The organism is Saccharicrinis aurantiacus, from assembly GCF_947489045.1.
Lineage (GTDB): Bacteria > Bacteroidota > Bacteroidia > Bacteroidales > Marinilabiliaceae > Saccharicrinis > Saccharicrinis aurantiacus.
Window position 1 is genome coordinate 1 of record NZ_CANLCN010000027.1, and the last position, 55,561, is coordinate 55,561.

A 55,561-nucleotide genomic window follows, 5' to 3' on the forward strand; every position below is an offset into this window, starting at 1 on the left:
CTATTAACAAGTGGCTTGATCCCTGTCATCAACTCATTATGGCTAATTTTTATTGGTTGGCGGCTCGGAATGACGAGAGGCGTACGGCATTGCGTCATCGCGATGAAAGAAGCGATCTCAAGGAGAGCTGCAAAGGACACCAGCTTACAAGAACTACCCAGCACTAAACCAGCTCTATCGTTTAGATACACGCAGTGCGTGCAACATAATATTTTAGTATATATGCTAGCTTTTTTATAATGCAGTATTATCTTAGATGCCTAGTAAAGAGTACAACAGATAAAAACCTCTTTCCTTAATTTACTATGAAAACAATTAAACCTTTATCTCTATTTATCATGCAATTAACAAAAATCCTACTTTCATTACTTCTATTATTATTAATTACTAACTGTAATAAAGATAACACACCTGCAACAGAAGAGGCTGATATTGAAAACAACACAGATGAGTCAAACGAAGAAAACAGTACTGATGATCCCGATTCTGAAAATGAAGATGACGATGACGGTAATGAAACAGATACGGAAGACATTATACCGCAGCACTATTTAAATTTAATAACAGGACTATTATTAATTGGTGAAGATGGTAACCCACAATCATTTGTAGGTAATTATTCAAACAAAGATGCGATTCAAAAGCCAACCGAAAGTAATGATATGACTAGCAATACCATATCCATTTATCCAAATCCTTATCTAGACTATTGCTATATACAAACTCCTGCTGACCTAAAAAATATTTGGTTTGTTAAAGGGGAGCGAACAAACGAGTTTAATAATGTAGATTTTAGCAATATAGCTATTGACACTACAAATCTATCGGTATCAACAGAACTTCTTCTTACTGATATCCCTAAAGGGAACATCATATCTTTAAACACCTCTAATCTTGAAGAAGGTTTTTATAAGGTTATTATGGAAACTGAAGACAATGAACTTGTATGGTTTAGTACGTATAAAAAAGACGTCTCTTCTGAGAATCCAATACCTGAATGGTATGAATATTGGAATTAAAATTTAACATTTCAATTCAACCAACAAAACTCCGGTCACCCCCTGCGTTAGCGATTGCAGCGGCATCCTTTGCGAGCCCATTATGGCGAGTAAAGATATAGCGTAAAGCGCGGCCCTTTAGGGAACGCCCTTATAATACCAAAAACATCATCGAATGATTGGTATAAATAGGAAAAGGACTACTCAGAAAACTGAATAGTCCTTTTGCATTGTCGATTTACACTATTATTATATTAATTTAAACCATAAGGGCAGTTTAGAAACTAAAACCCACTTTTACGGATGGCATTACATCTTGAAAGAATTCGGTAAAATAAATTTGTGGTTCTATGTAGATGTGCTTGCTTAACGATTTACGAACGCCAAACTTAAGGGTATTATCCTCATACATGTTGCCTTGTTTATTGGTTAAATATCCCAACTTAAAAGTGTAGGCATTTGTTTTGTCGGGGTCTTTTGAGAAGTCGCGTCGATAGCCAATGCTCGCAAACTGATTAATATTTCGCTTATCAGGATTTGAAAAATCGTATTGCCATTCGTAATAAATATTATACGTGTTCTTTCTAATACCTTTCTTGTTAAACGATAGCCCCATGGCTAATTCAAAACTAGCTACCCAAGCATTCTTTACACTTTCTAATCCGGTATTACCACTCAGAATAATTTGATCTCCGGGGTACTTATTGGCCTCGTATTGTCTTTTATAACTGTTATCGTCACTCACCGAGTAATGCAGTTTGGCAATATGCTTGCCACCATAATCTTGATCTTTATTGTTTTTAATATCTGCCATTAATTGGTTTAATACGCCTAACAATTCGTCATCAATAATTTGATGCAACTGCTCAATGGTATCGAATTTCAGAATATAAGTGTAAGTTTTACTACTAAACTGAAGCTGGTGCTTCTGTAGGTAATAAATATTGGTATCAAAATTCTCTGAAGAAATGATTTGTTCTTCAACCTCTTTGTTATTAATCAGTAATTGGTGCGAGCTTTCTCTAACAGAGCTATTGGTACTTGTGCTGCTTAATATTTGTCCATCCATTTCTTTTATGGTAAATGAAGTGGACGATTGCTTCATAATTTCCGATAGGTTTGATGTTTGGTAATAACGGAAAAAGCGGTTAATATTTTGGGCTATACAAGCGGTATCAACATTGTGCTTGTAAATGTCTTCGCCCTTTATTTCGACGGCTGCTTTATTGGGCAAGGTAATTTTTACTACATCGTTTTTTGTTGAGGCAGCGCTCATTTGCACCAAGCCTATCAACAGGCTCAGGGCAATAACTATTCGTGGTTTATTTTGCATTTTGTTTTTCTTTATAAACGAATTCTTCCACTCGCAGGCGCCTTGCTTATAGTTGATTTCGATTTGTTAAATATTACGAGTTTTACTTTATTTTTTTCTTGCGATGATGAAATGGCATTCTCTTTTTCAGGATTTAAAGACGCTACCAAAGCCGCTTCGTTAATTTCTAAGCTTACATCTTGCTTAACTTCGGCTTGCTGATATACCAGTAAACTACTGTTTAATGCGGCTAAGCTATCTTCGTACTGCTTTAAGGCTTGTTTACTATTGCTTAACTCCTCTTGCATATGAGCAAGTGCATTTACCGATTGTTGGTATTCATTTTTAAGTGTACTAAGTTCTTCGCTAGCCTCATTAACATACACCTGCTTTACAATTATTTTTACAATGGTATCTGTTACTATTTGTGCCATGGCTTGTTGCTTTACGGGTAAAGCTTCTGCTGATTTTGCACTATTTTGCAAAACTTGTATTTGGTGTGCCATGTCAGTGGTGCTCTGTGCCAATTGGGCATTACGGTATTCCGAATGGCCCCATCCGCCAAGCAAAAGGAAGATGATTACAGCAACTGCTATTTGTCGCCAAGTAATGCGCGGCTTAGCACTATGGCCTCCATTATTTATGTTTTGCCAAACTAAGGCTTTATCAAATCCTATATCTGAAGACTTTTCGTCCCATGCCTCAACTTGCTGTCTAATTTCTTGTTCTGCGGACTTCTTCATATCTCATTTCTGTTTTATTAATCATTTGCTGCAGTTGTAATCGTGCCTTTCGTAATTGCGACTTAGAGGTATTTACTGAGATGTCGAGCTTCTGGGCAATCTCATCGTGTTTAAATCCCTCAATTACATACAGGCTAAAAACGGTTCTATATCCATCGGGCAATTCAAAAAGCATTTGCATTAAATCGGCTTCTAACAGGGCCTGATCGGCACTGATGGTATCTTCAGCAATTTCTTCAATTAGTTCTAACTCGGCGTAAAACACCTTTCTTTTTCGCAACTCCATTAACGATTGGTTAATGGCCACCTTCTTCATCCACGATTTTAGTACTACTTCTGTTTCGATATCGGTATCTGCCAGTTTCTCAAAAATATTTACAAAAGCTTTCGACAAAACCTCGTGCGCATCATCGCGGTTGGCCATATAACGATAGCAAACGCGATAGAGAAAATCTCCATACATTTTAAATAGCTCGTGCTGAGCTTTGTGTTTTTTCTTTTTTAAATCTCGTAAGAGCTTCTTCACTATTAAGGTTTTTTTGCTTTGCTTACTTTAAGAATGCAGACTGAAAACAAAAGGTTGCCTGAAAGATATAAAGTTTACATAAAAGATGCTTTTGTAATGCACATATGACACACCAAAAATCCGATTACACAAAAACCTGACAGTAACAATGTAATTCTGACAGTGTTTTGATAGTATTATGGCACAAAAAGCACTTGGCACAGTTTATGAAAAAACCATACTCGTAAATTTTAAATATTTAAAACTTAAAAATATGTCAACATTAAAAGGAAAGATTTTAGCTGGAAAGATCTTAGTGAAGCCACAAGCGGCAGAAACAAAAACTGCTAGTGGAATTATTATTCCTGACTCGGCAAAAGAGAAACCGCAACAAGGAGAAGTTGTATTGGTAGGTGCCGAAAAAAATGATGAGAAAATGGAAATCGCTGTTGGCGATGTAGTTCTTTATGGCAAATATGGCGGTACTGAATTAAACATCGACGGTGTTGATTACCTGCTTATGGCTCAATCAGACGTATTATTTATTAACTAATCAAGCATCTTTAAAATATAAAGAAAATGGCTAAAGAAATTAAATTCGATATTGAAGCTCGCGACCTACTTAAACAAGGTATTGATGAGTTGGCTAACGCAGTAAAAGTAACATTAGGTCCTAAAGGTCGTAATGTAATCATCGACAAAAAATTCGGACCCCCAGCTATCACTAAAGATGGTGTATCGGTTGCTAAAGAGATTGAGTTAAAAGACCCGTATGCAAACATGGGTGCGCAAATGGTTAAAGAAGTAGCTTCTCGTACAGGTGATAACGCTGGTGACGGAACAACTACTGCTACTGTATTAGCACAATCAATTGTTAGCGTTGGTTTAAAAAACGTTACTGCTGGTGCTAACCCAATGGAGCTTAAAACAGGTATCGATAAAGCTGTTAAAGTTGTAAAAGAGAGTATTGCTGCTCAATCGGAAGTGATTGGCGAGCACAACGAAAAAATAGAGCAGGTTGCTAAAATTTCGGCTAACAACGATGCTGAAATTGGTAAACTAATTGCTGAGGCTTTTAAAGCGGTTACTAAAGAGGGTGTTATTACTGTTGAAGAGGCTAAAGGTATTGAAACTACTGTTGAAGTGGTTGAAGGTATGCAGTTCGACAGAGGTTATATTTCTCCTTACTTTGTGACTAACACAGAGAAAATGGAAGCTGAATTAGAGAATCCTTATATCTTAATTCACGATAAGAAAATCTCTACAATGAAGGATCTTATGCCAGTACTTGAGCCAGCTGCTCAGTCGGGTCGTCCTTTATTAATTATTGCCGAAGATATTGATGGCGAAGCATTGGCTACTTTAGTAGTAAATCGCTTACGCGGATCGTTAAAAATTGCTGCTGTTAAAGCTCCAGGTTTTGGCGACAGAAGAAAAGAAATGTTACAAGATATTGCCATCTTAACTGGCGGTACTGTAATTTCTGACGAGGTAGGTTTAACGCTTGAGCAAGCTACATTAGAAATGTGTGGTTCGGCTGCTAACGTTACTTTAGATAAAGAAAACACAACTATCGTAAACGGTATTGGTGCTAAAGAAGCTATCGAAGACAGAGTAAATCAAATTAAATCTCAAATCGAGAATACAACTTCTGATTACGACAAAGAAAAGCTACAAGAGCGTTTAGCTAAATTAGCTGGTGGTGTTGCTGTACTTTATGTAGGTGCTGCTTCTGAGGTTGAAATGAAAGAGAAAAAAGACCGTGTTGATGATGCTTTAAGTGCTACTCGTGCTGCTGTTGAAGAAGGAATTGTTCCTGGAGGTGGTGTTGCACTTATCCGTGCTATCGACCAATTAGAAGGTTTAGCTGGCGATACTGAAGACGAAACTACGGGTATCGAAATTGTAAAACGTGCTATTGAAGAGCCATTACGTCAGATTGTTGCCAATGCTGGTAAAGAAGGTGCTGTTGTGGTACAAAAAGTTCGCGAAGGCGAAGGCGATTTTGGTTACAATGCGCGTATCGATGAGTACCAAAACTTCCTTGCAAGCGGTGTAATCGATCCTGCTAAAGTAACACGTATTGCGCTTGAGAACGCTGCTTCTATCGCAGGTATGTTCTTAACTACAGAGTGTGTTTTAGTTGATATCCAAGAAGACGAGCCAGCTGCTCCACCAATGGGTGGCGGAATGGGCGGAGGTATGCCTGGAATGATGTAAGCATAAACATCACATAATATATATAAGCCCCTGCAAACTCGTTTTGCAGGGGCTTATTATTTCAAGCACACTTCACGGCATTGCGTCATTCCAAGGCACCTTAAAAATGATAAATGTTAAATGATAAGATGTAAATTATTGCACTATCGTAAGCAAGCTGTAAATCCCATTTATAATTTATACCTGTCTGCCGACAGGCAGGATTAACCATTAATAATTAATCAGGCGCCTTTTCCAGCTATCCGCTATAGCCTCTCACCCTAAGGCTAAGTATTGCTAGGCGGTACGTGTGCTCCTAAAGTCGCATCCGCCCACCAAACACTACTAAGCCTTATTGTAAAAGGGCTGCCACTCCTATCTGGGGCGAAGACTACCCAAAGGTAAGCTGAAAAGCGTGGCGCCTTGAGATGGCTTCGTGCCTCGCCAAGACGAAGATGTAATGGCTGCATTTATAAGTCTGTTTATCGCATATATCTTCCTCTCTGGTGCGCAATTTCTTTCTAGTTCAATTTATTAATTGAGATCCCAAACAATAAAACTCGTATTGTAGCAATGGGATAGTTCAAGGTAATATGTACTACAAATCATTCATTAAGCGCCTCGGAGAAAGGCCTCTTTACAAAACACTTTTGTTTAATATATAGCTTTAGTAAGACTGGCTAGCTGCGAGCTTTGCTCGTAGATCCGACAGCCGTACTTAAGCTATATATAAATAAAAAAGTGATTTGGAAAGCAGCCTTGACTTTCTTTTACTTCTGTTTTCTTGTGTCAAGACATCGGGACGATTAAGAATTAAGTATTCTTAATTGTTTCAGGATGAAGTCGGGCTTGGGCAGACAGCCCAATACGTAATATTATTTAAGCCAACTTCGATACTAAACCAACAATAAAACTGAACATAAATTACCAATTATCGCTATAGTATATTATTTTTGAGAAATGCTTTTGAACCCTTTTTACAAACTACTGTTTAAAGCATAGACAAATAATTAAAACAGACAGAATATGAAATTTGAATTACCTGCATTACCATATGCACACGACGCTCTTGAGCCAATCATCTCAAAACAAACTATCGAATTCCATTACGGAAAACACCACCAAGCATACGTTAATAACCTGAACAACCTTGTTGAAGGAACTGAGTTTGCTGATGCCGATTTAGAGACGATTATTAAAAAATCGTCGGGCGGAATTTTTAACAATGCCGCACAGGTTTGGAACCACACTTTCTACTTTGAAGCTTTTGCTCCAAACGCAGGTGGCGAGCCTAAAGGTGCTTTAGCCGAGGCAATCGTAAAAGCATTCGGAAGCTTTGATGCTTTTAAAGAAGCATTCAACAAAGCGGCAGCTACTCAATTCGGTTCGGGTTGGGCTTGGTTAGTAAAAGATGCCAATGGCGATTTAAAAATAGTACAAACTGCAAATGCTGCTAATCCACTAACAGACGGATTAACACCAGTATTAACTTGCGACGTTTGGGAACACGCTTACTATTTAGATTACCAAAATAAGCGACCAGATTACATTGGTAAATTCTGGGATCTTATCAATTGGGAAGTGGTTGAAAAAAGATTTTAGTAAATAAATCAGTTGCAGCTCGGTAAAGTATCGGGCTGTAACATCTACATAAAACCTTTATAATTATGCTTAAAGATCTCATTCTACAAAACCGAAGCTACCGCCGCTTTGAACAAGACAAGGCTGTTAGCAAAGAAACACTCAGCGAATTAGTTGACTTAGCACGCTTATCACCTTCTGCCCGAAACGCACAACCCCTGAAGTACATTTTATCTTACAAACCCGAAACCAACAATATTATTTTCCCTCATTTAGGCTGGGCTGGTTACTTAAAAGATTGGAAAGGTCCTGAAGAAGGAGAACAACCTGCAGCTTACATCATAATGCTAAATGACACCTCAATAAGTTCTAATTTTTTTAGCGATAACGGAATTGCTGCTCAAAGCATTATGCTAGGAGCTGTTGAAAAAGGATTAGGTGGTTGCATTATCGGTAACGTAGAAAGAGAAAAATTACAACGCAAATTAGATATTCCATCTGAATATAAAATTCTTCAAATACTCGCCATTGGAGTACCTAAAGAAGAAGTGGTTATCGAAGACCTTGACAAGTCTTATCAATACTGGAGAGATATAAAAGGCAAACACCACGTGCCTAAAAGAAGTTTGGATGATTTAATTATAGACTTATAAATTTATAATGAGCCTCAACAAAAACTGTTGAGGCTTTGTTTTATCTTACAATAACACAGTAAACACATTAAGGCATATATTTCACAACAGCATTGAAAGTAGTATATTTGCCAACAATAGACACCATAAACATATTACTATGAGATTCTCAATTCTAATTTTACTAGGCTTACTTTTTATATCAAATAGCATATTTGCACAGGATACTAATAAAAACTCTCAATTATTTAGGGGTGTTATAATGGATAGCGACAGCACTGAAAGCATAGCTAATGCCAGATACATTATAAACGATAAAGAAACACACATAACAAATAGAAGTGGGGAATTTATCTTTTTAGCTGAAAAAGGAGATATTATTAAATTTACCCACGTAGGCTACAAACCACTTTATTTGCAAGTTACAGACTCTATGAAAAACAACAAGTTTTTAACGGGTGTGTTTTTAAGTAAGGACACTATTCAACTATCTGAAGTTGTAATTATACCTCAAAACCTTAACCCAAATGCTGTAGCAAGAAACCTACCTCTTATGACCACTAACGATATGATTACAGCTCAAAATAACTTAAACAGATCTGCTTATCAGGCAAAGACAAGACCCGTAGAAGTATGGGATGCAGAAATGAATCAAAAAGGTTTTATAAAATCACAATCGGATAATATTGTTTACAAGCACCAATACCAACCCGACCAACTGGTTGCAGTAAGCAATACCGAAATAAATGCAGAACTAGAAAGACGCAGACTAAACAAAAAGAAATCTTCTAAAGCAATACATATTACTCAGGAGGAGTGGGAATTTTTAATTTCTACTTATAGAGAACGACAAAAACAACAATATAAGCACCTAGAAGAATAACACTTTTAGCATATATTCATAATATCATTTCATAGTATTTAAAATGGATTTTACACTTAACGGCAAAGGCGGATATACAAAAACAGAAAGTTACGATGATGAAACTACTAACAAATTAGTAGAGCATTATGCAGAAACGATCAAACTATTAGGAGAAGATGTAAACAGGGAAGGGTTAGAAAAAACACCGCTGAGAGTAGCCAAAGCAATGCAGTTTTTAACGCAAGGCTATCAGATGGATCCTGAAGAGATTATAAAATCTGCTATGTTTAAAGAAGATTACCAACAGATGGTGGTAGTTAAAGATATTGAGATATACTCAATGTGCGAGCATCACATGCTACCTTTCTTCGGGAAAGCTCACATTGCCTATATTCCCAAGCAACATATTACTGGTTTAAGCAAGCTAGCACGTGTGGCGGAGGCTTTTTCTCGCAGATTACAAGTGCAGGAGCGTCTTACTACTCAAATTAAAGAAGCTATTCAAAATACTCTTAATCCGCTTGGTGTTGCTGTTGTGATAGAAGCACAGCATATGTGCATGCAAATGAGAGGTGTTCAAAAACAACACTCGGTAACAACCACTTCTGACTTTACCGGAGCTTTCTTAAATAGTCATTCTACTCGCGAGGAGTTCTTCAATATTATCTCAGGAAAACTGCATTAATCAAAATAAATGATTAAAATATACAAACTCAGTTCCTAAATGGTTCTGAGTTTTTTTGGATAAAAAAAGCCGGTTTGCAATAACAAACCGGCTCGTATAATATTATAATAATTACTTCTTTCTAACTGTAGGCCCTTTAATAACACCTCGCTCTGAACTCTTAATAAAGCTTAGGATTACCTCACGCTCTTCGCACTCCGGAATCTCAGCCTCAATCTGCTCTATTGCACTTGTGTTATTCAGGTTACTATTATAGAATATTCTATAAATCTGGTGAATACGATCTACTATATCTTTTGAAAATCCTCTACGCTGTAATCCTACAGTATTGATTCCAAAATAAGTTACTGGCTCTCTACCTGCAATAACATATGGAGGAATATCTTTAGATATTTTTGATCCGCCCTGAACCATAACATGACTACCAATTGATGAAAACTGGTGTACTAAAACAGATCCACTTAAAATAGCAAAATCATCTATAACCACTTCTCCTGCAATTTGAGAAGCATTACCAATGATCACATTATTTTTTATCTCACAATCATGACCAATATGCGAATAGGCCATTAATAAGCAATTACTACCTACAACAGTTTTACCCTTTGAAGCAGTTCCTCTATTAACAGTTACACACTCTCTAATAGTAGTATTATCTCCAATAATAGCAACAGTTTCCTCCCCAGCAAATTTTAAATCTTGAGGGATGGCACCAATTACAGCACCTGGAAATATATTACAATTTTTACCAATTCTAGATCCTTCAAAAATGGTTACGTTAGCACCAATCTTAGTTCCTTCCTCAATAACAACATCTTTATATATGGTAACAAATGGTTCTATTACCACATTCGGAGCTATTTTTGCTTCCGGGTGAATGTATGCTAATGGTTGTTTCATGTGTGTTTATTTTATTTCATCTACTAAATACAGATAACTACTAATGTAATGCTACCATACTATATTTAGCGAAAGCCTAATACTCAAATAAGTAATTTACAGGCTACATATCTATTAAATTCTTTATGCGTAAAATCTTCCTTCCGAAAAATCAGCTGCGAAAATAGTCTAAGTATCCCAATAAAAAAAATAAATACCCTTATTTACAGCTACTACAATCTCTTATATAACGAACATTGCAAAATACAGCTATTTATACTAAGCTTTATTTTTTGATACATTGGCCATAAATTCACCTTCAGCTACTACAGCGTCACCAACAAAGGCTACACCCTTCATATTAGCTACACCTCTACGCATAGGTGCTATTAATTCTAATTTAAAAATTACCGTATCTCCTGGAATCACTTTCTTTCTGAACTTGATATTGTCCAATTTCATAAAGTAAGTAGAATAGTTTTCAGGGTCCTCAACCTGATCTAAAACGAAAATACCTCCACATTGTGCCATTGCCTCTACTAAAAGTACACCTGGCATAACTGGCTCTGTTGGGAAATGTCCCTGAAAGAAAGGTTCGTTTAGAGTTATGTTTTTAATACCAACCACAGACTTACTAGATAAGTCGATAATTTTATCAACCAATAAGAATGGATATCTGTGAGGTAAAGTATTACGTATCTTATTTATATCGTAAAGAGGTTCTTTACACGGATCATATACTGGAGCAACTGGTTTATTCTGAATCTTTTTTATCTCTGCTCGTAACACCTTCGCAAACTCAACGTTCGACTGATGTCCTGGTCGCGTAGCAATAATCTTACCCTTAATTGGCATACCCGCTAAACACAAATCACCAATAACATCTAATAACTTATGACGTGCTGGTTCATTTTGATGCACTAACTCAAGATTATTTAAAACACCAATTGACTTAACTTCAATATGAGGTTGGTTAAATAAGTCTGCTAATCGATCTAATTCTTCCTGGCTAACTTCCTTATCTAAAATAATAATCGCGTTATCAAGATCACCACCCTTAATAAGATTATGCTTCATTAGCATTTCAACTTCATGAAGAAATACGAATGTTCTACAAGCACTTACCTCTTTCTCAAAATCTTCTAATGAATCTAAACTAGCGTACTGACTCGCTAACAGTATCGAATTTGGATAAGATATTAAAGTATCAATACTGAAGCTATCATCAGGCAAGGCAACTAATTTTATGCCCCTCTCCTTATCTTCATATTCTATTCTTTCTTTAATAACAAAGTATCTTCTTTCTGCTTCTTGCTCAACTATTCCTGCATTTTTAATGGCTTCTACATAGAACTTAGAACTCCCGTCAAGAATAGGCACTTCTGGGCCATCAACTTCAATTAAACAATTGTCGACACCCAGACCTCTTAATGCAGCCATACAATGCTCAATTGTGCTTATACTGGCTTCCTTCTTTTTTAATACAGTTCCTCGCTCAGTAAATGCAACATTTTCAACAAGGGCTTCTATAATAGTTTGATCTTCTAAATCAACTCTTTTAAACTTATATCCATGATTTTCAGGAGCTGGGTTAAGTACTAATGTAACTTCAACTCCAGTATGTAGTCCTTTCCCTTTTAGGGTTGCTTGTTTTGCTAAAGTTCTTTGATTCTCTATCATTATAAAGTCTTATTCTATTGTTAAGAATTAGTCTATCTGTATTTATTCTCCTTTTAATTTCTTAATCTCTTCTTTCAGAGATTTTAGCTCTTCAGCCATTTCAGGCAATCTTTTAAAATTAACGTAAGATCTATTAAATGATCTCAAGTCAAAGGCTGCAGAACCTTTTATTACAGTTCCTTCCTTTTTAACATTACCTGAAACGCCAGATATTCCGGCTACATTAGTTCTATTTGCAACCGTTAAATGCCCAGCAACAGCAGTATGTCCTCCAAACATACAGTTCTCACCAATTTTTGAAGATCCTGCAACACCAGAAAGAGCGGCCATAACTGTATTTTTACCAAAAACTACGTTATGTGCTACTTGCACCAAATTATCTAATTTAACTCCTTGTTGAATTAAGGTTGATCCCATTGTTGCTCTATCAATAGTAGTATTGGCTCCTATCTCGCAATTATCTTCAATTACAACATTTCCTAACTGGGGTATTTTATCAAATTCATTATTCTGGTTAGGTGCAAAACCAAAACCGTCAGAACCTACAACAGCACCTGCATGTAAAATACAGTTATTACCAACCTTACAGTCTTTATAAATCTTAACCCCTGCATATAAAGTACAATTATCTCCTATTGCTACATTATCACCTATATAAGTGTTTGGATATATACTTACATTGTCACCTATAGTAACATTGTCACCTATGTAGGCGAATGCTCCAACATAAGCAAAATCACCAACGGTTGCCGACTCTGATATAAAGCTAGGTTGTTCTATTCCCGTTTTCTTTGGCATCATTTCAGTATACATCCTCATAAGTTTTGCAACTGAACTGTAAGCATCTTCCACTTTAATCAAAGTACACTTAACTGGCTCATCAGGTATAAAATCATTATTTACAATTACAACCGAAGCTTCGGTATCATAAATATACTTTGTGTATTTAGTATTGGATAAAAATGAGATAGTTCCAGGTTTACCTTCCTCAATCTTAGATACATTACTGATTTCCACATCCGGGTTACCAACAACTTCTCCTTCGACTAACTCTGCAATCTGCTTTGCTGAAAAATTCATGTGATTTGTGTTTACTTTCATTTTATTAGGATGCAACTATAAGGAACTAATAGGCAGTTCTTTTAACTACATCAAAACTAAATGGACCTCTGAAATTTAAAGGGGTGCATTTAAATAATTAAATATGATACTTAAAGTATTAATTTCGTGCAAAGCTAAACATTATTTCCATTATTTTTAAGATTAAACATTGTCATTAATGACAAAAACGTCTTTAGGATAGCATAATATTTTCTTTTTTATATTATTTCCTAATACAGATAGTTTTAATATATCAGATGCCTCTGATATATCTTTCAATTCTCCATTTGAGAAAAGTATTTCAATTTTATCCTTATTAACATTATAGGTATGACTCTCAACATTGTCAACGGCAACAAAATAATCAACCTCAGAATTATCTAGTTTGTATTTACGTTTTACTTCAGCTCTTATATTTGATATGCTCTTTGTATCAAACGCTTCATTCTGTATAATTACTTTATGCAAATTCCTTGACAGTAAGGATGACGCAAGTTTTGATAGAATAAAGTCATCATGATCAGACCAGACTTTAATGGCAGACATAATATCTGAATCATCAAGCAATGAAAAAGCATTTAAAGCCTTATTATCCTGCTGAAAATAATCTAATGTAATTGTATTTCCCAAAAAATATTTTAGCGCAGGTGTAGCAAACAAAGGAGTGTCATTCATCATTAAAAATTTTGCTCTGCGTAAAACGTTAACTAGCATACGCTCGGCAGCCACCGCAGTTTTATGCAAATATACCTGCCAATACATTAACCTACGGGCAATTAGAAATTTTTCAATTGAATAAATTCCTTTTGATTCAACCACAAGGTTATCATTACTAACATGTAGCATTTTAATAATCCGGTCAGACCCAATTACGCCTTCAGAAACTCCAGTAAAAAAGCTATCGCGACGTAAATAGTCCAACCGATCCATATCTAATTGACTACTCACTAATTGATGTAAAAAATTTTTGTTGTAATTATTCTTAAAGATCTCAATCGCCAAATCTAGTTTTCCATCAAACTGATTGTTTAATTGATGCATAAAAAGTAAGGATATCTCCTCATGCGAAATACCTTGAACAATACTATTTTCTAATACATGCGAATATGGCCCATGACCAATATCGTGCAGCAAAACAGCTAAATGAACAGCAATGGACTCCTCCTCTGTGATAATTACTCCTTTCTCTCTCAATATCAAAATTGCAGAACTCATTAAATGCATCGCCCCAACTGCATGTTGAAACCGGTTATGCATTGCTCCTGGATAAACTAGAGAAGTTAACCCTAACTGTTTAATACCACGAAGCCTTTGAAAATAGCGATGTTGAAGAACATCATATACAAACTCAAATGGAATTTTAACAAATCCGTAAACCGGATCATTAATGATTTTTAGTTTGTTTAAAGAACTTTGCATATAATAATTAAAGATTGTAGGTACTTGAAACCAATTATTAGTAGTAATACATTTTTTACAGACGTGTAGTTAAATGTTTTAAAAATTAACGATTCAACAAGATAAATTTAAAAGCATAACAAATCAAATAAATGCCCTTTGGAAATTACGCTACAATTAGTTATCTTTGCAGCAGATTTAAAGAGAATCTAGGTGGTAGGGGGCGAGTGTCCCCTATTTTATTACAATAAATTCATGATAACCAAAGAAACAATTCATAATATAATTGAAGGTAAAATTACTGAAGACAATTGTTTTATTGTTGATATAAAAGTATCGGCTACAAATAAAATAATGGTCTTAATTGATAGCATAGAAGGGATTACCATTGATTATTGCATTCAGATAAGCCGATTAATAGAAGGTGAATTTGACAGAGAAGTTGAAGATTTTGAGTTGGAAGTTTCAACACCTGGTTTAGGTCAACCTTTAAAAGTACTTCCTCAATACATAAAGAATATTGGCAGGGAAATTGAAGTGATATTATTTGATGGTGCGCCATTCAAAGGAATATTGGTTAGTGCCAACGAAGATGATTTTACCGTTGAAGAAGAAAAAAAGGTAAAAATTGAAGGCAAGAAAAAAAAGGAAATAAAAATATTTAGTCATACATATAAGTTCGACGAAGTTAAATCGGTAAAATTAATTATCTCGTTTTAACCGATTGAAAACTAGAATACGATGGAAAACATAAATTTAATTGATACTTTTTCGGAGTTTAAAGAATTAAAGAGCATTGATCGTGCTACAATGATCAGAGTTCTGGAAGACTCTTTTAGAAGCGTATTAATAAAGCGCTTTGGAACAGATGAAAACTTCGATGTAATCATCAATACCGATAAAGGTGACTTTGAGATTTGGCGTAACCGCGAAATCGTTGCTGATGATGAATTAGAAGACGACAATCTTCAAATTTCATTATCTGATGCTAAAAAGATTGAAGATGACTATGAGGTTGGTGAAGAAGTAACCGATGAAGTTAGATTTTTAGATTTTGGAAGACGTGCTATTCTAAGTCTTCGCCAAAACTTATCGGCAAGAATATTAGAATTAGAAAAAGATAATATCTATCATAAATATAAAGATAGAATTGGTGACATCATTACTGGTGAGGTTTACCAAATTTGGAAAAGAGAAATTTTAATTCTTGATGACGAGGGTAATGAACTTATTTTACCTAAGACTGAGCAAATTCCATCTGATTTCTTTAGAAAAGGAGATACCTTAAGAGCTGTTGTAGTTAGAGTAGAAATACGAAATAACAACCCTCTGATTATCGTATCAAGAACATCTCCTGTTTTCTTAGAGAGATTATTTGAACTTGAAGTACCTGAAATTTTTGATGGTTTAATTACTATCAAAAAAATTGTTCGTATGCCAGGAGACAGAGCTAAAGTTGCTGTTGAATCATACGATGAACGCATTGACCCAGTTGGAGCATGTGTGGGAATGAAAGGTTCAAGAATACACGGTATTGTGCGTGAACTTAGAAATGAGAACATTGATGTAATTAATTATACAACAAATGTTCAATTATTTATTCAACGCTCACTTAACCCTGCTAAAATTACAAGTATCAAACTTTTTGAGGATGATAAGCGTGCGCAAGTATACCTTCGTCCTGAAGAGGTGAGTTTAGCAATTGGTAAAGGTGGATTAAACATCCGTTTAGCAAGTCAGTTGACAGGCTACGAGTTAGATGTTTACCGTGAAACAGAAGAAGATGATGAAGACGTTAGCTTAGACGAATTCTCTGACGAAATTGAAGGCTGGATTTTGGATGAGATTAAAGCTATTGGTTGTGATACCGCAAAATCAGTATTAGACTTATCCGTAGAGGATTTAGTTAAACGTACTGATTTAGAAGAAGAAACAATAAAAGATGTAGTTAAGATACTAAGTTCTGAGTTTGAATAGGAGTTCAAATCTACTTAATATTTTAATAGTAATAATCGAGAAATTCATTAAGTCCCAATATGGCAGTTGGAAAAAGATTAAGCAAAGTCGCAAGAGAATTCAATGTAGGTACACATACCATTGTTGAGTTTTTACAAAAGAAAGGGTTTGATATAGAATTCAACCCTAACCTTAAGATTACTGATGCAATGCATCAGCATCTTGAGAGTGAATACAGTACAGATTTAAATGTACGCAAGAAATCTGAAGAGCTTACTAAGCAAAAGCCTCAAAAAGAGACTATTTCTATAGAAGATATCAGAGAAGATTTAGCTCCTGCTGAAAAGCCTAAAAAGGAAGAGAAATCTAAAGTTGAAAATATAGAGGTTCCTAAAAAAGAAGAGCTAAAAGTTAAAGGCAAAATTGATCTTGATCAATTTAACAAAAAGCCTAAGGCTGAAAAACCTGCTGCGCCAAAACAAGAAAAACCTGTTGAAGCTAAGCCTGTTGAAAAAGCACCTATTAAGGAAGAAAAACCAATAGAGAAACCAGCTAAAAAGGAAACACCTAAAGCTGATCCTCCACATATACCAACTGCCACAAAAAATGTTGAGGAGCCAAAGGTGCTAGGGAAAATTGATATTGACTCGATTAATAAGCCAAAAGCAAAACCTGCACCTAAAAAGGAAGTTAAAACAGACTCAAAGCCGGCCGCTGCTAAAAAGGAAGAACCAAAAGCAGAAAAGCCTAAGCAAAAAGAAGAACTCAAAACAGAAGTGGTTACCGAAAAATCAAAACAAACGCAAGCTACTGAAGGAGAAAAAGAAACGAAGTCAGATGGTGACGTTTTTAAACCTACTCAAGTAAAAAAACTGAGTGGTCCTACAGTTATTGGTAAAATTGAATTACCAAAACCAGCTGAAAAATCAGACAACGCGAATCAAAAGAAAAAGAAGCGTAAGCGCATTCGCAAAGATAAAGAACGTGTTAATGTTGGAGACAAGCAGGCTCAACAAGGCGGTGGAAACCAACAAGGTGGTGGACAACGTCAGAGACCTCAAGGTGGAAACCAAGGTGGAGGAAACCAACGTAACAACAACAATAATAACAATCGTCGTAGACCTAATAACAATGTAGGCAGACCTCAAAAAAGACCTGTTAAGGCTGAAATTACTGAGGAAGACGTACAAAAACAAATTAAAGATACTTTAGCTAGATTAACTGCTGGTAAAGGAAAATCGAAAGGTTCTCGTCACCGTAGAGATAAGCGTGATGCCGCTTACCAAAAGCAGGCTGAAGAAATTGAAAAGGCAAGCTTAGAAGAAAATATTATTCAAGTTGCAGAATTCGTAACAGTGTCCGAATTAGCAACGATGATGAATGTTCAGGTAAACCAAATTATTGCCTCATGTATGAGTCTAGGTTTATTTGTATCTATTAATCAACGCCTAGATGCTGAAACTATTACTCTAGTAGCTGAAGAGTTTGAACACAAAGTTGAGTTCATTAGTGTTGAAACTGCTGAAGCAATTGAGGAAGAAGAAGAGTATGATGAATCATTAATGCTTGAACGTTCTCCTATTATTACAGTGATGGGACACGTTGACCACGGTAAAACCTCTTTATTGGATCATATCCGTAAAGCAAATGTTATTCAAGGTGAAGCAGGGGGTATTACTCAGCACATTGGAGCTTACTCAGTATCTTTAGATAGCGGTAGAAAAATTACTTTCTTAGATACTCCAGGTCACGAAGCCTTTACGGCGATGCGTGCGCGTGGTGCTTCAGTAACTGATATTGCAATTATTATTGTAGCAGCTGATGATGATGTGATGCCTCAAACAAAAGAAGCAATTAATCATGCTTCTGCAGCAGGTGTACCAATTGTATTTGCAATTAATAAGATTGATAAACCAGGTGCTAATCCTGATAATATCAAGAGTCAGTTATCACAAATGAACTACCTAGTTGAAGACTGGGGAGGTAAATATCAGTGTCAAGAAATTTCAGCTAAAAACGGTATTAATATCGATGAGTTACTTGAAAAAGTATTACTTGAAGCTGACCTGCTTGAATTAAAAGCTGTAAAAGAAAAGAAAGCTGTTGGTTCTGTTATTGAATCATCATTAGATAAAGGTAGAGGTTATGTAACTACAGTTCTTGTACAATCAGGAACACTTAAAGTAGGTGATATTATTCTAGCTGGAGGTTATACTGGCCACGTTAAGGCAATGTTTAACGAGAGAAACCAACGTGTTACAGAAGTTGGACCTTCTGAACCAGTTTTAATACTTGGTTTAAATGGAGCAGCTCAAGCTGGTGAGAAGTTCAACATCATGGAGAGCGAGCGCGAAGCGAAAGAAATTGCTACTAAACGTACTCAATTACAGCGTGAGCAAGGAATGAGAACTAAGAAGCATATTACGCTTGACGAGATCGGACGTCGTATTGCAATTGGTAACTTCCAAGAACTTAACGTTATTGTTAAAGGTGATGTGGATGGATCTATCGAGGCACTTTCTGACTCATTAATTAAGTTATCAACAGAGGAGATTGCAGTTAATGTAATTCATAAAGGAGTAGGTCAAATTTCAGAATCAGATATAATGCTTGCAACGGCATCTAATGCAATTGTAATTGGTTTCCAAGTTCGTCCGTCATTAACAGCTCGTAAAATTGCTGAAAAGGAAGAAATTGATATCCGTCTTTACTCAATTATCTACGATGCAATTGAAGAATTAAAATCAGCGATGGAAGGTATGCTTTCTCCTGAAATTAAAGAGCAAGTTATTGCAACTCTTGAAATACGCGAAACTTTCAAAATTACCAAAGTTGGTACTATTGCAGGTTGTATGGTTAAAAGTGGTAAGATTAATCGCAACTCTAAAATCCGCTTAATTAGAGAAGGAATTGTAATTCATACGGGATTATTAGGATCGCTAAAGCGTTACAAGGACGATGCAAAAGAAGTGGCTAGCGGTTATGAATGTGGACTTAACTTAGATGGTTATGACAACATTAAAGAAGGTGATATAATTGAAGGTTACGAAGAAATTGAAGTTTCTAGAAAACTGTAACTAATATTACATTTATAATATACAGGCTGCTTGAAAAATCAAGCAGCCTTTTTTTTGCTAAATTTTAGACATAAAAAAGCCCGATATAAAATTATATCAGGCTTACATATCTTCTCCTATTAGAATTAACTAACCAATTCTTTATACTGATCAGCAGTTAATAGTGTATCATATTCTGCAGCATCTGTAGCTTTTAATTTAACCATCCAACCACCTTCGTAAGGATCTTTATTCACAAGCTCAGGATTAGACTCTAATTCGGCGTTAAACTCTTCAATTGTTCCTGCTACAGGCATGTACAAATCTGAAACTGTTTTTACTGCTTCAATTGTTCCAAATACCTCTTCTTTATCTAGCGTTTCACCTTCTGTTTCAATTTCAACAAAAACAATATCACCCAATTCGCCCTGAGCGAAATCAGTAACACCTACATAGGCAATATCGCCTTCTACTCTCACCCACTCGTGATCTTTTGTATACTTAAGATTTTCAGGAATATTCATTGTTATCTTTTTAAGTTTTAAATACAATTCAAAAATATATCTTTATCAGATAATATTTATGGAGAAATATCATATTAATGAATCTCTTCGTTATTATATGGTGTTTCTTGATAAACGTAATAATTCAACCAGTTTGTAAATAACAAACTAGCATGACTTCGCCACTTTACAATTATATCATTAGATGCATCATCATCTATAAAATAGTTCTCTGGTATGGCAATATCATCGCCTTTCTCTAGATCACGGAAATATTCATCACGCAAGGTGTAAGGATCATACTCGGCATGGCCAGTAACAAATATTAATCGTTTATCAGGAGAAATTACAATATGTACTCCAGCATCTTCTGATTGAGCCAATATTTTCAATCCAGGAATCTTATCTATATCTTTTTTTCGTACTCCTGTAAAACGAGAATGGGGAGCAAAAAACATATCATCAAAACCTCTTAATAAAGGTTCCTTTTTATCTTCTACATTATGATTAAAAACCCCGAATAATTTATGCCCTAAATGGTATTTAGGAATACCATAATGGTAGTAAAGACCGGCCTGCGCGCCCCAACAAATATGCAGCGTGCTGGTAACGTTTCTACGTCCCCACTCCATAATCTCTTTAAGTTCGTCCCAATATGTTACCTCATCAAATTCTAGATGCTCAACGGGAGCACCAGTAATTATCATACCATCATACTTACTTTGCTTTACCTCTTCAAAGGTTTTGTAAAAGTTAGCTAAGTGTTCACGCGGAGTGGTTTTAGGCGCATGTGTACGTGTCATTAATAAGTCCACTTCAACTTGTAGTGGCGTATTAGACAATACTCGCATAATTTGAGCTTCGGTAGTAATCTTAAGAGGCATCAAATTAAATATAACTATTTTAAGCGGCCTAATATCTTGCTGGATAGCTCTACTCTCATCCATAACAAAGACATTTTCGCTTTCAAGTATATTCTTTGCTGGTAATTTATCTGGTATCTTTATTGGCATGTTTCTTTCCTTTATGACTCACAAAAATGCAAAATACATTCTAAACAAAATAATTACAATGATATTTGTAACAATATTAAGCCTATAAAACTGCTATTAATTCAAAATCGAGCTGTTTTTTAACCAAATTAGCATTGGCAACTTGTATTCTGACAGGATCTCCTAATTGGAATTTCTTATTCTTACGTCTTCCTATAATACAATAGTTTTCCTCATCAAAGCTATAATAGTCATCATCTAAGCTCCTCATTGATACCATGCCTTCACATTTATTATCATCAAGCTCAACGTAAAAACCCCATTCGGTAACTCCTGAAATAACGCCGTGAAATTGCTCTCCTACTCTATCTTTTAAGAATTCAACTTGTTTCAGTTTTATAGATGAACGCTCAGCCTCTGAAGCGGTAAGTTCCATTTTTGAACAATGCTTACATTGCTCTTCTATTTTTTCTTGATTTAATGATCTACCTCCATCCAAATAGTGCTCTAATAAACGATGTACCATCATATCAGGGTAACGACGAATTGGCGATGTAAAATGAGAATAATGTTTAAAAGCTAAGCCGTAATGCCCAACATTTTTTGTAGAATATACAGCCTTAGCCATGGTTCTGATGGCTAAAACTTCAATAATATTTTGCTCTTTTTTACCCTCTACATCTTTTAAAAGGCGATTAATTGTGCCACTTATTTTATCTGGATCTTCTCCGTTAATATCGTAACCAAATTTACGTGCAAAGCGAGCAAAATTTTCAAACTTTTCAGGATCTGGATTATTATGAACCCTATAAACAAATGTTTTAGCTTTGTCCCCGTTTCCGTTTGATATTTCTTTTTTACCGATAAACTCAGCAACCTTTTTATTTGCCAGAAGCATAAACTCTTCAATTAGTTTATTTGCATCTTTACTTTCTTTAAAGAAAACACTTAAAGGTTTACCTGTTTCATCAATCTCAAATTTCACCTCAGTTCGTTCAAACGAAATAGCCCCACTTTGAAAACGTTTCTTCCTTAATTTCTTGGCTAGTCCATCTAACTGCAGGATATCAGAATTGAAATCTCCCTCTCCTGTTTCTATAGTTGTTTGTGCTTCTTCATACGTAAATCTTCTATCGCTATGAATTATAGTACGTCCTATCCAATAATCCTGTAAATTAGCAGATTCATCTAATTCAAAAACCACCGAAAAACAAAGTTTATCCTCGTTCGGACGAAGAGAACATATCCCATTACTTAACCTCTCGGGTAGCATTGGTACAACTCTATCTACAAGATATACCGAAGTTGCTCTATCGTAACCTTCTTTATCAATAATTGATTTTGGCGTTACGTAATGTGTAACATCAGCAATGTGTACACCTACTTCCCAATTACCATTTTCTAATTTTTGGAGTGATAAAGCATCATCAAAATCCTTGGCATCTTTTGGATCAATAGTAAAAGTGGTAATACCTCTGAAATCTCGTCGATTCTTAATTTCTTCTGAAGGAATTTCTTCAGGAATTTCTTCAGCTGCGGCAACAACTTTTTCTGGATAATGATAAGGTAAATCAAACTCAGCCAAGATGGCGTGCATTTCTGCATTGTTTTCCCCTGCATCACCTAAAACTTCAATAATTTCGCCAAATGGGTTTTTATTATGGTCTTTCCAATCGGTAATTCTACCAATGGCCAACTGACCATTTGTTGCTCCGTTTAACTTAGTTAGAGGAATAAACAAATCCTTAAACATTACTCTATTATCAGTAACCAGAAATGCAAAATTATCGGACATTTCAATTCTTCCAACAAAGGAATCTCGTTTACGCTCGATTATTTCAAGCACTTCACCTTCTTGCGATTTACCTCGTTTTTTAGCAAAACATTGCACCTTAACTATATCGCCATTAAGCGCTGATTTAAGGTTTTGTTGGCTCACGAATACATCATCACCATCACCATCTTCAGGTACAATGTATGCGGCTCCACTTTTAGTTGCATCAACGGTACCTATTATATATTTATTTCGAGATAATAATTTAAACTTTCCTTTGGCAGTTTCTGTTAAAAATCCGCTATCTAGCATTTCATAAAGAATTTGCACCACTGCCTGCTTCATTACAGGCTTCTTTAAATCGAGCAAAGTCGATATTTGTTTGTAATTGTAACTGCGTTTAGGGTTATTATTAAATACTCCTTGAATAAGGTTAACAATCTGTCCTTTTTTAAGAGTATTTCTCTTTTTTTTCGGTTTCTTTTTTCCTGTCATATCGTAGTGATGATAGTAATCAATTTATAATATAGGAGCTTCTTTTTGAAGTGAGTAGTTTGTATCATTTACAGATTATTGACATATAGTCAATTCCATAAAACACTTTCTTTAAACTGTATCTAGTTTAGTATCCTAATTATTGGTGTAATATTTTTAGCTCAGAATAGAAACATTATCCTATTTCTAAGGTAAAACAAATGTACTCAGTTTTTTTTATCAGATATAGTTTATTGCTTTAAATTACATTTTATTATTTTTAGACTATGTGATAACACAAATCACCATAACTCCATATCTTAGTCATATGAACCATTTTCTATTTATAGTATTTATATACATCCTGTCCTCATTCTCATTAAAAGCAAACCTTAAGGAGAATCTTCATTTTATAAATGATACTATTAATCAACTAAACTCTGAAGGTAAAAAAGAAGGTTTCTGGTTTATTAACGATAAGACAAACCAATTAAAACAAAAGGGTTCTTATTCTAATGGTAGAAAAAATGGAATATGGACAAGCTATTATTCGAATGGAAATAAAAAGGATGAAATTACCTATATAAATGGTAGAGCAATAGGTAAAGCCAATTTTTATTATGAAGATGGAACCTTATCTGAAACTGGAAATTGGCATATCAACCATTGGGAAGGCAATTACAAGTACTATCATAAAAATGGAAATATTGCTTACGATTGGAACTACGATAAAAAAGGTAAACGAAGCGGTAAACAGAAATATTATCATGAAAATGGTAAAACAAAATATTCTGGAACTTGGAATGATGGCAAAACAATTGGCTCGATGAAATCATATAACGAACAAGGTAACTTGATATCAACCAAAGAATATGTAGATGGGAAGGTTAATGAAATAGTAGAGGTTAAACAAGTCTCACCTTCTGTTACTATTAACAATAGTAATCAAAAGCATAATAATGACAACAAAAAATTTAACGGAAGTGGTTTCCATGTCATCTATAAATTAAATGGAGATATAGAAGAAAAGGGAACCTATAAAATTGGTGAGCTAATAGATGGAGAGCGCTATATCTATAATTCTGATTCTCAATTAGTCAAAATAATTATGATAAAAGATAGCAAAGAGGTTGGGTTTAGAAGACCTTAAAATCAAGCACAAAAAAAAGCACTATTTTCATAGCGCTTTCTTCTATATTTTTTAGCCAATGTAATTAATTATAAACTTGATCCACTGTATAAAATTTGGAGTCAACTAAAACTTCTTGCAAGTTATCCTTATTCACACCAATAGAGTTAACTCGATGCGTAGGCACATCAATTAGTCCATTAAACTCACTACTGTTTATATACTTTTTTAGGTTCTTATTATTTATCATATCAATTGCAATTTCAGCACCTTTATGGGCTATCTCTTTTAGCGGATGATAAACCGTAACGGTTTGATTACCCGCTAGGATAGCTTTACAGGCTCTTATTTCAGCATCTTGACCACTTATAGCCACTTTCCCTTGCAAATCATGTTCTTTTAATACGCTAATAACAGCTTCTGCCATACCATCTGACCCTGCAAGAACTGCATCGATATCGGTGCCATATAACGAAATGATCTTTTCAAATTCATACTTCGCAATTGATGGCATCCATTGCTCAATATAAGTCTTGTATACAATATTTACCTTTTCTTGATCAATGTAAGGTTGTAAATATTTCTCTGCTGACTTTTGTAAATCTAATCCATTTTTATCGAATTTATCGCCCCCTAGGATTACGAAGTTACCTCCACCACTTTTCTCCACAAGAGCATCCACCATTATTTTCCCAATTTGATCACCATTGCTGCCCATAAAGAAATCTACTTCACAATTTTCGATTAATCTATTATAAGCCATTACCGGGATGTTATTTTCATGAGCCTCGCGTACTATTGCGGCTGCAGTATTAATATTTACCGCAATAATTACTAATAAATCAACATCCTGCGCTATCAATTCTCTAGCCTGTTCAATCTGTAATGCTTCATCATTCTGAGCCCCTTTAATGATAACATCGTAACCTTGAGGCTTACAATAATCCTTGAATGCTTTACTCTCAATAGTAAACCTGATAATATCTTTAGTAGGGTGCAAAAAACCAATAGTGTTTTGTTTTGTTTTACTACATCCAACTAACAAAATGACAAACATAATACTAAGTAACCCTTTGAAGGCTCTTTTCAAATTTGTATTCATAGAAATAAAGTTTTTAAGTCCCCATATATTTATTAACGTTATAGATAAAATCCACAACAATTATCCTTACTCTCATTATACATAATCCGTATTTAGGATACAGAATTAGTGTGTGATTAAAACTGATAACTAAAGATTATGTATTCCTTACAAATCTAATAAAATTCATTACTTTTACACGTCACACATACTTATATTTAAACTAAGTGAATAAGTAATAAGTATTCGTTACTAAACATTTAGACATTACTAACTTATTTAAAATCTATATTTTATGACTTGGAGAGATCTTAAAATAAAGAAGAAAATAGGCATTGGGTTTGGCCTAGTGGTTTTACTTTCAACCATAACATGCCTCGTTTTACTAATCAACCTACTTAAGGTTGATAGAGAAATTACTTCTTTATCTGATACCTATATACCATCGGTTAATGAGTCTTCCAGAATGGATCATTTTTGGGAAAGTTCTAATGGTTATCAATTAGCTCAAGATTACTCTGGAAATACATATTATAGAGAAATGGCATCTTGGGATATTAAGAGTTTTCAACAAGCGCTAAATAATCTCATTACACTTTCTGATTCGACACAAATAAAAGGAAATAAAAAAGGCATAGACCTTCATGCTGTTGGTGATCTATTCGAGAATTTTGATAACATCAGAAATGACTATCTAAATAAAGAAGAGCAAAGTACAACAGCTCAAGTTCATTTAAAAGAAGCATTTGAAGATTTAAACCAATTAGCTGAGTCAAATACAGGATCATACAATACTCAGAGAACAATTGCACAACTAAATAAAGCATATGCAAACCTCGTACAATCTGTAAGCCATAAGAATGGAGTTGAAATAAAAAAAATAGCCAATACATTAGAAGAGCTGCAAACTAAACTTCCGCAATCCCCTATTAAAACAGATGCTAATAGTTTTATTGACCAAACTACTTCTTTCGTAAAACTTTATAACAACGCACGTTTAGCCGAATTAAAAAGATTTGAAGCTGGAAAAGAGTTAATGTGGGAAGTTAAAAAGGCATCTGATATCGGTTTAGATTATCTGTTAGAAATGGGGACCAATAGCGCAAATGTGGTAACCCAAGAAAAAAACATTCTTATAATAGCTCTATTTGTAATTATGATTTTTGGAATTATTTTGACCTTTATTTTGGCAAACTCAATTAGTAAACCAATTATGGAGGGAATTACCCTAGCAGAGAAAGTTGCTGCGGGAGACCTCAATATAACATTTGCTTCTAACCGTAAAGATGAAGTAGGACGTTTATCTGCTGCTTTAGATTCAATGGTTGCGAATATTAAAACCGTAATTGATGAAATTAGAGTTGGAGCCGATAAGATGGTTAAAGCTAGTGAAAAGCTTACGCGTGAATCACTTGAATTAAGTGAAGGCGCTACAGAGCAGGCTTCATCAGCTGAGGAGGTTTCTTCGTCAATGGAGGAAATGCATGCTAATATTCAACAAAATACAGATAACGCAAAACAAACCGAGAAAATTGCAAAAGATGCTGCTGTTGGTATTCAAATTAGTAACGAAAGCTCTGTAAAGGCAAATGAATACCTAACTAACATTACTGATAAAATTTCTATAATTGGTGATATAGCGTTTCAAACAAATATATTAGCACTTAATGCTGCTGTTGAAGCAGCTAGAGCTGGACAAGAAGGAAGAGGATTTGCTGTGGTTGCTGCGGAGGTACGTAAACTTGCGGAAAGAAGTCAAGGTGCTGCAAACGAAATAAATGAAGTATCACAAAAAACAATAACTTCATCTTCTGAGGCAAGAGAGAAACTAGTACATATTACACCTGAAATTGAGAAAACAGCAAATTTAGTTCAGGAAATTACATCCGCATCTCTAGAGCAGGTTACAGGAATTGAACAAATCAATAATGCGATTCAACAGCTCAATCAAATCACTCAACGCAATGCCGCAAATAGTGAAGAAATTAGCACTGCTGCAAAAGAGCTAGAAGCTCTCTCGGGCATGCTGAAAGGATCAATCTCTGTTTTTAAGCTCGGCGATGAACCTGAAACTGTTAAAGAAACAGATACATCACGAACATCAACTACAAAACAAGACACTCCAGTTTATCAACCTAAAAAAAAGAACTTAACTAAAGTTGAGCCAATTATAGATTTAGGGATAAATGAGAGTGAAGGTTATGAAAGTTTTTAACTAATATATTATTGCATAAAAAAGGATTGGAGCTATTCGAATCCTTTTTTTTATGCCTATTTCTTAATATCAGGATAGGAAACCCTAGCGTGATAAATATTTTTCAACTTCTCCTTAAAAACAGCTTTTACCTTATTTACTTCTCTAAAGGTAATTGGCGCATTCTGAAATTGTCCTTCTTGCATTTGAACACTCACAATCTTTTCCACTAAATTCTCAATAGCCTCATCAGTATATTCCTTTAAGCTTCGTGATGCTGCTTCTATTGAGTCGGCCATCATTAAAATAGCGGTCTCTTTAGTAAAAGGCGTAGGACCTGGATAAGTAAAGTTCTTTTCATTAGGCTCAACATCTGGGTTCTCGTTTATAAAAGAATTATAGAAATAACGAGTCTTCGTTGTACCTTGGTGAGTAGTTATAAAATCTATTATTTGAGTTGGTAAATTATGCTTCTGAGCAATTTTTACTCCTCCCTCAATATGATCAATTACTATCTTAGCACTATCTTCATAATCCATATTTTGATGGGGGTTGATACCCGTAGTCTGGTTTTCAGTAAAGTAATATGGATTTACACTTTTCCCAATATCATGATACATTGCTCCTGCTCTAATTAATAAAGGATTTGCACCAATTTTATAGGCCGCTTCTTGTGCCAAATTACCAACTTGTATACTGTGCTGAAATGTCCCAGGTGCATTCTCTGCCAATTGACGTAATAAAGGATGGTTGGTATCAGACAACTCTACCAAAGTAACATCCGAAAGGAAATCAAATATCTTTTCAAAAACATAGATTAACGGGTGCACCATTAATATCAATAAGGCATTTATAGCAAAATATATATACGTTTCATAATTTAAACTTTCGATATTACCCTCTTGAATTAATGTTAATCCAGTATAGAAAATACTATAAGTGGCAAATATAGCCAAGGCCGAGCGCACAATTTGAGATCTACGGGCCATTTTATACAGCGTAAATATAGAAGCAATCCCCGCAGGAATTTGTAAGAATATGAATTCAAAACTCTTGTCGCTGAAAAACGAAGCCAGTAAAATAGCTACTACATAGAAGAAGAATGCCAATCTAGAATCCATAAATGTTCTTACTATTAAAGGCAGAATAGTAAATGGTATAACCCAAATTGGAATATCCTCAATTTTGAACGATAAGTATGCTAAAGCTATTACCGTAACAATCATCAACAATAAAAAAGTAACATGTTTAAGGTTTCTGAATACATCCTTTCGATAGAACAATAAGAACAAAAACAAACTCATAGTAAGAACGAATGTAACCAATATCTGACCTGCATATATTATATTGTATTCCGACATTGTTCCAATTCTACTTTCGTATTCTTTTTTATAGGATATAAGCTTCTTCAGAGCAACATTGTCAACCAATTCTCCTTTATCAATTACCTTCTGACCAGATAAAACAATACCCTCTGTTAAAGCCATATTCTTTAGCTGATCCTCTTTCTCTTCATTTGTTCTTTCAATATTTATTTGAATATTGGCAACTATGTATTCATCAATCTTAAGGTCTGATACGAAGCCGTCCATGTTATCATACTCAAACCCTTTGTAAGAAAGTAGTCTATCAATTTCTTCAACGGCTCGTTTATAGGCATCTCGAGAAGAATAAAACTCTCTGGCAGAATAGAGTTCTGCTAAGTTTTTTTCTATCAATTTAAATTCTAAATCAGAAGCCTGATTAATATATTCATCAGGAATTTGGACAATTCCTTTAGTGTAAATAGGCTTTAACACAGTAGAAATTGTTGCATTAATAGAATCCATTATAAAAGAATCGTACGTTAAAAATGGATATCTATTTTCAAGTAGTTTTCTGTTGGCAATAATACTCTTTGTAATATTTTCAACTACGGTTGGATATACCAGACTATCCTTTGAAAAATAAGGCCTAAAATGACTCAAAATACTATCGCTTTCTGCCTTTAACTCAAGATCCGTTTTATATATTCTAAAATCAAACGGAGCAATCAAAGTTTCATATCTCCAAGGTTCACTCTTTTTAAATTCAAAACGGAATTTTCCTTCCCTCGGCAATAAGTTTGATATTATAATAATGGCTGCAATAAATAATAATACTCGATTAATCGACTTAGAATATTTTTTTAGCTTAGGCAACACTTGTTTCATTTTACTTATTTTTTTGAATGATACCCTTAAATAAGGACGGTTTAAAATTAGTAAAACAACGGCATTACATTGACTTAATTTGTTTTTTTTGGGTAAAACAGGCGACTTTTATCATAAAATGGTATCTTCGCAGCTGAAATTTTAGTGTTTTATGAAGGGATCTATATGTGTATTTAGTTACATTCCAGTGCGAAGCGAAGCTTCTGAACGTTCAGAATTGGTAACGCAAATCTTATTTGGAGAAACTTATCAGGTAACAGAAAAAACGGATAAGTGGGCTAAGATAAAAATGGACTTTGATGGTTACGAGGGATGGATTGACTCAAACTTAGTTTTTGAAGTTGCTCAAACTCAATATGAATTATGGAAAGATGCGGATGCTTGGATGGTTCCTGTTCCTTACATTAAAATTGTTCAAGATGGATCCAGCGCTCCTATTACCATTCCTGCTGGAAGTAGAATTGTATTTAACGGACATGATCGCAATAGTTTTGCCATAGGTAAAAATGATTATTTCATATCAGGTCAGCTTCCGGCTGCTAAAGAAATAGGAATTAGAGAAGTTGCAACATCTTTACTACACACTCCATATTTATGGGGTGGCCGTTCTTTTTTTGGTATTGATTGTTCAGGCTTATCTCAAATAGTTTATAAAATTAATGGCCTAAAATTACCTCGCGATGCTTCGCAACAAGTAAACTTTGGAGAAACAGTTGAATTTGTTGAAGAAGCCACTGTGGGCGATCTTGCTTTTTTTGATAATGAAGAAGGGAAAGTAATACATGTAGGTATCTGCATTGGTGGAGGTCAGATCATTCATGCAAATGGCGAAGTTAGAATTGATCAGCTTGACCATCAAGGGATTTTTAAACGCGATAAAAACACCTACTCACATAAGCTAAGAGTGATCAAACGAATTTTATAAATGGCCTTTACCTACGATTTTCCTAGAGCATCACTTACTGTAGATTCCATAATCCTATGTACTAAAAATGAGCCTAGCGTATTACTAATTAAACGCAAAAATGAACCTTACAAAGATTCTTGGGCATTCCCTGGTGGTTTTTTAGACATGGATGAAACACTTGTTACTGCAGCCCACAGGGAGTTGAAAGAGGAAACTGGGATAATTTGTGAAGAACTAACCCAGTTTGGTATATACGACTCTATTGATAGAGATCCTCGTGGGAGGACCATATCTGTGGTTTACTACACGTTTGTAGAAGAAGAATTAAAAGCCATTGCACAGGATGATGCAATAGATGTACAATGGTTTAAAATTAATAAGCTACCTGAATTGGCTTTTGATCATGATAAAATCATTTCTGATATAAAGAAATCTATTTTAAAATAGAATCTTCAAGCAAATCAATAGCTTCAGGACCTTTGTTAAATATTAGGTCAATCACACTTAAATTTGGGATAAATTCATAACGATCAGAGAAAACCTGTCGGTATTTTATAGGCTTAAAGTTTAAATCTAGTTGACTATAATCTTTTTTAGGATGAATACTCTCTCTATAATCCAAAATATCATCAGCCAATACTCTATCAAATTTCTCAGTAAATTTTAAGTCTTTATTGATATCTAAAGCATCTAATATTACCTGCATTAGCTCATTATTAAAATCTAATAAGAACTTGTATTGTTTCTCATAAAAAACTGCAAAATCATCCATATAGTATTCAAAAAATGGAGATGATTTATAGGCCGATAATATTGACCTCCAATGCAAATCTTGCCATCGCTCATAATAGGCAATTTCAACATCTTTGGATGCCACCTTTGGCCTTCGCCCCTTTATAACCGGAACAATTAATGAAATAGGACCATTAGCTCCTAAAATATCACATCGGTTTCTGTAGGTTTGTTTCGCATAGTTGCAATGCGCTTCAATAATTGGTTCATCGGTATTAACCCAATGTGACATAAACTGAACTGGAGGTAGGTAACTTGAGGTAAATATGCTTTGCATAAATATTTAAACTAAATAATTGTAATCTAAGAACGGTTATTTACCATCTGCAGAATCTACATTTTCATCTTCTGCGATGGATATATCCTTAACACTTTCGTTCTTATTCTTTTTATTTCTTCGGGCCAACGAAGAGTATATTGCTCCGATTAAAACGCCACTTATAAACGTAATAATTAGCAATACGGCTAATGATATTTCTGATGTTACAGTAAAGAAATGAAACTCAACGGTTGATGCATTTTGAACAGAAAACATAACGATCAGCACTGCAAGAACTATTAATACCCAGAATGACTTCTTCATATAATTAAGTTTTGATGTAATAACTTGTTAAATTTAAGCTAAGTTACTCAAGATTTTTAAAAAAGCGATGCAATCTAAAGTATCCTGAACTTCTATTAGTATGATCGACTGAAGCAATTGTAAAATTTGTTATGCCTATTATATGATTCTCTGGTAAAAAACCCCAATATCTGCTATCAAAAGAATGTGAACGATTATCACCTTGAACCCAATAGTAATTCATTTTAAAAGTATAGCTTTTCTGAATTTCACCATTGATGTATATAACCCCGTTTACTATTTCTACTTTATTTTGCTCATAGGTTTCTATAACCCGTCGATAAATAGCTATTGTACTATTATTAACTTCAATACTACTTCCCTTTTGGGGGATATAAATAGGGCCTAAAAAATCTTTATTCCAAAGAAGATGCTTATCAAATGGGTAAATAAAGGGCTCGGGATAATTTTTAGAATTTATATCTGGTTTTAGCCAGGTAATAGAATCCTTATAGAGCTCGTAATCTTTTTGAAATATTTCCCATTTGAATCCTTCTGAAGAATATAAGGTATTGTAAGGTTTTATCAGTTTATTATTAATGGCTTCCTTATTGTCAATAATTTGATACCTACCGATTGAAGAATCTGGGTATTCTACCATAGTGTTATTGGCATAAAATAAACCTTCAATAATACTAACAGAATCGCCTGGCATTCCTAATACCCGACTTACAATAAGTGGTCGTTCTTCTATTGAATAATATCGCTTTGTATCAAAACTATTACTATTATTCTCTGATAGATTCAAGCGATATAAACGCTTTAAATAATGATAACTTTCGTTTGGTTTATCAATTAACAGCGTATCCCCTTCAGGGAAATTAAACACAATAATATCTTTTCTTGAAATGTTATCTAACCCTATGGTGCGTTTGTATTCACTAATATTATTTGGGCTAAGTCTTTTACCTGGAACTAGTTTATTGATCAACAAAACATCGCCTGACTTTATTGTCCCTTGCATCGAAGAGGTTTGAAAACTATAACTCTGAATAAAATTATCTGTAACGAAGAAAATAATCCAAACTCCAATTAGTAGAGAAAGACCCCACTCCGCCCATTTAACTCGCTTATCTAATTTCGTTTTCAGAAAGTTGTGAATCCGATTATAATATGGACTATTATTTACGGTATCTCCAATAAATAATATAAGCACAAAGGGTTGCAAGCTCCTTGTCCAGACTCCAACCCAGAATAATAAAATACTCGTAATTAGTTTAAGTATATTCTTATTGCTCATACTCTTAAATACTAAAACAGGGATTAATCAAAAATGAATATCCCTGTTTTCTACAATATATTATTTAATTGCTATTCGTTAGCAACCCATTTAAAAAATCTATCAAACCTAATTTTCCCTCCAAAGATTGATTTGTCTTTGTTTAATGAAAGCCAAACTAACAATGGTTTTCCTACAACATGATCTTCAGGTACAAATCCCCAATAACGCGAATCGGCTGATTGGTGGCGATTATCACCTAACATGAAATAATAATCCATTTTAAAAGTATAGCTTGTTGCAAGCTCGCCATTAATGTAAATATCGTTATTTTTCACTTTCAAGGTATTGCCCTCGTAGGCAGTAATAATTCTATCATAAAGAACTAAGTTCTTCATATTAATATCAACTGTAGCGCCTTTCTCAGGTATGTATAAAGGACCAAAGTTATCTCTGCTCCAAACATAATCAGTACTATATGGCCAAGTTTGCGGCATAGATGTAGAATCAGACACTTCCTCATCCATCATAATTTGTTTAATGAAAGGGAACGACTTCATTTGTGCCGCCTTCTCTTCAGTTAATGGAAGTCTATAAGTTGGACCAAAGCCCATTCCACTTGCATCCTCGGCTGAGATTTCCATTTTATCCAAGAACTTATCATTAAACTTGGTGCCATCAGTTCTAATGTTATACCAATGTTGTAAGCCCTTCGGATTAACCACTGCCTCGCCATTAATATAGATTTGATTATGCTTTACCTCGAATGTTTCACCCGCAATGGCAACACAGCGCTTTACGTAATTATCGCGTCTATCTACAGGGCGATATACTACCTCGCCAAAAGTACCCTCGTTTTGATTAACGTAGGCTTTTCCTAATGCTCGTAATTGCTCGTTATATTTCCACTGATTATCAGGTGAAATACCTTTTAAATAAGCCGGATTATCTCTAGCAATACTCAAACCAAGGTTACGAGTAGTAATGTAGAAATCAGGATTTGTTACTAGCGTAGGTACAGTATCTCCCGTAGGAAAATTAAATACCACAATATCATCCCTCTTAACTTTACCAAAACCTGCTAATCTTCGATAATCCCATTTAGGCCATTCTAAATACGATTTGGTATTAATTACAGGTACAGTATTTTGCAAAAGCGGAAACGACAATGGCGTTTGTGGTATACGCGGGCCATAACTTACTTTACTAACAAATAAGTGGTCTCCAACTAAAAGAGTCTTCTCCAACGAAGATGTTGGAATCTTATAGTTTTGAAACAGAAATAAGTTAATAAAGTAAACAGCAACTAAAGCGAAAACCAAGGCATCAACCCACTCAACCCAAGCTTTTGGTTTACTTCCATCTTTAGGATTCTTCCAATAATCCCAGGGTACCTTCTTTGATATGTAGATGTCGAAAACTACAATATTGCCAAATAATAACCAATAATTACCTACCCATATTACCCATAACGTATAAATCAAACCTGCAAAAATACCTTTTCTTACATTTGCTTGCTTATGATAACTAGTGAGTTCTTCCGATTCATTTATATCAAGTTGTAATAATACCGTACCACTTAACTTTTCAAAAAGAAATTTTCTTTTACTAGAAAAGGACAGAACTTCAATCCAATAATTTGTTAAAATAAAAAAGGTTCTTTTATAACCATCAAATATTGAAATTCTATTATTGTAGTCATTATACTTTCGAACTCTAAGATTCAACATTTTTTGTCCAATTGTTCCACCAAATGCAAATCCTAAAGGGAGATAGATAATAAAGAAAGAAGCAATCAATATTACTTTAAACAAAGATGGTACCTCACCAGAAATACTAATACCCCATCCAAGTCCAATAAATATAAACATGTCGATCACATTCGACATTTGTCTCTTCCTAAAAGAGGCAGGAGTTAAATTTTCTCCTCTAAATAGATTAGTCATAAATGGTTATTTAAAATTTTAAAAGATCGCTCATTCCTAGGTAACCTTTGTTTTTAGCAGCATATTCTGCAGCTAATACAGCACCTAAGGCAAAACCTTTTCTTGATTTGGCGCTATGATGAATAATGATTTCATCAACATCTGAATCATATTTCACTGTATGTATTCCAGGTACTTCATCTCTACGATAGGCCTCAATATGTAACTGACCACCTTTAGCATCTGTTCCTTCAACCCATTCATTTTTTGAATCAAGGTTCTCAATAATACCTTCGGCAATGGTGATGGCTGTTCCACTTGGAGAATCTAATTTATGGATATGATGCGTTTCATCCATAGTTACATCATAACCATCTACACCATTCATTAATTGTGCTAGTTTTTTATTAATCTCAAAAAATACGTTTACTCCAACACTAAAATTTGAGGCATAAAAAAAGGTTTGTCCTTTATTTTCACAATAATCTTTTATCTCTTCAATTTTATCTAACCATCCTGTTGTTCCTGAAACCACAGGCATATTACGTTCAAAACAATTGATAAAATTTCCATATGCAGCATCAGGAATAGTAAATTCTATGGCAACGTCAGCTTTTTTAAAACCTTCTCCATCAAAAGTATCCTGACTATTCATGTCAATCTTACTAGAAATTGTATGACCTCTTTCAAGAGCAATCTTTTCAATTTCCTTACCCATTTTACCATATCCAATAAGTGCGATATTCATTGTAATATATTTTGAATTATTTGTTAATTACGAACTATTGTTTCCAAAAAAACAAATATAACAAACTCAATTTATTCATCGTTCTAATGCGCATAAAAACATAAATATTAACTTTTATTCTGATTTTCTATTTATTAGATGATTCACTCCTATAAATAATTTAGAATTATTCTTACTTGTATTTATTGTATCTTAATAACCAAGATACTACAAACGCAGATTAATATTACAGCTTGCTTATTAGTTAGTTATAAGATTATCTAATTTGTGATTTAGTAGTAATTGATTTAATTTAGGCAATTAGTTACCTAAACTATTATTGTTTTTAAATAAATAATACTTATCCTAATTAAGGAATTATGAATAAACGACTTATTGACTTCATTAAACCTCCCGAAAATTGGATCTTTCCAGTAATTCTTGTTATCGGTATTTTTGTTGGGCTTTTTATATACGTATTTTATGTTTCAAGAGCTCACTCCTACTTATCTGATGACCCTAAAACATGCGTAAATTGTCATATTATGGCTCCTCAATATGCTACTTGGACACATAGTTCGCACAGGGAGGTTGCTGCTTGTAATGATTGCCACGTGCCTCATAATAATGTTTTTAACAAGTATTATTTTAAAGCGAAGGATGGATTACGACATGCTACTATATTTACAATGCGCGCTGAACCTCAGGTGATATTCATTAAGGATGAAGGTAAACATGTGGTTCAGAATAATTGCGTTAGATGTCACGAAGGCTTAATTAAAGACGACAAGTTATTATCAAAAATGCCAAATGTACACTCCAATATTGATGATAGACTTTGTTGGGAGTGCCATAGAGAAACACCGCATGGTAGAGTGAATAGTCTTTCTAGTACACCCAATGCGAGAGTTCCCGTACCTGAAAGTCCCCTACCTCAATGGATAAAAGATTTAAAAAAGAATAACAAATAGCACAACTTAATAAAATAAACTCAAGCATATGAAATCTATTAGTGAACAAATGAAAGAGAAACCCTGGCTAGGCTGGGTACTGTTTTTTGCAACTGTTGTGGTTGTGTTTTTATTAGGATTATTAGCCTCATCAGTAACAGAAAGAAGAGCTGAAGCTGTTTTTGCCTATACTCCGCAAGTAAAATACTCAAGCACTGAACCAAGAAACGAAATTTGGGGACAGAATTTCCCGCATCAATATCAATCGTATATAAAAACTAAAGATACTTTGTATGCAAGTAAATACAATGGCTCTGCGATGATAGACATGCTTGATGTGGACCCAAGGCTTGTTGTTCTTTGGGCTGGATATGGTTTTTCTAAAGATTACAACCAAGGAAGAGGACATATGCATGCCGTTGAAGATATACAGAATACATTACGTACTGGCGCTCCTATGGAAGGAAAGAAAAGTCCGATGCCAAATACATGTTGGACATGTAAAAGCCCCGATGTTCCGCGCTTGATGGAAGAAATGGGACCTGAAGAGTTTTATAAAGGAACTTGGGAACAAAAAGGTGCTGAGGTTATGAATAATATTGGTTGTGCTGATTGTCATGATTCTAAAACCATGAATTTAAAAATTACAAGACCTGCACTTGTTGAAGCATTTGAATCAATGGGTAAAGATATTAATGAGGCTTCGCACCAAGAGATGCGTTCATTGGTTTGTGCACAATGCCACGTTGAGTATTATTTTGATAAAAAGAAGAAACCAGGATCGCCGTATTTAACTTTCCCATGGCAAAATGGAATGACAGTTGAAGGTGCCGAGAAGTATTATGATGACATTGAATTCTCAGATTGGACACATAGTATGAGTAAAGCGCCAATGTTAAAAGCACAACATCCAGGTTACGAAGTTCACATGACTGGTATACATGCCGAACGTGGTGTTTCTTGTGCCGATTGTCATATGCCATATAAAAGCGAAGGTGGTATCAAGTATACTGATCACCATATTCAAAGTCCACTTAATAATGTTGCCAACTCGTGTCAGGTATGTCACCGTCAGGAAACAGATCAATTAATTGCAGATGTATATCAGCGACAAGATAGAATTATTGAAAATCGCGACAAGCTAGAGGAATTAATTGTACGCGCCCACGTTGAAGCTAAATTAGCTTGGGACCTTGGTGCTACAGATAAACAAATGAAAGATATACTAATGGATATTCGTCACTCGCAATGGCGTTGGGATTATGCAGCAGCAAGCCATGGTGGTTCTTTCCATTCTCCTGTTGAAATTAGTAGAGTAATTGGCACTGGAATTACAATTGCTCAAGAAGGAAGAATAAAACTAAGCCGCTTATTATCTGAATTAGGACATAATGAGGCAGTTCCTTATCCTGATATCAGCACTAAAGCAAAAGCTCAAAAGTATATTGGTTTAGATGTTGATCAACTTCAATCAGAGAAAGACGAATTCTTAAAAACCGTAATTCCTCAATGGGAAGAAGAAGCTAATGCTAGAGAAGCTAAATATGATGTTTCGATGAATTAAATTAGGTTAGATTAATATACCTCCTTAGAGCTTGCAGTTATACTGTGAGCTCTTTTCATTTTATGCTGCCATGTAATATTCCGAAATACATTAAAATTAATTTGCCATTACAACACTGCGTAGCCATTTTGAACATGCCAAATACACCAAACAAACTTGCGCGGCCCAACTTGAACGTTACAAATACACCAAACAAACCTGCGGGACCAATATCGAACGTGCCTAATGCACTTAACAAGCCTTGTAAATACCAAAACGAACGTTCGATATATACCTTACAAGTCTGCGAGATGCAAAGTGAACGTGCCAAATACAACAAACAAGTGTTCCGAACCCCAAACCGAACGTTCAAAAGGGCAAAACAATATTGCTGAGGACTTCCTTGAAGATATGAAACACTAAAACAAACAAGGACTACAGCTTGCACCATAGTCCTTGTATATATTTATATGCTAGTAGGTACCTTACCCCACCACTACATTAATAATCTTTTTAGGAACGATAATCATTTTGCGTATCGATTTTCCTTCTAACCACTTTTGAGCTGACTCGTGGGTTTTAACCGCTTCTTCAATTTGCTCTTTGCTAGCATCAACAGGCATTTCTAATTTAAAACGCATTTTTCCGTTAAACGAAACAGGGTAGCTAAAATTAGCTTCCACCAAGTGCGATGGTTCAAATACTGGCCAAGCAGCATCGCAAACGCTAGTTAAATGACCTAATGTACTCCAAAGCTCTTCGCTAATATGCGGGGCAAATGGTGCCAATAAAGTAGTTAAACCTTCTAGTATTTCGCGCTTATTACATTTTTGCTCAGTAAGCTCGTTTACACAAATCATAAAGGCACTCACACAAGTATTAAACGAGAAGTGACCTATATCGTCAGAAATCTTCTTAATGGTTTTGTGTAAAGTCTTCAACTCATCTTTAGTAACCTTCTCGTCAGAGATATTTACATTTCCTTCGGCATCAAAGAATAAACGCCAAGCTTTACGTAAAAATTTATGCACACCATCAATACCGTTTGTATTCCAAGGCTTGCTTTGCTCCAATGGTCCTAAGAACATCTCGTATAAACGAAGCGTATCGGCACCGTAATCTTCAACAATATCATCAGGGTTAACCACGTTAAACATCGATTTAGACATTTTTTCAACCGCCCAACCACAAATATATTTGTCGTCCTCTTCTAAAACGAATTCAGCATCTTTATACTCAGGATTCCAATTACGGAACTTCTCAGTATCCAACACATCATTATGTACAATATTAACATCCACATGAAGTGCTGTTGTTTCGTACTCATCTTTTAAGTTAAGCGACACAAATTTGTTGGTTCCGTTAATACGATACACAAAGTTTGAACGACCTTGAATCATACCTTGGTTAATCAACTTTTTGTATGGCTCATCCTTAATTACATTTCCGGTATCGAATAAAAACTTATTCCAGAAACGCGAATAAATTAAGTGACCTGTAGCGTGCTCGGTACCACCAATGTATAAATCTACATCTTGCCAATACTCGTTGGCTTCTTTACCCACTAATGCCGTATCGTTTTTAGGGTCCATGTAACGTAAGTAATACGCTGACGAACCTGCAAAACCAGGCATTGTGTTTAACTCCAATGGATAAGCATCTTTGTACACCCAATTTTTAGCACGTCCTAAAGGAGGCTCACCATCTTCGGTAGGTAAAAACTTATCCACCTCAGGCAATTGCATTGGTAAATCGGCAGCATCAACCATTTGTGGCATTCCATCCTTGTAATAAACCGGAAATGGCTCGCCCCAATAACGCTGACGGCTGAATATGGCATCGCGCAAGCGGTAGTTGATTTTTACATCGCCAACACCTTGCTCTTTAATATATGTTTTTGTTTTGGCTATGGCCTCAGGAACTGATAATCCGTTTAGGAAATCAGAATTAACCATTGTACCTGCTTTTGAATCTTTCGAATCGTCCCAAGTAGCCGTATCTGTTGCTTCTTCGCCTTCAGGAATAACCACCTGAACAATTGGTAAATTAAACTGACGTGCAAATTTAAAATCGCGTGTATCGTGACCTGGAACCGCCATTACAGCACCTGTTCCGTAACCAGCCAATACATAATCGCCCACCCAAATAGGAATCTCTTCCCCATTTAATGGGTTAATGGCATACGAACCCGAAAATACACCAGTTACTTTATCCACCTCGGCCTGACGCTCACGCTCTGTTCGCTTGGCAGTAGCTTTAATGTAAGCATCAACCGCATCCTTTTGCTCAGGCGTAGTTAATTGCGAAGTTAAGTCGCTTTCCGGAGCCAATACCATAAAGGTAACTCCAAAAACCGTATCGGCACGTGTGGTAAAAATATCCATTACAACATCCGAATCCTTCACCTTAAACTTCATCTCGGCACCTTCACTTTTGCCAATCCAGTTGCGCTGCATTTCCTTTAACGAGTCGGTCCAATCCACATCGTTTAAGCCTTGCAATAGGCGCTCCGAATAAGCAGAAACACGCAATAACCACTGGCGCATTAATTTTTGCTCCACCGGGTGACCACCACGCTCCGATAAACCATCTTTCACCTCATCGTTGGCTAACACAGTACCCAAAGCCGGACACCAGTTTACCATTGTATCGGCCAAATATGCCAAGCGATAGTTTAACAATACCTCTTGTTGTTCCTTGTCCGATTTTACTTTCCACTCATCTGCAGTAAAGCTCAATGCTTCGGTTTCCGATGCATCAATATTTTGTGTTCCGTTGGCTTCAAACTCTTTAATTAAAGAATCAATGCTTTCGGCCTTTTGCGTTTTATTGTTGTAATAGTGGTTAAACATTTCGGTAAATGCCCACTGTGTCCACTTATAATAATCGGGCTCACAAGTTCTAATCTCACGATCCCAATCGTAACAGAAACCAATTTTATCTAACTGCTCGCGGTATCTGTTTAAGTTTTTTTCGGTAGTAATGGCTGGGTGCTGCCCCGTTTGAATGGCAAATTGCTCTGCTGGCAAACCATAGGCATCGTAACCCATTGGGTGCAATACATTAAAACCATTTAGGCGTTTAAAACGGCTGTATATGTCAGAAGCAATATAACCCAGTGGGTGACCAACATGCAGTCCGGCACCCGACGGATATGGGAACATATCGAGCACATAATATTTCGGACGGTTGTTGTCAATCTCAACTTTGTAGGTTTTATTATCTACCCACTGCTTCTGCCATTTTTTTTCAATGGCTTTAAAATTGTAATCCATATTTATTGTATATCAAAGAATTCTGTAGATAAAACACCGCTTAAACCTGCGGTATTCTGCGCTGCGAAATTATAAAAAATCTTTTACAATTGCTTGTAGTAGCCTTAGGTAAAAAACATGATTTTATTGGGCAGCTTAACAGGCTATTCACTATAGCAAAAGCTATGGCTTGTTCTTTTTTTATAGTCGGCGTGGGGGCTTCCTGCAGTCGCCGCCACCCTCCTTAAAAAAATAAACACCCAAAGCTTTTACTGCCGTTGCTATCCTTACTGCAGATTGGGCTTTTCTCTATTCTGTCTACTATCACGAATGGTTTTTCTGTGGAGGAGTTAAGATGTATATTCTCTCATTACTGCATAATTGAAAAGTTTTGCAGATTACGCTATGTTAAATAGGCACCAATGAGGTGTACAAGCTAGATCTGATGTTATCAATGTTTTTGTAATACTTTTTCATAATCGCGATAATATAGCTTTGTAAGAAAAACCCTAATTGTTTCTATGAAGTTCTTTATAGCTGCATCATTTTCAAAATAGATTGAGTAATAATTGTCACTTTCAACCACTTTTAAATGTTTAATTTCTTTTATAGAATTAATACGACCTTTACTTTCTGTCTTGTTTAAAATTGAATTTGAACTATGAACAAAGAGGTTTCTTAAATGATTGTATTTTGTTATTTCATTCCATTCATCATTTATTTCTGTAAAATCAATTTGTACAACTTTTTCTAGATACTTCTTAAGTCGAAAAATTCCTTTACCGGAAATATCATCAATCTTAAGATCTTTTTCTTTATTTGAAACTTCACATAGGTTTAGCATTGACTGTTCAAGAAATGAATAAAGCGATATTATAATTGAACTATAGTACAATTGATAAGTGCGTTCAATAACATATGATTCTCCTGAATCAAAAATAACATTACTCAATTCTCCCAATTCATAGTATTTATCAAGATATGACTTAAGTCTATTTTGAACACTTAAATTAGTTATTCTCAGATATTCTTCAAATGAATCTAATTCAAAAACAAATTGACCAAAGTGTAAATCTTCGGATGAGAATTCTTTTCTAGCGACGCCAAATGCTACCATTTTATTAATAATATTTTTGTACTATGAATAATGCTTCTGCACAGAGTTATAAACGAATATAATATATTTCCTTTTATCGTTAATTTTTTAGTTGTTAATATATAGTGTATTAGTAAGTAGCTAACAATTTAAAAGCTAAATTTTTCAGATTTCGCTGTGCAAAATCCGAACGAGCTGGGTAAATTCGATTCATATTTAATACAAATTCGGGTATTGTGCTGTATATGTTAGTAATCACTTCGGTATGTCTTCGGGTACTATAAACGATGCTTATCCGAATCCTATCCGAACAGCACCCGAAGAATATCCGAACGTTTCCCGAAGTAGCCGCGAAGAAAACCATATAAAAATGACTTTTATGAGCTAAAGACCATTGATCTGATATTGGGATCAGTACCATAGCTTATTCATAGGTTTTTATTTCGTAGATAAAATATTTGAATGACCGAATTGTAGGTTATAGTGGCGAAAATTTAATTATTTCATTAAATCATAATGTCTAACGCAATATAAAGGAAAATGTATTGTATTTAGAAGGCCATAAAGAATTACTTTTTAGTAGATCTCGAATTGTTAGGTATCTTACACAATACCATTTAAAAGAAAAAATTATAAGCTGGCTCAACGATAAACGACTATTTATTTTTATTAAAGGGAAAAACAATTTCCGTCTCAATACCTAAACCTAGGCTAATTCTATTATTTGTTCCGTACTGCAAGCCATATGCAGCTAGCGTATTTATAAAGTGAGAGGATATATTTAATCGCGGACGTATTGAGAGGTTTAATATTGTTTTCTCAGGTTCCTTTAAATATGGTATTGTTTCAGAATTATTGCAATTTATTTTAAAATCCGGTCTTCTTTATAGAATAGGGTCATTGTGTTGTTAAGGTTGCTTGTCTTAGCGCTCTGCCTATTGATACTTACCTTTAGGGAAATTTAATTTTATAGTTGAAAGCAAACTCTTTAATAGATAGCCCACTAAGTTTCTTTTCAAATAAATTTTTATGGGGTTATTATTTCTATCCCACCTTTAATGAAGCAAACGATAGAATTATTTCTTAAAAACTGATGGGAATAGATAGTGCGGTTTATTGTTTTAAAATATTACTAAAATGCAATATCTCTTTCTATACATTACAAAAACGTAGTGGGTAAGGAACTAAAAACTCTGTTTAGTAATGAGTTATGATTTCGGCATTAAGTTTGGCTAAGTGGTGTTGATAAACTTAAAATAACAAAGAAAAGACTTATACTGATGCCATTATAATAATGAGCGGAGTGTTGTATGGATATCTCACGCCGAAAATGGTGAAGTGTATAATATGTATTACAAAATAATAAGTTTGATAACTACTACGAGTAATGAAGAAATATAAACATTGTTGTTATGAGTAACGAAGAGATAAAAGAATTAGAAAAAAGGGTGAATAAATTAAAGTTTATTGCTTCTCAAAAAGGAGGAGACCTTCATGACTTAGTTGAAGATAGATTGCTGACAGACTTTGAAGACCTTAAGTCGTTTGCAGAGGTAACTTATACTGCATGTAAGGCATGGAGCGATTTAAACAAGGAGCTTATTGCTGCCAAGAAAGGTTAGTTATAGTTTTGGCTCGCAAGCATGGTGGAACTAGATAAAGCATGTTTTGTGATGATAAGCAATTGATTTTTAATCAAGTTAATTGGTTGTATTATTACAATTGTATCTGTCTGCGGACTGGATAGTAGTGGCAGCCCTTTTTTACAGGGGCTTTGTGCAGCTTAGCTGGCGGATGCGACCTTAGGAGCACACGCACAGCTTAGCTAAACAAGGGCGTGTAATAAAGGCTATAACGGATAGCCAGATTACTCCGCCCCTTAATTTACAATTGCTTGGTTTGGGTTGTATGATTACTTAGAATAGTACGTAAAAAATATATCCACCAATAATAGCCATGGCAACTATGGAGGCAACAAATGCAGCTACAGCTTTAGGTTTTAGCATGGATGATACGATGGCTATTTCGGGTAGGCTAGCTCCTGTTCCGCCAATTAATAAGGCCATAGCTGCGCCCATGCTCATGCCTTTTCCGATAAGAACCTTAAGTAGGGGAATGGCCATTTCGATGCGTAAATATAAAGGCACGCCAATTACAGATGCCAATAGAATGGCTAGTGGATTGTCGTTGCCTAGGTACTTCTCTACAAATGCATCGGGCACAAATGAGGCAGATATGGCACTAATTACGGCACCTATTAATACGTAAGGCATAATGCGTTTAAATAGAGAGCACGCAAAATCTAAGGCTTCTCTAACTTCTGGGTTTTTGATTCCCAGTTTATCTAACCAGGAGTTTGTGGCATTGTCTTAACAACTTGAAGTTTGCTCGCCACAGCTTGTTGTGGTAGATTTCGTTTCTTCAGGGCAACAAGAGTTCACAGATTCAACAGGGTTTGCATCGGAACAGCATGATGCTGGTTCTGACTCGCCACATTTAGCCTCACTTTGCTTTTTACCAATGGTTCGTACCTGGTGTTTTAACGAGGAATTTCCGATTATGGTACCAAATACTACTGAGCCGATGAATACGATTAAAAAGTAAGTGGCTGCAACTTTTAATCCGAATACGGCAAAAATAAATCCTACTACCACAAAGTTGGTTAAGGGTGCCGATAGTAGAAACGAGAATACCATTGAGAACGGTGCGCCCATTTCTAACATTCCCATTGATACGGGTACCATTGATGCGCTACAAAATGGGGTTGGTACTCCCAATAATGCGCCCATTAATCCGCTAAATTTACCGGTTTTACTTAGACGCTTTTGCAGTTTATCTTGCGGAATGTAGGCTCTGATAAATCCGGTAAGAACCGATACTAATGCAATAATAAATAATAATGCTACACCAACGTGTATGAACTCATCGAGGGCTAGTTGTAATGCTTCTCTCATGTTTTAGTTGTTAATTAAATTTGTATATGTTTATTTTTAGTTATATGCACGTAAGTGCATATGATAAGGTGTGGTTAATCTTGATTAGGCATTGTATTTAGGTGAGATAATATTTAAAACTTGTAATTATAGACAGCTTATGCTTCGCGGGAAAGTAAGCGTTGTTTGCAACGTTTTATTTCCGAGGCCATTTCTTCTTTCGATATAGTGCTTATTGCTTTTTGAAGGAAATGCATAAATTCATCTTCGGTGTTCTTAATACAGTAATATACCCACTTGCCCTCTTTGCTTTCTTCTAATATTCCTGCCTTTTTTAATAAGCCCAAGTGCCGAGATACATTATACTGTGGTACTTTAAGAACTTCAATTATTTCGGAAACACATATTTTAGAATCGATATTGATGAGTAACCAAATAATTTTTAATCGTGTTATTTCAGACAGTGCTTTAAATATTGTAATGCTGCTTTCTATACTAGGTTTCATATTATTTATTTTAAATCAGTATAAACTGGATTGTCATATGCGCAATTGCGCATATGACAGACAAAAGTAACTTTTAAAAGTTGATGTGCAATAAATGGGAGCATTAAAATTTAAGAACAATGAGGGATGTTATTTGATTATAGCTGATAAAGTACCTCATAGAAGCCCCTCTTTAAGTTAACTTTTTTGATTTTTTAACGGAACAAAATGATAAGGTGAACTACAAAAGTTTACATTTGCGACCTACTAGAGTATACCTCATGAAAAACTTCTATTACATTTTTGTTGTTGCAACGGCTTTTCTGTTATTAGGGAAAGTGTGCGGTGTGGCATCGTATTTAAATACGGATGTAGAAGAGGGATATGTGGGTACACTAACGTTTATTGATTCGGAAACGAGTGTAGAGAACGACAAAGGCTTTGTGCTAACGGGGCTAGTTTACAATGCGCTTCTATCGGATTTATCGGCATGCCTTACGCATACCAATCAGGGTATGCAATATCATTTTAAACATATTGAGGTATACACCTTCTGCGGGTATATTCTTTTTGAGGCCGATAGTTCGCCTCCTACTGTCTAACAACATGGGCAAGTTTTGACTTGCTGCGAATTCTTCAGATTTTTATAATTAAATAATGCAATGCACTGTTGTACGGTGGGTTGTTATATACTTCATTTTTCCTAAATCATTTTTGTAATGTTTTTATTAATGCTTGTTGTATTCGTACTAGGTTACGGATTCATCGTGTTTGAACACGTAAATCATATTAACAAAGCGGCTATTGCTTTATTTATTGGCTCGGTGTGCTGGGCTATTTTATCGTTGAGTGGCGAATCGATTCTAGGCTTGGGCTTTAGCTCGGCCTGGAATAACTTTTTGAGAGAGGGCGGTAGTCTTGAGGAGATAACGCATTTTATTACGCATGATCAGTTAATGCATCATTTATCGGAGATATCATCAATTATCTTCTTTTTGATTGGGGCAATGACTATTGTGGAACTGGTGGATAAGTACCAAGGTTTTAAGGTGATTACCAGTAAAATTACCAATAGTAATGCTACAAAGCTACTTTGGATTATTAGTATTCTTACTTTTTTTATGTCGGCTGTGCTGGATAACCTTACCACTACAATTGTGATATTAACGGTGTTAAGAAAGTTATTAACACAAAAAGATAATAGATGGATTTTTGCGAGTATGGTGGTGGTATCGGCCAATGCGGGTGGTGCATGGTCGCCCATTGGTGATGTGACTACCATTATGCTTTGGATTGGAAGCCAAGTTACAGCTGCACATATTATTAGCTCGGTAATTTTGCCTAGTATAGTAAATATGTTAGTGAGTACTTTCTTGTTTTCTCTGCTTACCAAAGGAAAAACCATTCGTCCGGTACTAGATACCAACGAAACCGATGAATTTACCACACAGAAGGAAAGGGTTTTTATGCTTTCGGTTGGTGTAGCCGCATTGTTATCGGTGCCAATATTTAAAACAGTAACGCACTTGCCTCCTTTCTTGGGTATGTTATTTGGCCTGTCTATTATGTGGATAATGACCGATAGATACCTTAAAAACAGAAGCGAGGAAGACAAACGTAAGCTTACGGTTATGGCGGCGATTAAAGCCATTGATATACCTACTGTTCTTTTCTTTTTGGGGATATTGAGTGCTGTGGCAGCTTTGCAAACAGCGGGCCATTTAGATGTTATGGCACAGTGGCTTGATGATGAAGTAAAAAACATTTACGCCATTAATTTAATTGTGGGTATTGTATCGTCGATTGTTGATAATGTGCCTTTGGTGGCGGCATCGATGGGGATGTATCATATAGCAGCGGCCGATGCTACAGGTTATATGGCCAACTTTATTCAGGATGGTAACTTCTGGTCGTTTCTGGCTTATTGCGCTGGTACCGGTGGTAGTATTTTAATTATTGGATCGGCAGCAGGTGTGGCAGCAATGGGCATTGAGAAAATTGATTTTATGTGGTACCTAAAAAAAGCGAGTTGGATTGCTTTTGTGGGTTACATTGCCGGAGCCCTTACTTTTTATTTACAAGTACTTTTGTTTTAATTATTGAGCAATGAATAAGAAGGCCATTATTCATATACTAGGACTAATTTTGGTTTTTGAAAGTGCGTTTATGTTATTGTGCATTATAGTATCGATACTATATAACGAGCACGACATACGCGCTTTTGGTTATTCCTTTATCATTACATTTTTTACTGGCGGAATATGCTGGTTATGTACTCGCGATTTTGAGAGGGGTAAAATGAAGCGCGAGAGCTTTATTATTGTTACACTTGTTTGGGTGATTATGTCTTTATTTGGTAGCTTGCCCTACGTTTTTAGTGGCACCATACCATCGTTTACCAATGCGTTTTTCGAAACCATATCGGGATTTACTACCACAGGTGCTTCTGTGGTAAGCGATATTGAAGCTTTGCCACATTGCATTTTGTTTTGGCGAAGTATTACGCACTTGATTGGGGGAATGGGTATTATTGTATTGGCCATTGCTATATTGCCTTACTTTGGTTTTGGCGGCATGCAGTTGTTTAGCGCCGAATCGGCAGGTGTAGTAAACGATAAGCTACACCCGCAAATTCAGAAAACAGCAAGTAGCTTATGGCGCATTTACATGTTATTGATCGTATTAGAAACGGTGTTTTTAATGCTTGGCAATATGCCCCTTTTTGATGCACTCTGCCATAGTTTTGGCACATTGGCTTCGGGTGGGTTTTCTACCAAAAACGATTCCATTGCAGGCTATTCACCCTATATACAATATGTGATAATTGTGTTCATGTTTTTTGCGGGTACCAACTTTGCTTTATTCTACTTTATTTGGAAAAAGAAATGGGATAGGTTTAAACGAAACCGTGAGTTCAGAATTTACGGAGGCATAGTTCTGCTTGTTTCTGTTTGTGTATCGCTTGCCCTAATGTTTGTTGAACACTATAATATTGAGGAGGCTTTTAGGGCAGGAACATTTCAGGTGGTGAGTATATTAACCAGCACAGGTTTTGCAACTGCCGATTATGGGGCTTGGCATCCCTACCTTAATTTTGTGATGTTTCTACTCATGTTTGGCGGTGCATGCGTAGGAAGCACATCGGGCGGTGTAAAAATATTCCGACATATTATACTAATAAAAAGTATACGTACTGAGTTTAAACGGATGACGCATGCTTCAGCAGTTATTCCCATAAAAATTAATTCACGCTCGGTATCGTCCGAAGTGGTTTATAAGGTACTGGCATTTTTGGTGCTCTATATTATAATATTCGCCGTAGGTTCCTTGGCCATAACCATTACTGGTTTAGATATTGAGTCGTCGATGGGTGCTGTTGCCACATCTATGGGAGGTATTGGTCCTGGTCTTGGGCTTGTAGGACCAGCTAATAATTTTTCGGCTATACCCGATGCGGCAAAATGGATACTATCTTTCTTGATGTTATTGGGAAGGTTAGAGTTATTTTCTGTTCTGATTATTTTTTCACCTCACTTTTGGCGGGGATAAAAAAATAGGCACCTCGAAAAACGAAGTGCCTATTCTATATAATATGTGTCAATATTATTATGCTTCTTGCATTGCTTTCATTGAGCGACGGTAAATATATTGATTGAATATATTACGCTTGGCGAAACGATTTAAGTTATCTGCATTTAAAAACTTATTGAAAATAACACGACTTACACCAAAGAACTCGTACGTTGTACCATCTAAAAAAGTAAGCGTCATTACCTGGCTTTTGTGTTTCCAATCGGTAATTGGCGACTCGGTAATTGTTTTTGTGTATTGCTCTTTGTTGGCTTCCATTGTTTCAGGAGCAATGCTCACTAAAAAGTCGTAACCATCAATAATTTGACGACTCATGCTTTCAGCTTCAGCAGCCTTCTCGTCATCAGCCTGAAACTTATCAGGGTGCCATTGCTTTACCAAACTACGGTAAGTTAACTTTAGCTCCTTAAGATCAATAGCATTCTCAACCTTGAACAACTTCTTATATTCATTTATTCTTTTCATCAATCTACTTTTAACTCTGCTATTTTTAGCGGCCGCAAAAGTACGTTAAATATATACGCTAATCTAATTATTTATAAAGCATTAACATTAGCCTTAAAACCTGAACTGTATAATCTGCAATTATTCTTTATACTATAACGGGCCTTTCAGCGTTTATAAAATACCTCTTGCTTAAATAGTTTTTATACTTTTGAGGCCAAATTATTAAAACAGTAATTAATGAAAAACACAATAGTAGTAGCAATAATATCCTTAATTGTTTTATCCTGTTCTGAAGACTCAACTCTGTTCGGAACAACCTATAACATTAGCTATAAAAATACTTCAGAATTTACTGTTGAGATATTAAGCGATAATTTTGAAAATTTCTCACTTGCTCCTGACGAGGAAGTTGTGGTAGTTTGTGATACAAAACAACCCTCTATTGAGACTAAAAGCTATTCTAAAAACTTTTACATTTTCTATGTAGAAGAAGAACCTCTGGTATATAAAATATTTCAACAAGAATATAATTTAGACAATATCATTCAATATAAAATAACACGAGAAAACCCAAGCCTAAGAGGTAAAGCACGAGTTATGTATACCGATTCTATTGGTGATACAATTGTACACAAAGATGTAGTACTACCCGCTACTTATAGTTTCGACGAATTTAAATCGGATACATTAATGCTTGAAGCCACAAATTTATTAGATATTGGTTCAGTATCTGTAGAAGTAAGTGTAAAAGGAGTTCAACGAATGTACCAAAGGGCTAACTTACCTGATACTATAGCTAAAGTGGAAACATTTATGTGGTAAGCAAATTTAAAATAATAGAAATAAAAAAGCCGAAGAAAATAAATTCTTCGGCTTTCTTAGTAGCGGGGACCAGACTCGAACTGATGACCTTTGGGTTATGAGCCCAACGAGCTACCAACTGCTCCACCCCGCAATATATCTTAAACGTTTGTTGTTTTCTTTATTGCGGGTGCAAATGTAGCTGTTATGTTTTAACTGTGCAACACTTTGGAGAATTTATTTTTTTATTCGATGATCGCTTTCACGCTAAAAACCAATTAAACAATTGGTATAATGAACCATACATCCCTGATATTATTCTAAGATAAATAGTATTTTAAGCTCTTATGTTATACTTAGAGTACTTCACAAACTTCTTTAAATCGATGGTCAGTCACATTACTATTGATTCAATAGATAATTTACACTTCGATTATTACTAAAATTAATCTATCACATAGGATTTATAAGCTGACATCTGATATAAAAAAGCTGACTTAATTTTTTAACTTTGCAGCCTCGAAATAGAAAAATTATTATGGAGAATACGCAGGGCAAAAAAGCATTTATTAAAAAGATCCGCCATAAATATAGGCTTGCTATTTTTAACGAACAGTCGTACGAGGAGGTTTTTAGAGTTCGCCTATCTAGGTTAAATGTATTTACCGTTGTGAGTTTTTCTATAGTTATTATAATAGGTTTGGTTACCCTTTTAATCGCTTATACAGGCTTGAAAGAATACATTCCAGGTTACCCTAGTGCTAAGCAGCGTGTATTAATGGTACGCAATGCAAGCAGAGTGGACTCGCTAATATTAGAGATTCATAAAAGAGATCAATTTGTTAAATCGATTCAAACAGTTATTCGTGGAGAAGTACCAGAATCTATAGAACAAGAAGATTCTAGCCCTACAAATGCCGATGCTATTGAATCAGCTAAACTTGACAACACACAACGTGATATAGAGTTTAGACAAGAAGTTGAGGCAGAAGAAAAGTTTAACCTAGCTGTATTAGATGATAAATCGAAAGATTTAAAGCTAAATCAACAATACTTTTTCCCTCCAATTAAAGGTATTGTTGTTAATAAATACAACGAAAGCACCAATCATTTTGGGGTAGATATAGTATCAAAACCTGGAGAAACGGTTTCTGCGATACTTGATGGAACAGTAATATTTACCGGCTGGACTGTTGAAACTGGCTATGTTATGATTATTCAACATGGCAGTGATCTCATATCAAGCTATAAGCATAATTCAAAGTTACTTAAAGAAATGGGCAGCTTTGTGAAAGCTGGCGAAGCTATTGCAAATACTGGTAATAGTGGTGAGTTAACAACCGGTCCTCACCTACACTTTGAATTATGGTACAAAAGTGCTGCCCTTAATCCAGAAGAATACATCTTATTTGAATAAAGAATTGAGTTCAAGTTTCACCTGAACATTGAAAATATTTTAGAAATGAAGAAAAGAGTTGCCATATTAGGTTCAACAGGGTCCATAGGAACTCAAGCGTTAGAGGTGATTGAAAAAAATCCTGAGAAGTTTGAAGTTGAAGTACTAACAGCTAACAATAGAGTTGGTAAACTTATAGAGCAGTGTAAGCAATTTATGCCAAACATTGTTGTTATTGCAAACAAAGAAAAGTATTCTGTTTTACAAGATGCACTAGAAGATTTACCAATAAAGGTATATGCTGGTAGTGAATCTATTAGCCAAGTTGTAGAAACCGAAAGTGTTGATATTGTATTAACTGCAATGGTTGGTTTCTCAGGCCTTCAACCTACAATAAATGCGATAAAAGCTAAAAAGCCAATCGCACTAGCAAACAAGGAAACAATGGTTGTAGCCGGCGATATTATCACAGAACTAGCAGCCCAAAATAAAGTACCTATTCTTCCTGTAGACTCTGAACACTCGGCTATATTCCAATGCTTAGCAGGTGAGTTTCACAATCCTATTGAGAAAATATATTTAACTGCGTCGGGTGGGCCTTTTAGAGGTAAAGATGAGAAATTTTTGAAAAAAGTAACTGTTGAACAGGCTTTGAATCATCCTAACTGGGAGATGGGTAGCAAAATCACCATCGACTCCGCTAGCATGATGAACAAAGGTCTGGAGGCAATTGAAGCCAAATGGTTATTTGGCTTAAACCCCGATCAAATTGATATTATTGTACACCCACAAAGCATAGTGCATAGTTTGGTTCAGTTTACCGATGGTTCTATGAAAGCACAGATGGGACTGCCTGATATGCGTTTACCCATTCAATACGCCCTTGCTTACCCAGAAAGAATCGTATCTGATTTTGAACGATTCAACTTTTTAGACTACCCTAGCCTTACCTTTGAAAAACCAGATTACGATTTATTCAGAAACATTAATCTCGCATACGAATCCATGCGCAAAGGAGGTAACTTGGCTTGCATTATGAATGCTGCGAATGAAGTTGTGGTTGAATCATTTTTAGAAAATAAAATCGGATTTTTAAAAATGTCAGAGGTAATAGAACGCACAATGGAAAAAGCTGATTTTATACAAAAACCAAGTTTAGATGATTATTTTAATACCGATATTCAAGCACGTTCTATAGCAAAATCAATAATCGGACTTTAAAGTATTATAATTACAAAAAAGAAATATATTTGTAGCTTAATTTTTTCAAAAATAATAGATGGATATTTTAATAAAGGCAGGGCAATTAATTTTAAGCCTTTCAATATTAGTAGTACTACACGAGTTTGGCCACTTCTTTTTTGCCAAACTTTTTAAAACTAGAGTAGAGAAATTTTATTTGTTCTTCGATCCTTGGTTTTCATTATTTAAATTTAAAAAAGGTGATACTGAATATGGCGTAGGTTGGCTACCTCTCGGAGGTTATGTTAAAATATCTGGTATGATTGATGAGTCTATGGATAAAGAAGCCATGGCTGAACCGCCTAAAGACTACGAATTTCGCTCAAAACCGGCATACCAACGCTTATTAATAATGGTTGGTGGTGTTTTAGTTAACTTTTTATTAGCCTTTTTCATTTTTTGGATGATTTTATTCAAATGGGGAGAAAGTCATATCGATGTTAACGATGCCAAATTTGGTTTAGATTTTCATCCAATAGCTAAAGAAATTGGATTACTAGATGGCGATATAGTTACCTCTGTTGATACTCACAAAGTAGTTACCTCAAAAGACATTGCATCTTTATTAATATTAGAGGATGCCAAACAACTTACTGTTAATCGCAATGGAGAAGTTCTCACTATAAATATTCCAGAAGGTTTTGGAAAAAGAATAATTGGTGAAGAAGTACGAAGTTTAGCTGAGTTACGCTTCCCATTTGTTGTAGATAGTGTGTTACCCAAGGGCAATGCAATAGATGCCGGATTACAAAAAGGAGATAGTATAGTTACTATTAATGGCGAAGATGCCAGTTTCTTCCGTGAAGCAACTGCCATTATTGAATCCAACAAAGGCAAACGCGTCACTATAGCTTTTGTTAGAAATAATGAGCCAATGGAAACACGTTGCGCCGTTTCTGACGATGGGAAAATAGGCATAGGACCAAAAGTTAACGACTACTTTAATGTTACATCGGTTAAATATGGTTTTTGGGAAGCTTTGCCTGCCGGTATTAATAAGGGGGTAAATACCCTTGTTGGCTATGTGAAACAACTTAAACTAGTTTTCTCTAAAGAAGGCGTATCACAACTTGGTGGATTTGGAGCTATAGGAAATATGTTTCCACCAACATGGAATTGGTATTCATTTTGGTCTCTTACCGGTTTCTTATCTATTGTATTAGCTTTTATGAATATTCTTCCTATTCCGGCTTTAGACGGAGGGCATGTACTATTTTTACTATATGAAATTATTACAGGACGCAAGCCTAGTGATAAGTTTTTAGAGTACGCTCAAACTGCAGGTATGTTATTATTGTTAACATTATTACTTTTTGCTAATGGAAATGATATCTTTAGGGCGATTTTTAAATAATCGATTTAATTGTTACTTTTTATAAAAACACTACATTATGAATTTAAATAGCATACTTTGTTTCTCTTTAGGAGGACCTGAAATAATAGTTATAGTACTTGTTGTTGTCCTTTTATTTGGAGGAAGAAAAATTCCTGAATTAATGAAAGGTTTAGGACAAGGAATGAAAGAGTTTAAAAAAGCTCGCAATGAAAATGAGGAAAAACCATCCGATTCAAAAGAATAAACATACTTAATATACAAGAGCCGTTATTCTTCAATAACGGCTCTTTCCCAGATTCAAGAACCTAGCGCAACAAATTAATATTTTAAATTTGTTGTTATGAATGGAAAAAACTACACACGTCT

At 35.2% G+C, this 55,561-nt stretch carries 49 protein-coding genes and 1 tRNA gene; 26 read left to right on the forward strand and 24 right to left on the reverse strand.

What is annotated here, in order from left to right:
- Window positions 1–338: 338 nt before the first annotated feature.
- A complete protein-coding gene (locus QMO11_RS20085) occupies window positions 339–1,019 on the forward strand; it encodes a hypothetical protein (protein ID WP_282039607.1) in 681 nt (226 codons plus the stop codon).
- Between the two features lie 256 nt (window positions 1,020–1,275).
- Here QMO11_RS20085 and QMO11_RS20090 read toward each other — a convergent pair whose 3' ends face one another.
- The 3 genes from QMO11_RS20090 to QMO11_RS20100 are packed head-to-tail and all read right to left on the reverse strand — an operon-like array spanning window position 1,276 to window position 3,579.
- Complete coding sequence (locus QMO11_RS20090; RefSeq protein WP_282039609.1) at window positions 1,276–2,331, reverse strand: hypothetical protein; 1,056 nt, start codon at window positions 2,329–2,331, stop codon at window positions 1,276–1,278.
- Window positions 2,332–2,342: 11 nt separating this feature from the next.
- Window positions 2,343–3,053 carry a hypothetical protein gene (locus QMO11_RS20095; protein ID WP_282039610.1) on the reverse strand — a complete coding sequence of 237 codons (711 nt, stop codon included), beginning with the start codon at window positions 3,051–3,053 and terminating at the stop codon, window positions 2,343–2,345.
- Window positions 3,025–3,579: an RNA polymerase sigma factor gene (locus tag QMO11_RS20100; RefSeq protein WP_282039611.1), complete on the reverse strand. Its 555-nt coding sequence runs from the start codon at window positions 3,577–3,579 to the stop codon at window positions 3,025–3,027. The genes QMO11_RS20095 and QMO11_RS20100 overlap by 29 nt, the downstream gene beginning before the upstream one ends.
- Window positions 3,580–3,757: 178 nt before the next feature.
- Between QMO11_RS20100 and QMO11_RS20105 the strand changes: the two genes are divergently transcribed.
- From QMO11_RS20105 to folE, 6 genes are all read left to right on the forward strand, one after another.
- Window positions 3,758–4,111, forward strand: coding sequence for a co-chaperone GroES (locus tag QMO11_RS20105; RefSeq protein WP_425595555.1), 354 nt, complete (start codon window positions 3,758–3,760; stop codon window positions 4,109–4,111).
- Window positions 4,112–4,137: 26 nt separating this feature from the next.
- A complete protein-coding gene (groL, locus tag QMO11_RS20110) occupies window positions 4,138–5,778 on the forward strand; it encodes a chaperonin GroEL (RefSeq protein ID WP_075602204.1) in 1,641 nt (546 codons plus the stop codon).
- 1,005 nt (window positions 5,779–6,783) lie between these two features.
- The gene (locus QMO11_RS20115; RefSeq protein WP_282039614.1) at window positions 6,784–7,359 is read left to right on the forward strand and encodes a superoxide dismutase; all 576 of its coding nucleotides are present in this window, start codon (window positions 6,784–6,786) and stop codon (window positions 7,357–7,359) included.
- A 65-nt stretch (window positions 7,360–7,424) separates the two neighbouring features.
- A complete protein-coding gene (locus QMO11_RS20120) occupies window positions 7,425–7,991 on the forward strand; it encodes a nitroreductase family protein (RefSeq protein ID WP_282039616.1) in 567 nt (188 codons plus the stop codon).
- Between the two features lie 139 nt (window positions 7,992–8,130).
- Window positions 8,131–8,853: a carboxypeptidase-like regulatory domain-containing protein gene (locus tag QMO11_RS20125; protein ID WP_075602199.1), complete on the forward strand. Its 723-nt coding sequence runs from the start codon at window positions 8,131–8,133 to the stop codon at window positions 8,851–8,853.
- Between the two features lie 43 nt (window positions 8,854–8,896).
- Window positions 8,897–9,520, forward strand: a complete 624-nt coding sequence (gene folE, locus QMO11_RS20130; protein ID WP_282039618.1) for a GTP cyclohydrolase I FolE — start codon at window positions 8,897–8,899, stop codon at window positions 9,518–9,520.
- A 111-nt stretch (window positions 9,521–9,631) separates the two neighbouring features.
- Here the strand turns inward: folE and lpxA are convergent, their stop codons facing one another.
- The 4 genes from lpxA to QMO11_RS20150 form a co-directional block, all read right to left on the reverse strand.
- Complete coding sequence (lpxA, locus tag QMO11_RS20135; protein ID WP_282039619.1) at window positions 9,632–10,420, reverse strand: acyl-ACP--UDP-N-acetylglucosamine O-acyltransferase; 789 nt, start codon at window positions 10,418–10,420, stop codon at window positions 9,632–9,634.
- A 258-nt stretch (window positions 10,421–10,678) separates the two neighbouring features.
- On the reverse strand, window positions 10,679–12,079 hold the full coding sequence (locus tag QMO11_RS20140) for a bifunctional UDP-3-O-[3-hydroxymyristoyl] N-acetylglucosamine deacetylase/3-hydroxyacyl-ACP dehydratase (protein WP_282039620.1): 1,401 nt from the start codon (window positions 12,077–12,079) through the stop codon (window positions 10,679–10,681).
- Between the two features lie 42 nt (window positions 12,080–12,121).
- The gene (lpxD, locus tag QMO11_RS20145) at window positions 12,122–13,159 is read right to left on the reverse strand and encodes a UDP-3-O-(3-hydroxymyristoyl)glucosamine N-acyltransferase (protein ID WP_282039622.1); all 1,038 of its coding nucleotides are present in this window, start codon (window positions 13,157–13,159) and stop codon (window positions 12,122–12,124) included.
- A 183-nt stretch (window positions 13,160–13,342) separates the two neighbouring features.
- Window positions 13,343–14,599, reverse strand: a complete 1,257-nt coding sequence (locus QMO11_RS20150; protein ID WP_282039623.1) for an HD domain-containing protein — start codon at window positions 14,597–14,599, stop codon at window positions 13,343–13,345.
- Window positions 14,600–14,833: 234 nt separating this feature from the next.
- On the opposite strand from QMO11_RS20150, the gene rimP reads away from it, so the two are divergent.
- The 3 genes from rimP to infB are packed head-to-tail and all read left to right on the forward strand — an operon-like array spanning window position 14,834 to window position 19,611.
- Window positions 14,834–15,298, forward strand: a complete 465-nt coding sequence (rimP, locus tag QMO11_RS20155) for a ribosome assembly cofactor RimP (RefSeq protein WP_282039625.1) — start codon at window positions 14,834–14,836, stop codon at window positions 15,296–15,298.
- Window positions 15,299–15,319: 21 nt separating this feature from the next.
- Window positions 15,320–16,555 carry a transcription termination factor NusA gene (gene nusA / locus QMO11_RS20160; protein ID WP_075602192.1) on the forward strand — a complete coding sequence of 412 codons (1,236 nt, stop codon included), beginning with the start codon at window positions 15,320–15,322 and terminating at the stop codon, window positions 16,553–16,555.
- 59 nt (window positions 16,556–16,614) lie between these two features.
- Window positions 16,615–19,611 (forward strand): translation initiation factor IF-2, encoded by a 2,997-nt coding sequence (gene infB / locus QMO11_RS20165; RefSeq protein ID WP_075602191.1) that lies wholly within the window; start codon window positions 16,615–16,617, stop codon window positions 19,609–19,611.
- 125 nt (window positions 19,612–19,736) lie between these two features.
- On the opposite strand, the gene gcvH is transcribed toward infB, so the two are convergent.
- The 3 genes from gcvH to rnr form a co-directional block, all read right to left on the reverse strand.
- Window positions 19,737–20,114 (reverse strand): glycine cleavage system protein GcvH, encoded by a 378-nt coding sequence (gene gcvH / locus QMO11_RS20170; RefSeq protein WP_075602190.1) that lies wholly within the window; start codon window positions 20,112–20,114, stop codon window positions 19,737–19,739.
- 74 nt (window positions 20,115–20,188) lie between these two features.
- Window positions 20,189–21,106, reverse strand: coding sequence for a homoserine O-acetyltransferase MetA (metA, locus tag QMO11_RS20175; RefSeq protein ID WP_282039629.1), 918 nt, complete (start codon window positions 21,104–21,106; stop codon window positions 20,189–20,191).
- A gap of 82 nt (window positions 21,107–21,188) precedes the next feature.
- Entirely contained in the window at window positions 21,189–23,354 is a 2,166-nt protein-coding gene (rnr, locus tag QMO11_RS20180) for a ribonuclease R (protein WP_282039631.1), read from the reverse strand.
- Between the two features lie 307 nt (window positions 23,355–23,661).
- Between rnr and QMO11_RS20185 the strand changes: the two genes are divergently transcribed.
- Entirely contained in the window at window positions 23,662–24,483 is an 822-nt protein-coding gene (locus QMO11_RS20185; protein WP_282039633.1) for a toxin-antitoxin system YwqK family antitoxin, read from the forward strand.
- Window positions 24,484–24,547: 64 nt separating this feature from the next.
- Here the strand turns inward: QMO11_RS20185 and QMO11_RS20190 are convergent, their stop codons facing one another.
- Window positions 24,548–25,564 (reverse strand): substrate-binding domain-containing protein, encoded by a 1,017-nt coding sequence (locus QMO11_RS20190; RefSeq protein ID WP_282039635.1) that lies wholly within the window; start codon window positions 25,562–25,564, stop codon window positions 24,548–24,550.
- 274 nt (window positions 25,565–25,838) lie between these two features.
- Between QMO11_RS20190 and QMO11_RS20195 the strand changes: the two genes are divergently transcribed.
- Window positions 25,839–27,758: a methyl-accepting chemotaxis protein gene (locus QMO11_RS20195; RefSeq protein ID WP_282039637.1), complete on the forward strand. Its 1,920-nt coding sequence runs from the start codon at window positions 25,839–25,841 to the stop codon at window positions 27,756–27,758.
- A 56-nt stretch (window positions 27,759–27,814) separates the two neighbouring features.
- Here the strand turns inward: QMO11_RS20195 and QMO11_RS20200 are convergent, their stop codons facing one another.
- A complete protein-coding gene (locus QMO11_RS20200; protein WP_282039639.1) occupies window positions 27,815–29,929 on the reverse strand; it encodes an HD family phosphohydrolase in 2,115 nt (704 codons plus the stop codon).
- Between the two features lie 151 nt (window positions 29,930–30,080).
- Between QMO11_RS20200 and QMO11_RS20205 the strand changes: the two genes are divergently transcribed.
- A complete protein-coding gene (locus QMO11_RS20205) occupies window positions 30,081–30,854 on the forward strand; it encodes a C40 family peptidase (RefSeq protein WP_075602183.1) in 774 nt (257 codons plus the stop codon).
- Window positions 30,855–31,283, forward strand: coding sequence for an NUDIX domain-containing protein (locus QMO11_RS20210; protein ID WP_282039642.1), 429 nt, complete (start codon window positions 30,855–30,857; stop codon window positions 31,281–31,283).
- Here QMO11_RS20210 and QMO11_RS20215 read toward each other — a convergent pair.
- The 5 genes from QMO11_RS20215 to dapB form a co-directional block, all read right to left on the reverse strand.
- On the reverse strand, window positions 31,270–31,905 hold the full coding sequence (locus QMO11_RS20215; RefSeq protein ID WP_282039644.1) for a WbqC family protein: 636 nt from the start codon (window positions 31,903–31,905) through the stop codon (window positions 31,270–31,272). The two genes, QMO11_RS20210 and QMO11_RS20215, sit on opposite strands and share 14 nt — an antisense overlap.
- A 36-nt stretch (window positions 31,906–31,941) precedes the next feature.
- The gene (locus tag QMO11_RS20220) at window positions 31,942–32,211 is read right to left on the reverse strand and encodes a LapA family protein (RefSeq protein ID WP_282039645.1); all 270 of its coding nucleotides are present in this window, start codon (window positions 32,209–32,211) and stop codon (window positions 31,942–31,944) included.
- Window positions 32,212–32,254: 43 nt separating this feature from the next.
- A complete protein-coding gene (gene lepB, locus QMO11_RS20225; protein ID WP_282039646.1) occupies window positions 32,255–33,490 on the reverse strand; it encodes a signal peptidase I in 1,236 nt (411 codons plus the stop codon).
- Between the two features lie 71 nt (window positions 33,491–33,561).
- The gene (locus tag QMO11_RS20230) at window positions 33,562–35,415 is read right to left on the reverse strand and encodes a S26 family signal peptidase (RefSeq protein WP_282039647.1); all 1,854 of its coding nucleotides are present in this window, start codon (window positions 35,413–35,415) and stop codon (window positions 33,562–33,564) included.
- A 10-nt stretch (window positions 35,416–35,425) separates the two neighbouring features.
- On the reverse strand, window positions 35,426–36,142 hold the full coding sequence (gene dapB, locus QMO11_RS20235) for a 4-hydroxy-tetrahydrodipicolinate reductase (protein WP_282039650.1): 717 nt from the start codon (window positions 36,140–36,142) through the stop codon (window positions 35,426–35,428).
- Window positions 36,143–36,501: 359 nt separating this feature from the next.
- Here dapB and nrfH point away from each other — a divergent pair, with 359 nt between their 5' ends.
- Together nrfH and nrfA are read left to right on the forward strand one after the other, a co-directional pair.
- Window positions 36,502–37,092, forward strand: coding sequence for a cytochrome c nitrite reductase small subunit (gene nrfH / locus QMO11_RS20240; protein ID WP_282039652.1), 591 nt, complete (start codon window positions 36,502–36,504; stop codon window positions 37,090–37,092).
- A gap of 28 nt (window positions 37,093–37,120) precedes the next feature.
- Entirely contained in the window at window positions 37,121–38,635 is a 1,515-nt protein-coding gene (gene nrfA, locus QMO11_RS20245) for an ammonia-forming cytochrome c nitrite reductase (RefSeq protein ID WP_075602175.1), read from the forward strand.
- 464 nt (window positions 38,636–39,099) lie between these two features.
- Here the strand turns inward: nrfA and leuS are convergent, their stop codons facing one another.
- Window positions 39,100–41,889 (reverse strand): leucine--tRNA ligase, encoded by a 2,790-nt coding sequence (gene leuS / locus QMO11_RS20250; protein ID WP_282039654.1) that lies wholly within the window; start codon window positions 41,887–41,889, stop codon window positions 39,100–39,102.
- A gap of 430 nt (window positions 41,890–42,319) precedes the next feature.
- The gene (locus QMO11_RS20255; RefSeq protein ID WP_282039655.1) at window positions 42,320–42,985 is read right to left on the reverse strand and encodes a hypothetical protein; all 666 of its coding nucleotides are present in this window, start codon (window positions 42,983–42,985) and stop codon (window positions 42,320–42,322) included.
- A 244-nt stretch (window positions 42,986–43,229) separates the two neighbouring features.
- On the opposite strand from QMO11_RS20255, the gene QMO11_RS20260 reads away from it, so the two are divergent.
- On the forward strand, window positions 43,230–43,352 hold the full coding sequence (locus tag QMO11_RS20260; RefSeq protein ID WP_282039656.1) for a hypothetical protein: 123 nt from the start codon (window positions 43,230–43,232) through the stop codon (window positions 43,350–43,352).
- Between the two features lie 1,024 nt (window positions 43,353–44,376).
- A complete protein-coding gene (locus QMO11_RS20265; protein ID WP_282039657.1) occupies window positions 44,377–44,586 on the forward strand; it encodes a CCE_0567 family metalloprotein in 210 nt (69 codons plus the stop codon).
- A 294-nt stretch (window positions 44,587–44,880) separates the two neighbouring features.
- On the opposite strand, the gene QMO11_RS20270 is transcribed toward QMO11_RS20265, so the two are convergent.
- The 3 genes from QMO11_RS20270 to QMO11_RS20280 all read right to left on the reverse strand — a co-directional run bounded on the left by QMO11_RS20270 (window position 44,881) and on the right by QMO11_RS20280 (window position 46,403).
- The gene (locus QMO11_RS20270) at window positions 44,881–45,237 is read right to left on the reverse strand and encodes a permease (RefSeq protein ID WP_282039658.1); all 357 of its coding nucleotides are present in this window, start codon (window positions 45,235–45,237) and stop codon (window positions 44,881–44,883) included.
- A gap of 96 nt (window positions 45,238–45,333) precedes the next feature.
- Complete coding sequence (locus tag QMO11_RS20275; RefSeq protein WP_282039659.1) at window positions 45,334–45,918, reverse strand: permease; 585 nt, start codon at window positions 45,916–45,918, stop codon at window positions 45,334–45,336.
- Window positions 45,919–46,055: 137 nt separating this feature from the next.
- Window positions 46,056–46,403, reverse strand: coding sequence for an ArsR/SmtB family transcription factor (locus QMO11_RS20280; RefSeq protein WP_282039660.1), 348 nt, complete (start codon window positions 46,401–46,403; stop codon window positions 46,056–46,058).
- 260 nt (window positions 46,404–46,663) lie between these two features.
- On the opposite strand from QMO11_RS20280, the gene QMO11_RS20285 reads away from it, so the two are divergent.
- The 3 genes from QMO11_RS20285 to QMO11_RS20295 all read left to right on the forward strand — a co-directional run bounded on the left by QMO11_RS20285 (window position 46,664) and on the right by QMO11_RS20295 (window position 49,931).
- A complete protein-coding gene (locus QMO11_RS20285) occupies window positions 46,664–46,984 on the forward strand; it encodes a hypothetical protein (RefSeq protein ID WP_282039661.1) in 321 nt (106 codons plus the stop codon).
- 117 nt (window positions 46,985–47,101) lie between these two features.
- Window positions 47,102–48,478, forward strand: a complete 1,377-nt coding sequence (nhaD, locus tag QMO11_RS20290) for a sodium:proton antiporter NhaD (protein WP_282039662.1) — start codon at window positions 47,102–47,104, stop codon at window positions 48,476–48,478.
- 10 nt (window positions 48,479–48,488) lie between these two features.
- On the forward strand, window positions 48,489–49,931 hold the full coding sequence (locus QMO11_RS20295) for a TrkH family potassium uptake protein (RefSeq protein ID WP_282039664.1): 1,443 nt from the start codon (window positions 48,489–48,491) through the stop codon (window positions 49,929–49,931).
- A gap of 57 nt (window positions 49,932–49,988) precedes the next feature.
- Here QMO11_RS20295 and QMO11_RS20300 read toward each other — a convergent pair whose 3' ends face one another.
- Window positions 49,989–50,438 (reverse strand): KTSC domain-containing protein, encoded by a 450-nt coding sequence (locus tag QMO11_RS20300; RefSeq protein ID WP_075602168.1) that lies wholly within the window; start codon window positions 50,436–50,438, stop codon window positions 49,989–49,991.
- A gap of 219 nt (window positions 50,439–50,657) precedes the next feature.
- Between QMO11_RS20300 and QMO11_RS20305 the strand changes: the two genes are divergently transcribed.
- The gene (locus QMO11_RS20305; protein WP_282039666.1) at window positions 50,658–51,242 is read left to right on the forward strand and encodes a hypothetical protein; all 585 of its coding nucleotides are present in this window, start codon (window positions 50,658–50,660) and stop codon (window positions 51,240–51,242) included.
- A 60-nt stretch (window positions 51,243–51,302) separates the two neighbouring features.
- Here the strand turns inward: QMO11_RS20305 and QMO11_RS20310 are convergent.
- Window positions 51,303–51,375: transfer RNA gene (locus tag QMO11_RS20310), tRNA-Met, on the reverse strand.
- A 384-nt stretch (window positions 51,376–51,759) separates the two neighbouring features.
- Here QMO11_RS20310 and QMO11_RS20315 point away from each other — a divergent pair.
- Genes QMO11_RS20315 through tatA form a run of 4 tightly spaced genes read left to right on the forward strand, consistent with a single transcriptional unit; the run spans window position 51,760 to window position 55,439 of the window.
- Complete coding sequence (locus QMO11_RS20315; RefSeq protein WP_282039668.1) at window positions 51,760–52,638, forward strand: M23 family metallopeptidase; 879 nt, start codon at window positions 51,760–51,762, stop codon at window positions 52,636–52,638.
- A 45-nt stretch (window positions 52,639–52,683) separates the two neighbouring features.
- Window positions 52,684–53,838 (forward strand): 1-deoxy-D-xylulose-5-phosphate reductoisomerase, encoded by a 1,155-nt coding sequence (locus QMO11_RS20320; protein WP_282039670.1) that lies wholly within the window; start codon window positions 52,684–52,686, stop codon window positions 53,836–53,838.
- Window positions 53,839–53,896: 58 nt separating this feature from the next.
- Window positions 53,897–55,213, forward strand: coding sequence for an RIP metalloprotease RseP (gene rseP, locus QMO11_RS20325; RefSeq protein ID WP_282039672.1), 1,317 nt, complete (start codon window positions 53,897–53,899; stop codon window positions 55,211–55,213).
- A gap of 37 nt (window positions 55,214–55,250) precedes the next feature.
- Window positions 55,251–55,439 (forward strand): twin-arginine translocase TatA/TatE family subunit, encoded by a 189-nt coding sequence (gene tatA / locus QMO11_RS20330; protein ID WP_068471760.1) that lies wholly within the window; start codon window positions 55,251–55,253, stop codon window positions 55,437–55,439.
- Window positions 55,440–55,561 lie beyond the last annotated feature (122 nt).

Excerpts from the sequence above, each read along its gene's own strand:
- QMO11_RS20140 (WP_282039620.1), bottom strand. The coding sequence starts at position 12,079 with ATGATAGAGAATCAAAGAACTTTAGCAAAACAAGCAACCCTAAAAGGG.
- QMO11_RS20305 (WP_282039666.1), top strand. The coding sequence starts at position 50,658 with ATGAAAAACACAATAGTAGTAGCAATAATATCCTTAATTGTTTTATCC.
- lpxD (WP_282039622.1), bottom strand. The coding sequence starts at position 13,159 with ATGAATTTTTCAGCAAAGCAGATTGCAGAGTTAGTCGAAGGAGAAGTT.
- lepB (WP_282039646.1), bottom strand. The coding sequence starts at position 33,490 with ATGAGCAATAAGAATATACTTAAACTAATTACGAGTATTTTATTATTC.
- lpxA (WP_282039619.1), bottom strand. The coding sequence starts at position 10,420 with ATGAAACAACCATTAGCATACATTCACCCGGAAGCAAAAATAGCTCCG.
- QMO11_RS20185 (WP_282039633.1), top strand. The coding sequence starts at position 23,662 with ATGAACCATTTTCTATTTATAGTATTTATATACATCCTGTCCTCATTC.
- tatA (WP_068471760.1), top strand. The coding sequence starts at position 55,251 with ATGAATTTAAATAGCATACTTTGTTTCTCTTTAGGAGGACCTGAAATA.
- QMO11_RS20095 (WP_282039610.1), bottom strand. The coding sequence starts at position 3,053 with ATGAAGAAGTCCGCAGAACAAGAAATTAGACAGCAAGTTGAGGCATGG.
- QMO11_RS20275 (WP_282039659.1), bottom strand. The coding sequence starts at position 45,918 with ATGAGAGAAGCATTACAACTAGCCCTCGATGAGTTCATACACGTTGGT.
- QMO11_RS20220 (WP_282039645.1), bottom strand. The coding sequence starts at position 32,211 with ATGAAGAAGTCATTCTGGGTATTAATAGTTCTTGCAGTGCTGATCGTT.
- nusA (WP_075602192.1), top strand. The coding sequence starts at position 15,320 with ATGGAAAACATAAATTTAATTGATACTTTTTCGGAGTTTAAAGAATTA.
- QMO11_RS20105 (WP_425595555.1), top strand. The coding sequence starts at position 3,758 with ATGGCACAAAAAGCACTTGGCACAGTTTATGAAAAAACCATACTCGTA.
- QMO11_RS20320 (WP_282039670.1), top strand. The coding sequence starts at position 52,684 with ATGAAGAAAAGAGTTGCCATATTAGGTTCAACAGGGTCCATAGGAACT.
- QMO11_RS20230 (WP_282039647.1), bottom strand. The coding sequence starts at position 35,415 with ATGACTAATCTATTTAGAGGAGAAAATTTAACTCCTGCCTCTTTTAGG.
- QMO11_RS20300 (WP_075602168.1), bottom strand. The coding sequence starts at position 50,438 with ATGAAAAGAATAAATGAATATAAGAAGTTGTTCAAGGTTGAGAATGCT.
- QMO11_RS20285 (WP_282039661.1), top strand. The coding sequence starts at position 46,664 with ATGAAAAACTTCTATTACATTTTTGTTGTTGCAACGGCTTTTCTGTTA.
- QMO11_RS20150 (WP_282039623.1), bottom strand. The coding sequence starts at position 14,599 with ATGCAAAGTTCTTTAAACAAACTAAAAATCATTAATGATCCGGTTTAC.
- QMO11_RS20280 (WP_282039660.1), bottom strand. The coding sequence starts at position 46,403 with ATGAAACCTAGTATAGAAAGCAGCATTACAATATTTAAAGCACTGTCT.
- QMO11_RS20255 (WP_282039655.1), bottom strand. The coding sequence starts at position 42,985 with ATGGTAGCATTTGGCGTCGCTAGAAAAGAATTCTCATCCGAAGATTTA.
- nhaD (WP_282039662.1), top strand. The coding sequence starts at position 47,102 with ATGTTTTTATTAATGCTTGTTGTATTCGTACTAGGTTACGGATTCATC.
- QMO11_RS20315 (WP_282039668.1), top strand. The coding sequence starts at position 51,760 with ATGGAGAATACGCAGGGCAAAAAAGCATTTATTAAAAAGATCCGCCAT.
- QMO11_RS20195 (WP_282039637.1), top strand. The coding sequence starts at position 25,839 with ATGACTTGGAGAGATCTTAAAATAAAGAAGAAAATAGGCATTGGGTTT.
- folE (WP_282039618.1), top strand. The coding sequence starts at position 8,897 with ATGGATTTTACACTTAACGGCAAAGGCGGATATACAAAAACAGAAAGT.
- QMO11_RS20205 (WP_075602183.1), top strand. The coding sequence starts at position 30,081 with ATGAAGGGATCTATATGTGTATTTAGTTACATTCCAGTGCGAAGCGAA.
- QMO11_RS20125 (WP_075602199.1), top strand. The coding sequence starts at position 8,131 with ATGAGATTCTCAATTCTAATTTTACTAGGCTTACTTTTTATATCAAAT.
- QMO11_RS20270 (WP_282039658.1), bottom strand. The coding sequence starts at position 45,237 with ATGCCTTACGTATTAATAGGTGCCGTAATTAGTGCCATATCTGCCTCA.
- groL (WP_075602204.1), top strand. The coding sequence starts at position 4,138 with ATGGCTAAAGAAATTAAATTCGATATTGAAGCTCGCGACCTACTTAAA.
- nrfA (WP_075602175.1), top strand. The coding sequence starts at position 37,121 with ATGAAATCTATTAGTGAACAAATGAAAGAGAAACCCTGGCTAGGCTGG.
- infB (WP_075602191.1), top strand. The coding sequence starts at position 16,615 with ATGGCAGTTGGAAAAAGATTAAGCAAAGTCGCAAGAGAATTCAATGTA.
- QMO11_RS20120 (WP_282039616.1), top strand. The coding sequence starts at position 7,425 with ATGCTTAAAGATCTCATTCTACAAAACCGAAGCTACCGCCGCTTTGAA.
- QMO11_RS20115 (WP_282039614.1), top strand. The coding sequence starts at position 6,784 with ATGAAATTTGAATTACCTGCATTACCATATGCACACGACGCTCTTGAG.
- QMO11_RS20090 (WP_282039609.1), bottom strand. The coding sequence starts at position 2,331 with ATGCAAAATAAACCACGAATAGTTATTGCCCTGAGCCTGTTGATAGGC.
- QMO11_RS20265 (WP_282039657.1), top strand. The coding sequence starts at position 44,377 with ATGAGTAACGAAGAGATAAAAGAATTAGAAAAAAGGGTGAATAAATTA.
- QMO11_RS20190 (WP_282039635.1), bottom strand. The coding sequence starts at position 25,564 with ATGAATACAAATTTGAAAAGAGCCTTCAAAGGGTTACTTAGTATTATG.
- dapB (WP_282039650.1), bottom strand. The coding sequence starts at position 36,142 with ATGAATATCGCACTTATTGGATATGGTAAAATGGGTAAGGAAATTGAA.
- QMO11_RS20215 (WP_282039644.1), bottom strand. The coding sequence starts at position 31,905 with ATGCAAAGCATATTTACCTCAAGTTACCTACCTCCAGTTCAGTTTATG.
- nrfH (WP_282039652.1), top strand. The coding sequence starts at position 36,502 with ATGAATAAACGACTTATTGACTTCATTAAACCTCCCGAAAATTGGATC.
- leuS (WP_282039654.1), bottom strand. The coding sequence starts at position 41,889 with ATGGATTACAATTTTAAAGCCATTGAAAAAAAATGGCAGAAGCAGTGG.
- QMO11_RS20260 (WP_282039656.1), top strand. The coding sequence starts at position 43,230 with ATGTCTTCGGGTACTATAAACGATGCTTATCCGAATCCTATCCGAACA.
- QMO11_RS20210 (WP_282039642.1), top strand. The coding sequence starts at position 30,855 with ATGGCCTTTACCTACGATTTTCCTAGAGCATCACTTACTGTAGATTCC.
- QMO11_RS20200 (WP_282039639.1), bottom strand. The coding sequence starts at position 29,929 with ATGAAACAAGTGTTGCCTAAGCTAAAAAAATATTCTAAGTCGATTAAT.
- QMO11_RS20085 (WP_282039607.1), top strand. The coding sequence starts at position 339 with ATGCAATTAACAAAAATCCTACTTTCATTACTTCTATTATTATTAATT.
- QMO11_RS20295 (WP_282039664.1), top strand. The coding sequence starts at position 48,489 with ATGAATAAGAAGGCCATTATTCATATACTAGGACTAATTTTGGTTTTT.
- rimP (WP_282039625.1), top strand. The coding sequence starts at position 14,834 with ATGATAACCAAAGAAACAATTCATAATATAATTGAAGGTAAAATTACT.
- rseP (WP_282039672.1), top strand. The coding sequence starts at position 53,897 with ATGGATATTTTAATAAAGGCAGGGCAATTAATTTTAAGCCTTTCAATA.
- rnr (WP_282039631.1), bottom strand. The coding sequence starts at position 23,354 with ATGACAGGAAAAAAGAAACCGAAAAAAAAGAGAAATACTCTTAAAAAA.
- gcvH (WP_075602190.1), bottom strand. The coding sequence starts at position 20,114 with ATGAATATTCCTGAAAATCTTAAGTATACAAAAGATCACGAGTGGGTG.
- metA (WP_282039629.1), bottom strand. The coding sequence starts at position 21,106 with ATGCCAATAAAGATACCAGATAAATTACCAGCAAAGAATATACTTGAA.